49 protein-coding genes (2 of these 49 only partly in view) are annotated in these 57,350 nt (G+C 66.8%); 23 read left to right on the plus strand and 26 right to left on the minus strand.

The window, feature by feature from the left end; translation table 11 throughout:
* A protein-coding gene (locus tag DDT93_RS00545; protein WP_109463845.1) for a carboxylesterase family protein crosses the window boundary here: on the minus strand, positions 1-884 show its 5' portion. It extends 586 nt beyond the left edge of the window; the window shows 884 of its 1,470 coding nt (coding positions 1-884); it begins with the start codon at positions 882-884; the stop codon falls past the left edge of the window.
* Positions 885-989: 105 nt separating this feature from the next.
* Between DDT93_RS00545 and DDT93_RS00550 the strand changes: the two genes are divergently transcribed.
* From DDT93_RS00550 to DDT93_RS00570, 5 genes are all read left to right on the plus strand, one after another.
* A complete protein-coding gene (locus tag DDT93_RS00550) occupies positions 990-1,949 on the plus strand; it encodes a LysR substrate-binding domain-containing protein (RefSeq protein WP_109463846.1) in 960 nt (319 codons plus the stop codon).
* 204 nt (positions 1,950-2,153) lie between these two features.
* On the plus strand, positions 2,154-2,927 hold the full coding sequence (locus DDT93_RS00555; protein ID WP_109463847.1) for an ABC transporter ATP-binding protein: 774 nt from the start codon (positions 2,154-2,156) through the stop codon (positions 2,925-2,927).
* A 68-nt stretch (positions 2,928-2,995) separates the two neighbouring features.
* Complete coding sequence (locus DDT93_RS00560; protein WP_109463848.1) at positions 2,996-3,976, plus strand: ABC transporter substrate-binding protein; 981 nt, start codon at positions 2,996-2,998, stop codon at positions 3,974-3,976.
* Positions 3,977-4,056: 80 nt separating this feature from the next.
* Positions 4,057-4,806: an ABC transporter permease gene (locus DDT93_RS00565; RefSeq protein ID WP_157960052.1), complete on the plus strand. Its 750-nt coding sequence runs from the start codon at positions 4,057-4,059 to the stop codon at positions 4,804-4,806.
* On the plus strand, positions 4,799-5,572 hold the full coding sequence (locus tag DDT93_RS00570; protein WP_157960053.1) for an ABC transporter permease: 774 nt from the start codon (positions 4,799-4,801) through the stop codon (positions 5,570-5,572). Before DDT93_RS00565 ends, DDT93_RS00570 begins: the two co-directional genes overlap by 8 nt.
* Before the next feature lie 9 nt (positions 5,573-5,581).
* Here the strand turns inward: DDT93_RS00570 and DDT93_RS00575 are convergent, their stop codons facing one another.
* From DDT93_RS00575 to DDT93_RS00610, 8 genes are read right to left on the minus strand one after another with little or no spacing between them, the layout of a single operon-like run.
* Positions 5,582-6,997 (minus strand): NAD(P)-binding domain-containing protein, encoded by a 1,416-nt coding sequence (locus DDT93_RS00575; protein ID WP_109463851.1) that lies wholly within the window; start codon positions 6,995-6,997, stop codon positions 5,582-5,584.
* A complete protein-coding gene (locus tag DDT93_RS00580) occupies positions 6,994-8,442 on the minus strand; it encodes an aminotransferase class V-fold PLP-dependent enzyme (RefSeq protein ID WP_109463852.1) in 1,449 nt (482 codons plus the stop codon). Before DDT93_RS00580 ends, DDT93_RS00575 begins: the two co-directional genes overlap by 4 nt.
* A 16-nt stretch (positions 8,443-8,458) precedes the next feature.
* Positions 8,459-9,250: an ABC transporter permease gene (locus DDT93_RS00585; protein ID WP_109463853.1), complete on the minus strand. Its 792-nt coding sequence runs from the start codon at positions 9,248-9,250 to the stop codon at positions 8,459-8,461.
* A 1-nt stretch (position 9,251) separates the two neighbouring features.
* On the minus strand, positions 9,252-10,094 hold the full coding sequence (locus tag DDT93_RS00590; protein ID WP_109463854.1) for an ABC transporter permease: 843 nt from the start codon (positions 10,092-10,094) through the stop codon (positions 9,252-9,254).
* Between the two features lie 51 nt (positions 10,095-10,145).
* Complete coding sequence (locus DDT93_RS00595) at positions 10,146-11,186, minus strand: ABC transporter substrate-binding protein (protein ID WP_198654748.1); 1,041 nt, start codon at positions 11,184-11,186, stop codon at positions 10,146-10,148.
* Positions 11,187-11,228: 42 nt separating this feature from the next.
* On the minus strand, positions 11,229-13,220 hold the full coding sequence (locus DDT93_RS00600; protein ID WP_109463855.1) for a hydantoinase B/oxoprolinase family protein: 1,992 nt from the start codon (positions 13,218-13,220) through the stop codon (positions 11,229-11,231).
* Positions 13,217-15,283, minus strand: coding sequence for a hydantoinase/oxoprolinase family protein (locus tag DDT93_RS00605; RefSeq protein WP_109463856.1), 2,067 nt, complete (start codon positions 15,281-15,283; stop codon positions 13,217-13,219). Before DDT93_RS00605 ends, DDT93_RS00600 begins: the two co-directional genes overlap by 4 nt.
* Positions 15,284-15,301: 18 nt before the next feature.
* Positions 15,302-16,390, minus strand: coding sequence for an ABC transporter ATP-binding protein (locus DDT93_RS00610; RefSeq protein ID WP_109463857.1), 1,089 nt, complete (start codon positions 16,388-16,390; stop codon positions 15,302-15,304).
* 134 nt (positions 16,391-16,524) lie between these two features.
* Here DDT93_RS00610 and DDT93_RS00615 point away from each other — a divergent pair, with 134 nt between their 5' ends.
* Positions 16,525-17,532: a LacI family DNA-binding transcriptional regulator gene (locus tag DDT93_RS00615; RefSeq protein WP_109463858.1), complete on the plus strand. Its 1,008-nt coding sequence runs from the start codon at positions 16,525-16,527 to the stop codon at positions 17,530-17,532.
* Between the two features lie 16 nt (positions 17,533-17,548).
* Here the strand turns inward: DDT93_RS00615 and DDT93_RS00620 are convergent, their stop codons facing one another.
* Entirely contained in the window at positions 17,549-18,781 is a 1,233-nt protein-coding gene (locus DDT93_RS00620; RefSeq protein WP_109464720.1) for a PQQ-dependent sugar dehydrogenase, read from the minus strand.
* Positions 18,782-18,985: 204 nt separating this feature from the next.
* Positions 18,986-21,775 (minus strand): bifunctional aconitate hydratase 2/2-methylisocitrate dehydratase, encoded by a 2,790-nt coding sequence (locus tag DDT93_RS00625; protein ID WP_109463859.1) that lies wholly within the window; start codon positions 21,773-21,775, stop codon positions 18,986-18,988.
* Between the two features lie 232 nt (positions 21,776-22,007).
* On the opposite strand from DDT93_RS00625, the gene DDT93_RS00630 reads away from it, so the two are divergent.
* Positions 22,008-22,187, plus strand: a complete 180-nt coding sequence (locus DDT93_RS00630) for a hypothetical protein (RefSeq protein WP_109463860.1) — start codon at positions 22,008-22,010, stop codon at positions 22,185-22,187.
* Between the two features lie 14 nt (positions 22,188-22,201).
* Here DDT93_RS00630 and DDT93_RS00635 read toward each other — a convergent pair whose 3' ends face one another.
* The 5 genes from DDT93_RS00635 to DDT93_RS00655 all read right to left on the minus strand — a co-directional run bounded on the left by DDT93_RS00635 (position 22,202) and on the right by DDT93_RS00655 (position 27,135).
* On the minus strand, positions 22,202-22,867 hold the full coding sequence (locus DDT93_RS00635; protein ID WP_109463861.1) for a class I SAM-dependent methyltransferase: 666 nt from the start codon (positions 22,865-22,867) through the stop codon (positions 22,202-22,204).
* A 306-nt stretch (positions 22,868-23,173) separates the two neighbouring features.
* Positions 23,174-24,322 (minus strand): HPP family protein, encoded by a 1,149-nt coding sequence (locus DDT93_RS00640; RefSeq protein WP_109463862.1) that lies wholly within the window; start codon positions 24,320-24,322, stop codon positions 23,174-23,176.
* An 87-nt stretch (positions 24,323-24,409) separates the two neighbouring features.
* A complete protein-coding gene (locus DDT93_RS00645) occupies positions 24,410-25,027 on the minus strand; it encodes a 2-dehydro-3-deoxy-6-phosphogalactonate aldolase (protein ID WP_109463863.1) in 618 nt (205 codons plus the stop codon).
* Between the two features lie 16 nt (positions 25,028-25,043).
* Entirely contained in the window at positions 25,044-25,937 is an 894-nt protein-coding gene (locus tag DDT93_RS00650) for a 2-dehydro-3-deoxygalactonokinase (RefSeq protein ID WP_109463864.1), read from the minus strand.
* Between the two features lie 202 nt (positions 25,938-26,139).
* A complete protein-coding gene (locus DDT93_RS00655) occupies positions 26,140-27,135 on the minus strand; it encodes a LysR family transcriptional regulator (RefSeq protein WP_109464721.1) in 996 nt (331 codons plus the stop codon).
* Between the two features lie 164 nt (positions 27,136-27,299).
* On the opposite strand from DDT93_RS00655, the gene chvE reads away from it, so the two are divergent.
* The 12 genes from chvE (at position 27,300) to DDT93_RS00720 (ending at position 41,050) form a co-directional block, all read left to right on the plus strand.
* On the plus strand, positions 27,300-28,364 hold the full coding sequence (chvE, locus tag DDT93_RS00660; protein WP_109463865.1) for a multiple monosaccharide ABC transporter substrate-binding protein: 1,065 nt from the start codon (positions 27,300-27,302) through the stop codon (positions 28,362-28,364).
* Positions 28,365-28,454: 90 nt separating this feature from the next.
* A complete protein-coding gene (gene mmsA / locus DDT93_RS00665; protein ID WP_109463866.1) occupies positions 28,455-29,987 on the plus strand; it encodes a multiple monosaccharide ABC transporter ATP-binding protein in 1,533 nt (510 codons plus the stop codon).
* Complete coding sequence (gene mmsB / locus DDT93_RS00670; RefSeq protein ID WP_109463867.1) at positions 29,984-31,189, plus strand: multiple monosaccharide ABC transporter permease; 1,206 nt, start codon at positions 29,984-29,986, stop codon at positions 31,187-31,189. Before mmsA ends, mmsB begins: the two co-directional genes overlap by 4 nt.
* A gap of 4 nt (positions 31,190-31,193) precedes the next feature.
* The gene (gene araD1, locus DDT93_RS00675) at positions 31,194-32,186 is read left to right on the plus strand and encodes an AraD1 family protein (protein WP_109463868.1); all 993 of its coding nucleotides are present in this window, start codon (positions 31,194-31,196) and stop codon (positions 32,184-32,186) included.
* A gap of 9 nt (positions 32,187-32,195) precedes the next feature.
* Positions 32,196-33,941 carry an L-arabinonate dehydratase gene (araD, locus tag DDT93_RS00680; RefSeq protein ID WP_109463869.1) on the plus strand — a complete coding sequence of 582 codons (1,746 nt, stop codon included), beginning with the start codon at positions 32,196-32,198 and terminating at the stop codon, positions 33,939-33,941.
* The gene (locus DDT93_RS00685; protein WP_109463870.1) at positions 33,928-34,890 is read left to right on the plus strand and encodes a Gfo/Idh/MocA family protein; all 963 of its coding nucleotides are present in this window, start codon (positions 33,928-33,930) and stop codon (positions 34,888-34,890) included. Before araD ends, DDT93_RS00685 begins: the two co-directional genes overlap by 14 nt.
* 226 nt (positions 34,891-35,116) lie before the next feature.
* Positions 35,117-36,064: a galactofuranose ABC transporter, galactofuranose-binding protein YtfQ gene (gene ytfQ / locus DDT93_RS00690; protein WP_109463871.1), complete on the plus strand. Its 948-nt coding sequence runs from the start codon at positions 35,117-35,119 to the stop codon at positions 36,062-36,064.
* Between the two features lie 70 nt (positions 36,065-36,134).
* Positions 36,135-37,640 carry a sugar ABC transporter ATP-binding protein gene (locus DDT93_RS00695; RefSeq protein WP_109463872.1) on the plus strand — a complete coding sequence of 502 codons (1,506 nt, stop codon included), beginning with the start codon at positions 36,135-36,137 and terminating at the stop codon, positions 37,638-37,640.
* Positions 37,637-38,662, plus strand: coding sequence for an ABC transporter permease (locus tag DDT93_RS00700; RefSeq protein WP_109463873.1), 1,026 nt, complete (start codon positions 37,637-37,639; stop codon positions 38,660-38,662). Before DDT93_RS00695 ends, DDT93_RS00700 begins: the two co-directional genes overlap by 4 nt.
* Positions 38,659-39,624 (plus strand): galactofuranose ABC transporter, permease protein YjfF, encoded by a 966-nt coding sequence (yjfF, locus tag DDT93_RS00705; RefSeq protein WP_109463874.1) that lies wholly within the window; start codon positions 38,659-38,661, stop codon positions 39,622-39,624. Before DDT93_RS00700 ends, yjfF begins: the two co-directional genes overlap by 4 nt.
* Positions 39,621-40,466 carry an SMP-30/gluconolactonase/LRE family protein gene (locus tag DDT93_RS00710; RefSeq protein WP_109463875.1) on the plus strand — a complete coding sequence of 282 codons (846 nt, stop codon included), beginning with the start codon at positions 39,621-39,623 and terminating at the stop codon, positions 40,464-40,466. Before yjfF ends, DDT93_RS00710 begins: the two co-directional genes overlap by 4 nt.
* Positions 40,467-40,726: 260 nt before the next feature.
* A complete protein-coding gene (locus DDT93_RS00720) occupies positions 40,727-41,050 on the plus strand; it encodes a hypothetical protein (RefSeq protein WP_109463876.1) in 324 nt (107 codons plus the stop codon).
* Positions 41,051-41,133: 83 nt separating this feature from the next.
* Here DDT93_RS00720 and DDT93_RS00725 read toward each other — a convergent pair whose 3' ends face one another.
* The 3 genes from DDT93_RS00725 to DDT93_RS00735 form a co-directional block, all read right to left on the minus strand.
* Positions 41,134-41,529, minus strand: coding sequence for a (R)-mandelonitrile lyase (locus DDT93_RS00725; protein ID WP_109463877.1), 396 nt, complete (start codon positions 41,527-41,529; stop codon positions 41,134-41,136).
* Between the two features lie 83 nt (positions 41,530-41,612).
* Positions 41,613-42,935, minus strand: coding sequence for a sensor histidine kinase (locus DDT93_RS00730; RefSeq protein WP_109463878.1), 1,323 nt, complete (start codon positions 42,933-42,935; stop codon positions 41,613-41,615).
* Positions 42,932-43,591, minus strand: a complete 660-nt coding sequence (locus DDT93_RS00735; protein WP_109463879.1) for a response regulator — start codon at positions 43,589-43,591, stop codon at positions 42,932-42,934. The genes DDT93_RS00730 and DDT93_RS00735 overlap by 4 nt, the downstream gene beginning before the upstream one ends.
* Positions 43,592-43,685: 94 nt before the next feature.
* Between DDT93_RS00735 and DDT93_RS00740 the strand changes: the two genes are divergently transcribed.
* The 3 genes from DDT93_RS00740 to DDT93_RS00750 are packed head-to-tail and all read left to right on the plus strand — an operon-like array spanning position 43,686 to position 46,380.
* Positions 43,686-43,955 carry a lipid-A-disaccharide synthase N-terminal domain-containing protein gene (locus tag DDT93_RS00740; protein WP_109463880.1) on the plus strand — a complete coding sequence of 90 codons (270 nt, stop codon included), beginning with the start codon at positions 43,686-43,688 and terminating at the stop codon, positions 43,953-43,955.
* Positions 43,956-43,999: 44 nt separating this feature from the next.
* On the plus strand, positions 44,000-45,574 hold the full coding sequence (locus DDT93_RS00745) for an ArnT family glycosyltransferase (protein WP_157960054.1): 1,575 nt from the start codon (positions 44,000-44,002) through the stop codon (positions 45,572-45,574).
* Positions 45,571-46,380 (plus strand): glycosyltransferase family 2 protein, encoded by an 810-nt coding sequence (locus tag DDT93_RS00750; protein WP_109463882.1) that lies wholly within the window; start codon positions 45,571-45,573, stop codon positions 46,378-46,380. The genes DDT93_RS00745 and DDT93_RS00750 overlap by 4 nt, the downstream gene beginning before the upstream one ends.
* 92 nt (positions 46,381-46,472) lie before the next feature.
* Here the strand turns inward: DDT93_RS00750 and DDT93_RS00755 are convergent, their stop codons facing one another.
* The 7 genes from DDT93_RS00755 to DDT93_RS00785 form a co-directional block, all read right to left on the minus strand.
* Positions 46,473-49,805: a carboxyl transferase domain-containing protein gene (locus DDT93_RS00755; RefSeq protein ID WP_109463883.1), complete on the minus strand. Its 3,333-nt coding sequence runs from the start codon at positions 49,803-49,805 to the stop codon at positions 46,473-46,475.
* Positions 49,806-49,825: 20 nt separating this feature from the next.
* Entirely contained in the window at positions 49,826-51,544 is a 1,719-nt protein-coding gene (locus DDT93_RS00760; RefSeq protein ID WP_232825338.1) for an AMP-binding protein, read from the minus strand.
* Positions 51,541-52,536, minus strand: coding sequence for an ABC transporter ATP-binding protein (locus tag DDT93_RS00765; RefSeq protein WP_109463884.1), 996 nt, complete (start codon positions 52,534-52,536; stop codon positions 51,541-51,543). The genes DDT93_RS00760 and DDT93_RS00765 overlap by 4 nt, the downstream gene beginning before the upstream one ends.
* On the minus strand, positions 52,526-53,545 hold the full coding sequence (locus DDT93_RS00770; protein WP_109463885.1) for an ABC transporter ATP-binding protein: 1,020 nt from the start codon (positions 53,543-53,545) through the stop codon (positions 52,526-52,528). The genes DDT93_RS00765 and DDT93_RS00770 overlap by 11 nt, the downstream gene beginning before the upstream one ends.
* Positions 53,542-54,429, minus strand: coding sequence for an ABC transporter permease (locus DDT93_RS00775; protein ID WP_109463886.1), 888 nt, complete (start codon positions 54,427-54,429; stop codon positions 53,542-53,544). Before DDT93_RS00775 ends, DDT93_RS00770 begins: the two co-directional genes overlap by 4 nt.
* Entirely contained in the window at positions 54,419-55,339 is a 921-nt protein-coding gene (locus tag DDT93_RS00780) for an ABC transporter permease (protein ID WP_109463887.1), read from the minus strand. Before DDT93_RS00780 ends, DDT93_RS00775 begins: the two co-directional genes overlap by 11 nt.
* 70 nt (positions 55,340-55,409) lie before the next feature.
* Entirely contained in the window at positions 55,410-56,996 is a 1,587-nt protein-coding gene (locus tag DDT93_RS00785; protein ID WP_109463888.1) for an ABC transporter substrate-binding protein, read from the minus strand.
* A 208-nt stretch (positions 56,997-57,204) separates the two neighbouring features.
* Between DDT93_RS00785 and DDT93_RS00790 the strand changes: the two genes are divergently transcribed.
* On the plus strand, positions 57,205-57,350 hold the 5' portion of the coding sequence (locus DDT93_RS00790) for a GntR family transcriptional regulator (protein ID WP_198654749.1). 607 nt of this gene lie beyond the right edge of the window; the window shows 146 of its 753 coding nt (coding positions 1-146); its start codon is at positions 57,205-57,207; the stop codon falls past the right edge of the window.

A 57,350-nucleotide genomic window follows, 5' to 3' on the forward strand; every position in this document is an offset into this window, starting at 1 on the left:
TTCAGATAGTCCACCGGGTCATGGGCGATGAAATCGCCATCGACCGTGGGCATGAAGGGGGGCGTGACATTGTCGGCCTGCCGGCTCTGAGCGGTCAGCATGGCGACCTGTGCCTTCAGCAAAGCCTCGACCGGGGCAGCGCGGGCGGCGGCGAGATCGCCCTCGGCGACGCCGAGCGCGTCGAGCAGCACCTTGGCGGCAGGCTGGCGGGCGGCAGGTGCGTCGGCGGCGATGCCCAGTGGCGCGCTCATCAGGATCGCCTTGTCGAAGAGGTCGGGCGCAGTGTTGCGCGTCATCAGCGCGGCGATGGAGTAGGCACCGGCGGACTGGCCGCAGACGGTAATGTTGGCGCTGTCACCCCCGAAGGCCGCGACATGGTCGCGGGTGAACCGCAGGGCCAGTTCCTGATCCATCAGCCCGAGGTTGGCCGGGGCGATGCCCGGGATCGGCAGGAAGCCGAGCACGCCGAGGCGGTAGGTGACATTGACCACCACGATGTTCTCGCGGGCGGCCAACGCCCCGCCCGAGTAACAAGAGAGGCCACCGCCACCGGTCATGAACGCGCCGCCGTGGAGGAAGACGAGGACTGGCAGGCCACTTGCCCCTTTCGGCGTCCAGATATCGAGATGCAGGCAATCCTCGTCCTGCTCCGCCGGGAAGTCGCCCATGACCTTGGCGAGCCGCGAGGGCAGCTGCGGTGGGATGGGGGAGGCCGCCGCCGAGCAGTCCAGTTCTCCGTCCCACGGCGCGACGGGCTGCGGGGGGGCAAAGCGCCGGTCGCCGGTCGGTGCCGCGCCATAGCGCAGGCGGGCGATATGGATGCAATCGCCATCGTCGCGGCCCCGGACGGGCCCAAATCTGGTTTCAAAAACGGTGTCGGTCATGCGCTCAGGTTCCCTTCTCGGCGGATTTGCACAATTGTTAGCACCGCAAGCTCTGGACTCCCGGCCCGAGATCGAGATTCTAGTGTTCCAAAAATGGGACGGTAAATGCGCGGACTTGATGACATGTACCTGTTCAAGCAGGTGGTCGACTTCGGTGGGGTCTCGTCGGCGTCGCGGGCGCTGAGGATCCCCAAGTCGACGCTGGCGCGGCGGATCGCCGAGCTGGAGGCGCGGCTCGGATCGCCGCTGTTCCACCGCACGTCGCAGGGGCTCTCGCTGACGAACTTCGGGCGTGAGTGCCACACGCGCTGTGCGACGCTGGTCGATACCGCCGACCGGATCTTCGACCTTGCCGACCGCAGGCGGGAGCGGCCGGCGGGATTCCTCCACATCATCTATCCGCCGCATATGGGCGAGGTTCTGATCGAGCCGATGGCGTCTGACTTCATCCGGCGGGAGCCCAACGTCCAGCTTCATCTCGAGGCATCGACCGGGCTGCTCGACCCGCGCGCGGTCTCGGCGGACCTCGTCTTTCACTTTGCCTTCGACCCGCTGCCCGATGTCGATATCGTGGCACGCCGTCTGTTCGTGAATCCCTTTGTTTTGACTGCACATCCCGATATCTGCCGGGACCGCCGCCTGCCCGAGGAACCGCAGGCCCTGCGGGGGCTGCCTTGCGTTGGTTTTGGCCCGAAATCCTCGGCATTCAGCTGGCGTTTCCAGAAGGGCGAACGGAGCTATACCCATCGTTTCGAGCCGGTGCTGAGCACCACGCAGCTCTCGGCTGTCCAGACCGCGGTACGGATGGGGGCAGGGATGGCACCGCTGCCGCTCTACACCGTCGAGAAGGAGTTCGAGGATGGCCGTCTGGTGCACCTGTTGCCCGGCTGGCAGCCGTCGCCTGCGATCCTTTACGCGGTCTATCCCAGCGGGCGGAGCCTGACGGTTGCGGCGCGGCGGTTCATGGAGATGACACTGGAGTATTTCGCCGGGCGCCAGAAGCTCGGCACCTACTTCGACCACCGGAGTCTCTGGCTGGAATGGGAAGCGCGGGACAGCAAGTAGCGCTCCGGTCGCCGCGTCGAGCCCGAAAAGCTTTAGGCATAAAATAGTGTCCGATTCTTTCCCCTGGATCAAGTCCGCAGGTCGCCGCGGTTCCCAGGGGCGCGCCAACCGGGCAGGGAACGGACCCGCCCGGCACATTGACCGGATTCGGCATGACGGTCATCGTCGTCCCAATAGCAAGACAAGCAGCAGGGAGTCCCGTACATGGCACAGAAGGCCATTTCCTTTGCCGGGGTAAGGCTCGTCCTTTCGGGCAGCGAGATCTATCGAGACGTGAGCTTTGACGTGGCCGAGGGCGAGTTCGTCTGCCTGTTGGGGCCCTCGGGCTGCGGCAAGTCCACCGCGCTGCGGCTCATCGGGGACCTGCTGCCGGTTCAGGGCGGCACGGTCAGCGTGGGGGGCAAGTCGCCCAAGGAAGCCTGGGAGCGCACGGCCTTCGTGTTCCAGTCGCCGCGTCTGCTGCCGTGGAAGACCACCGAGGAGAATGCGGCGTTTGGCATCGAGATGCGCAAGCCCGAGGTGAGCCGCGAGGCGCGGCTGGCCCGGGCGCGGGAGGAACTGGCGCATGTCGGGCTGGGGCAGGACGGGCACAAGATGCCGGTCATGCTGTCCGGTGGTGAGCGTCAGAGGGTGTCGATTGCCCGCGCGCTGGCGCTCGATCCCGAGATCATCCTGATGGACGAGCCCTTCTCGGCGCTGGATCACACCACCCGCACGCGGCTGCGCAAGCAGATCGTCGATCTCTGGTCGGGGTCGGGCAAAACCGTGCTGTTCGTCACGCACGACATCGACGAGGCGCTGTACCTCGCCGACCGGATCGTCGTGCTGTCGAAGAAGCCGACGCGGGTGGAGGAAATCGTCACCGTCGATGCGCCGCGTCCGCGCGTGCCCGAGGAGGATGCCGAACTGCTGCGCCTGCGGGCCCACCTGGTGAGCGTGTTCGAGCGCCTTGAAGAGGGCGAGACCGTCGACGCGTGATCGCGCCCCACGACGTGGCGGGGCCATCCGCCGTGAAACCAATAAGATCTAAACAACAGGGAACTGCCATGAAACTCAGTCGAATTCTCGCCACCGCCGCCGTTGTCGCGGGTGGCCTGTTCTCCCCGGCTTCGGCCAAGGAAACCATCACCTTCGCCCACCTCGCCGATCCCTCCATCGAGGCGGCCATGTGGGCGATCAACAACGGCAAGGTCACGTCGGACCTGATCGAGATCGACGCGACCGCGATGGAGATCCCGGCGCTGATTCAAGCCACCGTGGGTCGCAGCTATGACGTAGTGATGACCGCGGGCATGGCGATCCCGCGCGCGGTAGAGAAGGGCCTGCCGCTGAAGATCATCGCGGCGGGCCTGCGCACCAGCGATGTGGGCGAGGGGTCGGCCATCTGGGTGCCCAAGGACAGCGCCATCACCTCGGTCGAGGACCTGAAGGGCAAGAAGCTGGCGGTCTACTCGCTGGGATCGGCTGGGATCACGCTGGTCCGGATCGCGCTGGCCGAGGTCTACGGAATGGACGTCTCGCTCAAGGGCGGGGACATCAACTTTGTCGAGACTCCGGCACCGGCCATGCCTGCCGCGCTGTCGACGGGGCAGGTGGAGGCCGCGACGCTGATCCACTCGCAGGCCTTCCAGGCGATGCAGAGCGGCGACTTCATCCCGCTGGTGCAGACCTCGCAGGCGCTGCAGGAAAAGACGGGCCTCCAGATGGTTTCGGCCGTGCTGGCGGGCTACGCGGACAAGCTTGACGCTTCGCCCGAGCTCTACAAGGAGTTCCTGCGGATGATCCAGGCCAGCCGCGCCTATGTGTCTGAGCATCCGGAAGAGGTCTATGCGGCCGTGGGCAAGGAGTATGACATCGACCCCGCCTTCTTCGACATCTGGTTCACCAAGTTCATGGACTTCCCCGGCACCCTGATCCCGCAGGACAAGGAAGCGCTGGTGTACCTCTGGACCGAAGCCAAGAAGATCGGCGCGCTCGAGAGCTTCCCGCCGCTGGAAGATATGGTCTGGTCGCAGGTTTCCGAATGATGGCGAAACCGGCAACGGGGGCGCCGGCGCAAGCCGGCGGCCTCGGCCCCAAGACCTCCAGGACGGGACCCGCGCGGCTGTTGACCGGCACGCGGGTCGCTCATCTGTTCACCCTGGCCGCGCTGCTTGCATGGTGGGGGTATTCCCAGATCGTGCCGCCTTATCAGGTGCCCGGGCCCGTTCCGGTCTTCCTCAGGATGCTGGATTTCGCGGGGGATAGTTACCTGATGACACAGGTGCTGGTCTCGATCGCGCATATCTCCTGCGCCATCGTCCTCGCCTTTGTCATCGGGTGCGCACTGGCCTTCGCCTCGACTTACCTGAGTGTGACGCGGTTGCTGATCGACGGGCTGCTGACCCCGTTCCTCAACGCCTTCTCGGGTATCGGATGGCTGTTTCTTGCCCTGCTGTGGTTCGGTCTGAACGATGTCACGGTGATCTTTGCAGTGACCATGATCCTGATCCCCTTTACCGCCATCAACGTGCGGACCGGGCTTCAGCAACTGGACGGCGAGATGATGGAAATGGGGCTCAGCTTTACCCGCAGCCCCTTGCGGCGCTTCGCACGCATCGTCCTGCCACTGCTGGTGCCCTACTTCTTTGCCGCGCTGCGCACCAGTTTCGGCGTTTCCTGGAAGGTCGTGCTCACGGCCGAGTTGTTCGGGGGCAACGCGGGCCTTGGCTACCTGTTGAACGTCGCCCGGCAAGAGCTTGATACCGAGACGATCTTTGCCGTGATCGCTTTCATCCTGCTGTTCGTGGTGATCTGCGAGCAAGTGATCTTCAGGCCCATGCAGCGCAAGCTCGACCGGAGGTATTCCCGTGCATAGTCAGACCGCTTCCCTCGGGGCGCAGCGCATGGTCGCCGCGCTGGGCCTTGTCCTCCTGATCGGGGGATGGGCTTGGGTGGCCCACGGGCTGCCGGAATACGTGCTGCCCGGGCCGCTTGCCGTGCTGAAGGCGACGGCGCGGTTCCTCTACGAGCCGGAGTTGATGGCCCACGCGGGCATCAGCCTGCTGCGGGTGGTGCTCTCGGTGGTGCTGGCAATGACCATCGCCATTCTGGTGGCCGCGCTGGTGCGGCGCTTTCCGATCCTCGACGAGGCGGTGGAGCGGCGTATCCTGACCTTCCTCAACTCCTTTCCTTCTGTCGGCTGGGCGATCCTCGGGGTGATCTGGTTCCAGATCTCGACGCCGACGGTGCTGTTCGTTCAGGTCGCGATCATCCTGCCGTTCTGCCTGATCAACGCGCTGGCGGGCTTCCGCCAGATCGATCCCGAGATGGACGAACTGGGCCACAGCCTGACCCGTAATGCTTGGCGGCGGTTCCGGCTGCTGTCGGTGCCGCTGGTCGCGCCCTTCCTGATCGCGGGGCTGCGGGTGGCCTACGGGATATGCTGGAAAATCGCCCTCGTGGCCGAGCTGTTCGGGGCGCGGTCCGGGCTGGGGTTCCAGCTGTCGCGCTCTCAGACCACGTCGGATGCGACCATGGTCTTTGCCTGCTGCCTGATCATCGTGCTGATCTACACGGTCACCGACTGGCTGGTGCTGCGGGTCCTGTCCCAGCGCTTTACGGCGGGGCAGGCGCGCGGGTGAGGTTCAGGGTCAGCCCGGCAGATGATCGGCCGGGCTGAACTCGTCTCCTGCAAGTTCCTCGGTGTCATAGGCCTGCAGTCGGGCGAACTGCGCCTCGATGTCCTCGTCAAAGAACGCGGCGGCGATGGCGCGGCCCAAGCGCTTGGCTCCGACGCTGACCGCGGGAATGTCGCCTGAGACCTTGCCGTGGCTCAGCATCGCCGCATCGTTGAAGCAGTGGATGCGCGACAGTGCCGGGCAACTGCCGGGCGTCTTTTCGAGGAAGGTGAAGTCGGGCGCGAGGTAGGGCGACTGGCCCAACGGCCCGTCTCTGGACAGGTCTGCCGGAAAGTCCGGACGGTCGGCCCAGGCAAGCACGTGCGGGGCGATGTCGGAGAGTTCTGCGCGGTCGGCGAAATCGTTGCGGAACCCGGTGCCGGCGATCAGGAAATCGGTGGTGAAGCTGCCGCGCGAGGTTTCGACGCGCAGCCGGTCGCCTTCGGGCGCTGCACCGGTCAGGGCGCAGTCGAGGTGGAAATAGGCGTTGGGATGCGCCGAAACCCGGCGCACCGAATGGCTCGGCGGCGGCACCTGCTGCTCGGCGGCGTAATTGTGGATCTTGAGCTTCCAGGCGTCCGGCAGATGACCGAGGCCAAGCTCGGTGCCCGGGCTGCCGATCCCGGTGAGCTTGTTGACGGCGGGAATGGTCTTGCGGCGGATCAGCAGGTCGACCCGGGCCGCGCCCGCCTCAAGCGCGGTGGCGGCGTTGTCGACTGCCGAGGCCCCGGCACCGATGACCACCACGTCGCGCCCCTTGAGCGCGGCAAAGTCGATGTCGTCGGCGCTGTGAGCCCAGAACCGCCGGTCGAGGCCCTGCAGCACCGCAGGCACCGCGCCACCACCGAGGCCCGAGCGCCCGGTGGCGAGCACGACACGCCGGGCGCGCAGGGTCTCGGCACCGTCGGGGGCGTCGAGCGTGACCTCCAGCAGGTCGCCGTCGCCGCGCAGGCCGGTCAGGCGGGTGTCGTTGCGGACGGGGAGCGCGAGCACGCGCCTGTACCAGCGCAGGTAGTCCATCCACTGGCCCTTGGGGATCTTGCCGAGCGCGTCCCAGGCCGGTGCGCCCCATTGGGCGGTGAACCACGCGCGGAAGGTGAGGGCGGGCAGCCCGAGCGCGGGGCCAGTCAGCGTCTTGGGCGAGCGCAGGGTGCGCATCCGGGCGAAGGTGTCCCAAGGGCCTTCGAGCCCCTCGGGCGCGGCATCCACGGCGAGGCTGTTGTCGATCCCGAGCAAGCGCAACTCGGCCAGCGCGGCGAGGCCGCACATGCCTGCACCGACCACCAGCACGTCGATCACGCCCGGGCGGGCCGGGACCCACGCGGCGGCGGGCAGGTTCAGAACGGCGAGGTCCTCGGCCAGCCGCGTTTCGAGATCGGCAAGGCTCATGCGCTTTGTCTCTCGTCCGCGTGGTGGCGGAACCGCGCGGTCAGCGGATCGCAGGCATAGTCGCGCGCGCAGTCCTCGGCCGAGGTGGCGAGCGTGGCAACTCCTTCGAGAATTCGCGCGACCTCGTCGTCGGAATGCAGCCACGAGAGGTTCAGGCGGACCCAGCCGGGTTTCTCCATCTCGTGCCCCGCCGAAAGCCGGGAGAACAGCGCATCCGATCCCGCCTCGTCGATGCCGAGCAACTGGTGGGCGTAGGGGCCAGCGCAGGCGCAGCCGCCGCGCACCTGTATGCCGTGCCGGTCGCTCAGCATCCGGGTGAACAGCTGGTGGTGGACGAGGCCGTCGTGCCCGTGCACTCGGAAAGACAGGATCGGCAGCGCCTCGGCCCCGGAGCGGTCGAGCAGGTCGATCTGCGGGGTGTCTGCCCATGCCGCGATGGCGCGGGCGCGCAGGGCGCTGTCGATCTCGCCGATGCGCGCGGCACCGACCGCATCCTTGACCAGCATCACCAGCGCGGCGCGGATGTCGCCGACCACGTTGGGCGTGCCGCCTTCCTCGCGGGCTTCGACCCGCGCGGAGTAGTTGTGTTTCCAGGGCGATACGAAGGTGACGGTGCCGCCACCCGGCGCGGTCGGGGTGCTGCGCTGGACGAGGCTGTCCCGGACCACCGCCACGCCCGAGGCGCCGGGGCCACCGGGAAACTTGTGGGCGGAGAAGACGATGGCGTCCTTTCTCGCGTCGGGGGCCGGGGACATGTCCATCAGCAGGTAGGGGGCGCCGCCAGCATAGTCCCAGATTGCCAGCGCGCCGTAGGCCTTGAGCAGGCGGGTGACCGGATCGGGGTCGGTCAGGATGCCGGTCACGTTGGAGGCGGCGGAGAAGCTGCCGACCAGCAGGTCGGCCTCGGCGTCCTTCAGCAGGGCTTCGAGGTGGTCGAGGTCCACGCCACCATCCGCGCCGGGACGGGCGACGCGGATCTGCGCGCCGCTCTCGCGCCACGGCAGGATGTTGGAGTGGTGCTCGTAGGGGCCGTGGATCACCACCACCCGCTCCCCGGCCCGCACCCGTTCCTCGATGCGGAGCAGGCGGGCGATGCGGTTGAGCCCGGCGGTTGCACCCGATCCGGCAAAGATCACGTGGCCGTCGGACCCCGCATTGACCAGCCGCGCGATGGTGGCGCGGGCCTCTTCGCGCATCCGGGTCATCGCCTCGCCGGTGGCGGAGGCCTCGGTGTGGCTGTTGGCATACCAGGGCAGGACCTCGGTGGCCACGAAGTCCTCCACCTGACGAAGGGCACGGCCCGAGGCCACGTAATCGGCGTAGAGCAGGTGCTGGGTACCGTAGGGCGTCTCGTAGGCCATGTCGCGCCCGATCAGCCCATCGCGAAGATGGTCGAGAATGTCCTCGCGCTCGAGCGCGGCGCGGAAGCGGGTCAGCGGTGTCATGGTCTTGCTCCGGTGGTCAGGTGGCGACGGTCATCTTCTCGATCCCGTAGAGCCTGTCGGCCACCACCAGCGCGACCACGGCCAGCGCGAGCTGCAGGGTCGAGAGCGCGGCGATGGAGGGGTCGAACTGGTGCTCCATGTAGGCCAGCATGACCACGGGCAGGGTGTTGGTCTGGGCGGATCCGAAGAAGTAGCTGACCGGCAGGTTGTCGAAGGAGGTGAGGAAGGAGAACAGGCAGCCCGCGGCGATGCCGGGGCGGATGAGGGGCAGTGTCACTTCGCGGAAGGTGGTGAACCGCGAGGCGCCGAGGATCATCGCGGCCTCTTCGTAGGCCGGGGGCACGGCGCGATAGACCGCCGTCACCGTGCGGATCACGTAGGGCAGGCAGATCACCGTGTGGACGATGGCGAGCGCGAGGAAGGAGATGCCGAAGCCCATCCACGACAGAAAGAAGAGCGAGGCGAAACCGATCACGATCATCGGCATGGAGAGCGGCGACAGCAGGAAGGTGGTGATCGCCGTGGCCCAGCCGGACTGGGAGCGCGAGAGGTAGAGGGCCGCGGGAATGCCCAGCAGGCAGGAGGCGACCGTAGCGACCACCGCCAGTTCGAGGCTGACCCAGAGGCTGTCGATGAAGGGCTGGTATTCGAAGATGCGGGCGAACCACTTGAACGACCAGCCGGGGATCGGGAAGGCGGCATAGCCCGCCGAGGTGAAGGAGATCACCACGACCACCGCGATCGGCAGGATCATGAAGACGAAGAAGGCGATGGTGAAAAGCCAGAGGGCCCAGTCGGTCAGCCGCATCTCAGACCCCCTGACGGCGCACGAGGCGCAGTTGCAGCCAGAGACAGGCGAGCGCGATCACGAGGAGGATCGTGCTCATCGTCGAGGCCAATGCGAAATCGCGGGTGGTGTTGAACTGCTGGTAGATCAGCAGCGGCAGGGTCTGGAACCCGCCGCCCAGCAGGACAAGGGTGACGAAGGAACCGTTGGCGATCATGAAGACGAGGATGGCGCCGGTGCCGATGCCGTCCATCGTCAGCGGCAGGGTCACCTCGAAGAAGGTGCGGAACCGCGAGGCGCCGAGCATCAGCGCGCCTTCCTCCAGCCGCCGGTCGACGCCCTGCAGGACGGAGGCGATGGAGAGGACGGCAAAAGGCACGAGCACGTGCACCAGCGCGGCGATGGCAAGGCCCGGGGTGTTGAGCCAGCGCAGCGGCGCGTCGAGCAGGCCGAGGTCGGTCACCAGCCACTGGTTGACCAGGCCGCGCCGGGCGAACAGCACCTGCCAGCCGAAGGTGCGCATGATGATCGAGGTGAGCAGGGGGGCGATCAGAAGGAAGATGATCAGCCCGGACAGACGACCGGCCTTGCGCACCAGAACGTAGGCGACGGGATAGGCGATGACGACCGAGATCAGGGTGACCGCCGCCGAGAGGATGACGGTCTCGGCGATGACGCCGAGGTAGAAGCGGTCGGTCAGGAAGGAGGCGTAGCGCGCGAGGGTGAAGCCGCCCTCCTCGCCGATGAAGGAGCGGGCCGAGTTGTCGGCCAGCGGCATCACGAAGAACACCGCGAGGAAGATCAGTGCCGGGGCCAGCAGCAGGGCGCGGCGCGCTCGGGCCGAGATTTGTGCGGTGTCCGACATCTGGTTCCTCTGGGTTGGTCTCCCGCCGGCGAACCGGCGGGAGGAGTTCGATTACATACCGATTTCGCGGTTCCAGCGGTCGACCCACTCGTTCCGGACCTTGGCGATCTCGGCATAGGGCGGCAGGTTGGCCTTGGAGAGCGGGGTGACCCGCGCGGCGAGCTTCTCGCTGTAGACCACCTCGGTGTTGGTCACGCCGTAGTTCAGGATCTCGGCGAACTGTGCCTGCGGTCCGGGCGCCAGGACCTCGTTCAGGTAGTCCCAGGCGAGATCGGAGGCGTTCTTGGGCTTCTGGATCGCCACGGCGGTCATGGCGCCGCCTTCCTCGGGGTTGATGAAGTCGATCCAGTCGACGCCTTCGTCCACGTGGTTCCAGGTGCGGCCGTCGAAGTAGATGCCGAGGTCGGCTTCGCCGGAGGCGAGGTGGTTGAAGAAGTCGTTCGGACCCGCCCAGAACACGAGGTTGTCCTTCATCTTGGCCATCGCCTCGAAGAAGGGATCGACGTTGTTCACGTCACCGCCAAGCGCGTTGTTCAGCGCCCAGAGGAAGAAGACGGTGGTCGGGCCGTACTGGATCGAGGGGACCGAGGCCACGAACTCGCCCGAGGACACGCGGTCGACGAAGGCCGCAAAGCTCATCGGCGGTTCCGACACGGCCTGCTTGTTGTAGGTGATGCCACCGACACCGTAGTCGAAGTAGGTGCCCTTGCCGAGGCAGGCATCGGTGAAGGCCTGCGGGATGTTGGCGAGGTTCGGCAGCTTCTCGACGGTGAACTCGTCCATCAGGTCGCCCTCGGCGGCGAGAACGGCGAGGTCCGGGGTCATGATCAGCACGTCGAGCGGCGGGTTCTCGGGGTTGGCTTCGACCTGCGCCAGCCACTGGGCCGGGCCGCCGAGCGAAACGGTCGCCTTGGCGCCGGTCTTGGCCTCGAAGGGCGCGACGAAGCAGTCGCGGATCGCCTGTTCCCATACGCCGCCGTAGGCGGTGACGTTCAAGGTCTTGGTCTGTGCCCTGAGGGGCAGGCCGTTCAGGCCCACGAGCCCGGCAGCGGCGGCGCCGGTGCCGAGGAATTTGCGTCGGTTCAGTGACATTGGTCTCTCCATTGGAATTTGGGCCGTTTTGCCGGTTCTGGTTCAGATGGTGCTCAGACAGGTTTCGAGACGCCGGATGGCGGTCTCGCGCTGGGTGTCGCTCGCCGGGAGGCGAGGGAAGCTGGAAGGCAGGTCCGCGAGGACGGTTTCGAAGATTTCGCGGCGGCGGCTCTGGCGGCGCGACAGCGGCAGCGCCAGCAGGGCGGCGTTCAGCCGGTCCATCAGCTCGGGCGCAAAGATGCCGTCCCAGGTGTCGCGCTCGGGGCCGAAGACGGTGCCTGCGTTGGTCGCCGCGCCCTTGCGCAGCGCGGCGGTCGCCTCGTGGTCGATCTGCCCGTCGCAGAGCGCGACGCCATAGGCGCGGCGCGCATGGTCGGCAGTGACGAAACCTGCCTCCACATCGGCGAGAACCGCCTCGGGCGCGCGCTGCATCGGATCGCCGTAACCGCCTGCGCCGGGGGTGCGGAAGGTGACGATGTCGCCCGACTTGACCTCCAGCACGTCGATCTTGCCGAGCCGGTGTTCGCGCGGGTGGCCTTCGTTGATCACCAACGAGCCAGGCTGGCCGGGCTGTCCGCCCGCCTGTCCCCAGGGCCGGAACAGCAGGCGTTCCATGCCGCGCCCGAGGACGTGGGAGCCGTCGGTTAGAACGCGGAACGAAAGTTCCATGCCGCAGCCGCCGCGCCATTGACCGGCGCCGCCGGAGTCGGGGCGCAGGCCGTAGTGCAGCACCTCGACGCCCAGTTCGGCCTCGACCGTTTCCACCGGGTTGTTGGCGAGGTTCGAGATGCCGCTGTCGCGCCCGTCCACGCCATCATGTCCGCGCCGGGCCCCGGTGCCGCCGATCAGCGGTTCGATCACCTGCACCATCCGCCCGCCGGCGGGTTTGGGCTCGCTCATCACGATCGGGATCACCGTACCGGAGGCCGCGGCAGGCAGCACGTCGGGCAGGGCGAGGCCGAAAGCCCCGTTGAGGATGTCGTTCACCCGGATCGCGGCGGCGTGGCGCACGCCGGTTGCCGCCGGCTCCTCGGGGTTCACCAAGGTGCCGAGCGGGGTATGGATGCTGAGCGGGCGCAAGAGCCCGGCGTTCAGCGGGGCGGAGCGGTCGAGCGTCTGTACCAGTGCCAGCATGCGCAGCGTCAACCACGCATGGGGCCGCCCGCAGGAGGGGATGTTCATCGCGGTAGCGACCTGCGGATCGGTGCCGGTGAAGTCGAGGTGGACGCTGCCGTCCTTGATCTCGACCGTCACCGAAAGGCGCACGGGCAGGCGGCTGGCGGCGTCGTCGTCGAGGTAGTCGGAAAAGCTGTAGCGGCCCTCGGGCATCTGGCGCAGAACCGCCTCGGCCTTGCCCGCGGCGTAGCTCATCAGAGCTTCCTGCGCGGCGGTGAGCTCGGCTTGCCCATGCTGGCCAAGCATCTGCGCGACGCGGCGGCGCCCGGTGGCCAGCGAGGCCAGCATGGCGCGGATGTCGCCCATGTTGGCGTCCGGCGTGCGCGAGTTGGCGTCGAGGAACAGCCGGACCTCGGGCGACATCTCGCCCCGGCGCATCAGCTTGACGGGCGGGATCCGCAGCCCTTCCTGGAAGATCTCGGTGTTCACCGGCGAGATCGAGGAGGGCACGCGCCCGCCTACGTCCGAGCAGTGCACGAAACACCAGCCGTAGGCGACGATTTCGCCCTCGTGGAAGTAGGGCTCGATCATGTGCAGGTCGGGCAGGTGTGTGGCGAGCCCGGTCGAGCGGTAGGGGTCGTTGGTGAGGATCACGTCGCCCGGTTCCAGCGCGCCCTGAACCTCGATGACGGCCTCGATGGCGGGAAGGCATTCCAGCCCAACGAAACCCGAGACACCGATGGAGCGCGGGTAGGCGAAGAACCGGCCGTCGAGCCCCGCCAGCGCGCAGGCGAAGTCGGCGGTTTCCTTGACGTAGAGGGTGCGGCCCGTGCGCTGCAGCGTCAGGCACATCTCTTCGGTGACCGAGGCGAACTTGTTGCCGAGGATTTCCAGCAGAACGGGGTCGAGGCTGCTCATGCCGGGGTCCTTTCGATGATCAGGTTGCCGTGGTCGTCCACCGTTGCGGTCCAGCCGGGGAGGATGACGGTGGTGGTTTCGGGCTGTTCGACGACGGCTGGGCCGGAGAGCACGGCGCCGGTGCCGAGGGTGGCGCGGTCGTAGACGTCGGCGTCGCGCCAGCCGCCCTTGTGGAAGATCGCGCGGCGGGTGCGCACCGGGGCGCCCTCGCCGGTGGCGGCGGAGGCGGTGAGGGGCTGTCCCGCGCCGATCATGGCGAGGCGGATGGTGCCGATCTCGACCTGCGCCTCGGTGTCCCGGAAGCCGTAGATGCGCTCGTGTTCGCGGTGGAACGCCTCGGCGTAGTCGGCCGCGACGGCGCCGGGGGCCAGTTCGACGCGGAGTTCGTAGGCCTGGCCCGCATAGCGCATGTCGGCCGAGCGTTCGGCGCGACGGTCCGAGATATCCGGCAGTTCATCGTCGAGCCAGGCATCGCCCTCGGCTTGGAGGGCGGCAAAGGTGGCCTCGGCCGCGGCGGCGCTGGCCTCGGTAAGTTCCACGCGGAGCGAGCGCACGAAGTCGCGGCGCAGGTCGGCACCGGCTGCGCCCATTGCGCAATAGGCCCCGGCGGCCTGGGGCACGAGGATGCGGGCGATGCCGATTTCCTCGGCCAGCAGGTTGGCGTGGGTCGGCCCGGCGCCGCCGAAGGGCAGCAGCACGAAGTCGCGCGGGTCCAGCCCGCGCTCGGCCATGGTGCGGAAGAGTGATCCGGCCATCCCGGCAGAGGCGACCGAGAGCGCGCCCTCGGCCAGCTTTGCGGCACGATCCTCGCCATCGATGCCGATCCGGCTGGCGACCGCGTCGAGCGCGGCGCGGGCGGCGTCCCCGTCCAGCGGCATCGCGCCGCCGCCGAAGTTCGCCGGGTCGATGAAGCCGCAGGCGATGAAACAGTCGGTCACGGCCGGTTCCTCGCCGCCGCGCCCGTAGGAGACGGGACCGGGATGCGCCCCGGCGCTGTGCGGGCCGACCTTGAGCACGCCCTGTGCATCGGCCCAGACGATCGAGCCGCCGCCCGCGCCGATGGCGTTCACATCGACCACCGGCAGCACGAGGGGCAGGCCGCCGATATCGGTCCGGGTCGCCATGCCTGCGGTGCCGTCGGTCGCCACGGCCATGTCGGAGGAGGTGCCGCCCATGTCGAAGGTGATGATGTTCTGCATCCCCGACTGGCTGGCCTGTCGCACGGCCGCCATCACGCCGGAGGCGGGACCGGAGAGGATGGTCTCGACCGGGCGCGCCACGGCAGAGCCGACCGAGAGCGAACCGCCGTTGGAGGCGGTCACCAGCAGCGGGGCGTGCACGCCGATGCGTTCAAGCCCGGCAATGAGACGGGTGAAGTAGGTGTCCATCAGCGGCTGGATATAGGCATTGAGGCAGGCGACCAGCGTGCGCTCGTACTCGCGGATTTCCGGCCAGATCATCGCGGCGGACGAGATCGACAGGGCGTCGAGCCGCTCGGTCAGGGCTGCGGCGATGCGGCCTTCGGTTTCGGGGTTGGCATAGCCGTTGATCAGCATCAGCGCGGCAGCGTCGAGGTTCAGCGCGGCAAGCTCGCGTGCGACGCGGTCCAGTTCGACGGCGTCGGGCTCGCGGGTCAGGTTGCCGTCGCGGTCAAAGCGGGCGTCGATCTCGACCACGCGGGCGCGCGGGACCAGCGGCACCTCCTTTTCGGCGTGCAGATCGAAGGAGGAGGGCATGCGGCAGCGCGCGATTTCGAGAATGTCGCGGTAGCCCTTGGTCACGATCAGCCCGATGCGTGCGCCACGTCGCTGGATGATGGCATTGAGCCCGATGGTGGTGCCGTGCATCAGCCCGCCCACGTCGGAGGGCGCCATGCCCTCGCGGGCGAGAAACTTGTCGAGCCCTTCGATCAGCGCGCGCGACGGGTCGTCGGGGGTCGAAGGTTCCTTGAACAGGGTCACCGCGCCGGTCTCGGCATCGGCCATCACGAAGTCGGTAAAGGTTCCGCCGACGTCGATGCCGATCCGCAGCCGTCCGGTAGAGCCCTGGGTGATGTCTTTCATGTCTTTCTCCTGTCCCGGTCAGTTCCGGGAGTCCGGCGTCGTCACGAGGACGCCATGTTCGACGGGCCAGCCCACGGCCACCCTGTCACCGAGCACGAGGCTGGTCTGACCAAGGGAGGCATCGGCCTGGCGATAGGCGGTCACCTCGGTCGCGGAGCCGTCGAGCGCGATGCGGTAGGCCGCGTAGGAGCCGCGGAAGGAGGCGGCGACGATGCGGCCCGACAGGCCCTGCGGCAGCGCGCCCGCCGCCTCGCCGAGCACGATGCGCTCGGGACGAACGGAGAGCGTGGCGCGGGCGCCGGGTGCTTTCTGTGCGGGCAGGGGCAGGGCCCCGGCGGGGGTGGCAAGGCTGCCATCCGCGCTCACCTCACCCTCGAACAGGTTCGATGTGCCCAGAAAAGTGGCGACAAAGGCGGTTTCCGGACGGTCGTAGATATCGTTCGGCGCGCCAAGCTGGAGGATGCGCCCGCCCTGCATCACGGCGATCTGGTCGGACATCGACATCGCCTCTTCCTGGTCGTGAGTGACGAGGAGCGTGGTGATTTCGAGCCGCTGCTGCATCTCGCGGATCTCGAACTGCATGGATTCCCGCAGCGCCTTGTCGAGGGCGCCCAGCGGTTCGTCGAGCAGAAGCACGCGCGGGTTGACCACCAGCGCACGCGCCAGCGCGACCCGTTGCTGCTGGCCGCCGGAGAGTTGCGAGGGGTACATGTCCTCGCGCCCGGTCAGGTGCACCATGTCGAGCATGCGCCGCACCTCGTCGGACTGCTCCTGCTTGCTTGCGCCCAGCATCCGCAGCCCGAAGGCGACGTTTTCGGCGACGGTGCGGTGCGGGAACAGAGAATAGCTCTGGAACACCATGCCGAGCCCGCGCTTGTTCGGGGGCAGGCGGGTCACGTCGTCGCCACCGACGGTGATGCTGCCACTGTCGGGCGTCTCGAAGCCCGCAACCATCCGCAGAGTCGTGGTCTTGCCGCAGCCCGAGGGGCCCAGCAGAGAGACCAGCGCGCCGGGTTCGACAGACAGATCGAGGTTGTCCACGGCCATGAGCGCGCCGAACTTCTTTCGGATCGCGGTGAGGGTCAGGCGGGAGGGGGCATCGGTCATGGCGGCTCCGGTCGCTTTGGTATATAGAATTGTAGCGCTACAAAAATTTGTAAAGTGCAAATTCACGTGAGGGCCACCTCGCTTGCCAATCCGGCGGAAGCAGAGCATTTTTTTGAGCAGACAAGAGAGTGAGCATGACCGAGACCTCGCGAATCACGGCCAGGAAACTGACGATGCAGGACATTGCCGAGGCGGCTGGCGTGTCTCCGATGACGGTGTCGAACTGCTTTCGCTACCCCGACCGGGTGCGTGCCAAGACGCGCGAGGCGGTGATGAAGGTCGCGGCGGAACTGGGCTATGTGCCTAACATGTCCGCCGGGTTGCTGGCGGCGGGCACCAGCCGGGTGATCGGGGCGGTGCTCCCCTCGATCCGCAACTCCTCGTTCTATCGTTACGTCGCGGGCCTGCGGCAGGCGGCCACGGCCGAGGGGCACGAGTTGATCACCATGATCGCGGAAACGCCGGAGGAGGAATTCTCGGCGGTGCAGACCCTGCTGGGGTTGCGGGTCGCGGGCATCGCGCTGGTCGCCGGACCGCACGCACCCGAGCTGCGACAGTTGCTGGAACTTTCGGGCACCGCCGTGGTCGAGAGCTGGGGCGGAGACAAGGCCATCGGCCGGGGCGTCAGCTATGACGTCGGGGCCGCGAGCCGCGCGCTGACCCGTCACCTGATCGCACAGGGGCGGCGGCGGATCGGCTTCGTGCAGGTCTCGGGCGGGGGTGGTCATCGCTACACCATGCGCCTGCCCGCCTTCCGGCAGGAGATGTTCGCGGCGGGCCTGTCGGACTCGCTGGTGCTGACGGTGCGGGCGGCGGACGGGTTCGGGTCGGGCGCGCAGATCCTCAACGAGTTCCTCGCGCTTGAGCCGAAGCTGGACGCCATCCTCTGTCCGACGGATGTGGTTGCAGCGGGTGCGGTCTTTGAATGCCAGCGCCGTGGGCTGGAGGTGCCGGGCGACATCGCGGTTGCGGGCTGGGGGGATTATGACATCGGGCGGCAGCTGAGCCCGTCGCTGACCACCATCGCGCCCTTTTCCGACGAAATCGGGCAGGGCGCGGTCTCGATCCTGCTGGGTGACGCGCCGCCATCGGAGGGGCCGCTGCTGACGCCCTATGCGCTCGAGATCCGCGAGAGCGCCTGAACCGGCGCCGCCCTGGCTAGTCTGCCGGGGTGATCCGCAGGAGGGCGCCGTTGTCGGCATCGGTCAGGATCATGATCGCACCGTCCCGGGCCACTGCCACGTCACGGACGCGCCCGATGCCCTGCAGGTACCGTGCCTCGCCGGTGACCTTGCCGTCCTTCAGTTCGAGGCGGACCAGGGCCTGTGCCCCCATGCCGCCGATCAGGACGCTGCCGCGCCAGTCGGGAAACAGGTCGCCCTCGTAGAAGGCCATGCCGCTTGGGGCGATGACCGGATCCCAGTAGTAGACCGGCTGTTCGAGCCCCTCGCGCGCGGTGAGGCCCTCGCCGATCGGGCGGCCGCTGTAATCCAGCCCGTAGGTGATGACGGGCCAGCCATAGTTGCGGCCCGCCTCGGGGCGGTTCAGTTCGTCGCCGCCGCGCGGGCCGTGCTCGACGGTCCAGAGCGCGCCATCTGGGGCGAGGGCGGCGGACTGGATGTTGCGGTGGCCCCAGGACCAGATTTCGGGCTGGCCGCCCGCGATCTCGGGGTTGCCCGGTGCAGGACCGCCCATCGGGTCAATGCGGAGGACCTTGCCCAGATGCGTCGAGACGTCCTGCGCCAGTTGTCGCGGCGCGGGCAGGGACCGTTCGCCGGTGGTCACGAAGAGCGCACCGTGGTTGTCGACCACCAGCCGCGAGCCGTAGTGCAGCGTCGAAGACCACGCGGGTTGCTGGCGGAAGATCACGGCAACGTCCGACATAGCGGCCGCGTCCGGTGACAGGATGCCAGTTGCCACGGCGGTGCCGTTCTCGCCGTTGCCGCGCGGCTCGGCGTAGCTCCACCAGACCCGGCGGGTCTGTGCGAAGTCGGGGGCTACCACCACGTCCAGCAACCCGCCCTGGCGGCGCGCGTCCACCTCGGGCAGGCCGGAAATCGGTGCGGACAGCGTCCCGTCGGTGCCTGCCAGACGCATCCGACCGGGCCGTTCCGTGACCAGCCAGCTGCCATCGGGCAGTTCGGCCATGCCCCAGGGGTGTTCCAGCCCCTCGACGATGGCGTCATGGCGCAGCGCGGTGTCGTCGGCGAGAATGGGCGCGCGGGTCTGGTTTACAAAGGCCGGGGACTGGTCCGGTGCGTTCGGTGGCGCGCTGTTGAAAGACTGCGCCGTCCCTTCGCCCGCGATGAAGGCGAAGACGAGAAGGCTTGCAAGGAGGGGCGCTGCGGATGAGAGGCGCGGGGTGGGCCACGTCGAGGTCTGGTGGGGCATTCCGGTCTCTCCCTGCGAGGTGCTGCAACCGGCCATTCGGCCCATCGCCATGATCAGGGAGATTAGCGCCGAAGAGGCTGCCGACGACATGTCAGGGCCAACATGTCCTTGTTTTGTCATCACAACTGCGGGAGCGGTCGTGAAGTGAAGGCGCCGGAAAGGACTGCGGGCAGATACCGAAGTATCTGCCCGCGTCCGTGGTTATCAGAAGTGGACCGAACGCGCGGTGCCCGGCTTTTCGAGCGGGGGCGCGAACTTGGTCAGGTCGATGCCTTCGACGGCCGACTTGTACTCTTCCACGCTCGGGGTGCGGCCGAGGATGGCCGAGAGCACCACGACCGGGGTCGAGGCGAGCAGGGATTCGCCCTTCTTCTCGGCGGTGTCTTCGACGACCCGGCCCTGGAACAGGCGGGTGGAGGTCGCGAGAACCGTGTCACCCTTGGCGGCCTTTTCCTGGTTGCCCATGCAGAGGTTGCAGCCCGGACGCTCGAGATAGAGGATGTTCTCGTACTCGGTGCGCGCGGTGGCCTTGGGGAACATGTCGTCGAACTCGAAGCCGGAGTACTTCTGGAGGATGCCCCAGTCGCCTTCTTCCTTCAGTTCGTCGATGATGTTGTAGGTCGGCGCGGCCACGACGAGCGGTGCCTTGAACTCGACCTTGCCGTTGGCTTTCTCAAGGTTCTTCAGCATCTGCGCGACGATCTTCATGTCGCCCTTGTGCACCATGCACGAGCCGACGAAGCCCAGGTCCACCTTCTTCTCGCCGCCGTAGTAGGACACGGGGCGGATGGTGTCGTGGGTGTAGCGGCGCGACGGGTCGGCGTTGTTGACGTCCGGGTCGGCGATCATCGGCTCGTCGATCAGGTCGAGGTCGACGACGACCTCGGCGAAGTACTTGGCGCTGTCATCGGGCGACAGGGCAGGCTTTTCGCCCGAGCGGATCTGGGCGATGCGCTTGTCCGCCTTGTCGATCAGGCCCTGCAGCGTGCCAGCCGCATTGTCCATGCCCTTGTCGATCATCACCTGGATACGGTCCTTGGCCAGTTCCAGCGAACCGATCAGCGTCTCGTCGTTCGAGATGCAGATCGAGGCCTTGGCCTTCATCTCGGCGGTCCAGTCGGTGAAGGTGAAGGCCTGGTCGGCCAGCAGCGTACCGATATGAACCTCGATCACGCGGCCCTGGAAGACGTTGTCGCCATGCTGCTTGAGCATCTGCGCCTGCGTCGCGTGAACGACGTCGCGGAAGTCCATGTGGTCGGCCATCTTGCCCTTGAAGGTGACCTTGACGGATTCCGGGATCGGCATGGTCGCCTCGCCGGTCGCAAGCGCCAGCGCCACGGTGCCGGAGTCGGCGCCGAAGGCCACGCCCTTGGACATGCGGGTGTGGCTGTCGCCGCCGATGATGACGTCCCAGTCATCCACGGTGATGTCGTTCAGCACCTTGTGGATCACGTCGGTCATCGAGTGATAGGCGCCCTTGGGGTCACGCGCGGTGATCAGGCCGAAGTTGTTCATGAAGCTCATCAGCTTCGGGATGTTGGCCTGTGCCTTCTTGTCCCAGACCGACGCGGTGTGGCAGCCCGACTGGTAGGCGCCATCGACGGTCGGCGAGATCACGGTGGCGGCCATCGCTTCCAGCTCCTGGCTGGTCATCAGGCCGGTGGTGTCCTGCGAGCCGACGATGTTCACCTTGACGCGCACGTCCGAACCTGCGTGCAGGGGCTTGCCCTTGGTCACGCCGACGGCGTTGGCGTTGAAGATCTTCTCGACCGCGGTCATGCCCTGGCCTGCGTGCGAGACCTCTTTCGAGGGCGCAAAGACCGGGGTGGCCTCGACGCCAAGGGTCTCGGCGGCGAAGGTTTGCAGCTTCTTGCCGAAGACCACGGCGTAGGAGCTGCCGGCCTTCATGAACTCGACCTTCTGGGGCGTGAAGGCGGAAGAGACATCGACCAGCTCTTCGCCGGCTTCGTTCTTCAGCTTCTTGGCCTTGGTGTCGATGGTCAGCACGGTGCCGGTTTCGACCGAGTATTTCTGGTCGAGGATCGGGTTGCCTTCGTTGTTCAGCAGCGGCTTGCCGTCTTCACCCAGCTTTTTGACCCAGTTCTTGAGGTCGAGGCCGATGCCGCCGGTCACGCCGACGGTGGTGAGGAAGATCGGCGAGATGCCGTTGGTGCCGGCGACGACCGGGGCGTAGTTGACGAAGGGAACGTAGGGGCTGGTCGGCTTGCCGGTCCAGAGCGCGACGTTGTTCACGCCCGACATCCGGGAGGAGCCCACGCCCATGGTGCCCTTTTCAGCGATCAGCATCACGCGCTTGTCGGGGTGCTGCAGCTTGAGCGCCTCGATTTCCTTCTGCGCGGCTTCCGAGATCATGCACTTGCCGTGCAGTTCCCGGTCGGAGCGCGAGTGCGCCTGGTTGCCCGGCGACAGCAGGTCGGTCGAGATATCGCCTTCGGCGGCGATGTAGGTCACGACCTTGACCTCGTCCTCGACGTCCGGGAGCTTGGTGAAGAATTCGGCCTTGGCGTAGCTTTCCAGCACGTCCTTGGCGATCGCGTTGCCGGACTCGTAGGCCGTCTTCAGGCGGGCCATGTCGGCTTCGTACAGGAACACCTGCGTCTTCAGGACCTCGGCGGCCTGCTTGGCAATCGCGGCGTCGTCACCCAGCGTCAGGTCGAGCAGAACCTCGACCGAGGGGCCGCCCTTCATGTGCGACAGCAGCTCGAAGGCGAAGTCGGGGGTAATCTCGGCGACGGTGGTTTCGCCAAGGATGATCTTCTTGAGGAAGGCCGCCTTGACACCCGCGGCGCTCGTGGTGCCGGGCAGGGTGTTGTAGATGAAGAAGTTCAGGGACTCGGCGCGGTGCTCGTTCCCGGCGTCCTCGATCTGGGCGATCAGTTCCGCAACCAGCGCGCCATCGTCGATAGGCTTGGGGTGCAGACCCTCGCCTTTGCGCGTTTCGATTTCATTTAGGTAGTCTGTGTACAAGCTCATGACGATCCCTGGATGTCAGTGGTGGACAAAGCCCGGACGCCGGGTCGCGAAGACTCGTGACGGTTGGCGGCAAGCTGTTTGCATGCGATGGTATACCAAGCCCGATCCGGTAGCAAGTGATGCGCGGCAGCCTTAGCGCCTCTCTTGCATAAAAGTCGAGCGGTCAGGCTGGTCGCTACAGGGGTTTTCAGCGGCCCGGCGCCAAAATGATGCGGCGGGAACTGCGAATGCCTTGATCGGGCGCATTGGCGAACTCGGGCCAATGTTCCGTGGCCGGGCGGGGCGGGGTGCCAACACCGCGCTGCAGGTGCTGCGTGGCATCCGCATGTCGAAGGATGCTCGGATCGAGCGTATCTGGGAGGAAACCACGGAGACCCACCGGCGTATCATCTCGCGGCACGTCCTTGGCTGAGGACGGTCGTGACGTCAGGCGCGGTCGGGTCGGGCGATGAAGAGGACCTGTCCGCGCGGCAGCATCACGTCGCTGCGGGTGACCTGCCAGCCGCTGAGCCGTGCGAGGTGGTCCACGTCGTCGGCAAGGATGTGATAGGGCGCGCGGGTGTCGTGGGTCACCACGCCATCGGGTTGCCGATAGGGCTGCATGGCGGTCCGGGCATCCGGGGCGAGGAAGACCGTGAACAGGAACATCTCCAGCCGCTCGAAGCGCGAGAGATTGGTCAGGGCGCGGCGAAGGTGGGCCATCGTCAGATGTGGAAACACCGCAAAGGCGATGGCGTGGGTGATGGTTTCGGGGAGGCCGGGAAAGTCGAACCGGGCATCCTCGATCAACTGGGCAGGGTCCAGCCGCGCGGGGTCGGGCAGTTCGGTGCGGTGCCCGGCCAGCATGATGTCGCGCGAGGCGTCGGTGGCCCAGTAGTGCCCGGGGTCGAGGTAGGGCACGGCCTTGCAACCGAGGCGCAGCGCCCCTGCGCCGATATCGAGGAGGTGGTGGTGCGGTAGCAGGCCCGCGTCCTTCAGGACGGCCATCTGGACACGGCCGGTCTCGTCCCAGCGGCCGCCGACGATCTCGCGGTGACGCCCGGCGAGGATCGCCGCGTCATAGAAGCCGACCGTTTCATAGGGATTCGTCAAGGCAGGTGATCCGGGAGAGACGGCCCCGCGTGGCCGCAGCCTCCCTTGCGCTGCGCGCCGCGCGCAAGTCAAGAGCGGCGCGCCGGACCCCGCCGCCCCAGAGGGCCCGGGAGGAACCGGAGACGGTGGCCCGCGTTCTCCCAACGGAAGGCCCGACCGCACGTCAATCGGACATGGCGGCATAGCCAACACGGGGATTTTTCCGATTTCTCCCCGTGGCCAACGAAGTGGCAGACGAGGGTTTGTCCCGCCTGCGGCCGGGTTGTTTTCCGAGCTTTATGACCAACCTGGTGGTTACCCGAGCCGCTAGGTTTCCCTGCGCGCAGCATGGCGCGCCAGCGCGGCAATGAGGTCGGTGCGGGTGACGATACCCACGAGCTTGCCATACTCCAGAACCGGCACGGCATCGGTCGCCCCGTCCGCCATCATGGGCAGCAGAGCCCCGATTGGCGTATCAGTCGTGGCGCGCGGCCCTGCGACGCTCATGATATCACCCGCCTGCACGGGCTTGTCCCTGTCCCGGTCGAGCAGCCGGAGGAGGGCGGGCCAGTATCCCCGCTGGAGCCGCAGTGCGTCTTCCCGTGCCTGGCTGATGAGGTGGAGTTGGAAGATGATCCCGAGGAACCGCGCATCAGCGCGCACCACGGGGAGGGAGGTGAACCCGTGACGCCTGAACAGGTCCGCGATGTCGCCCAGCGACGTCTCGGGCGTCACGGTGACAAGATCGCGGGACATGATATCGCGCGCAGTCATCGGGCCGGAGGAATGTGCAGCTACCTGCAGTTCGGCCGCGCCGATGAGGCGGGCGAGATCCTCGACACCGAGGTTGAAGGACTGGCTGTAGCGTTCGAGCAGCGCCATCAGTTCCTGTTCGGAGAGGCCCAGCCTTTCAGTGGGGTTGCGGTCCCCGGTGCCATGCCGGCCCGCGTCCTCGAACTGGCGAAACGGATAGCGCCGCCCGGTCAGCCGGGCATAGAGGGTTGCCAGCACCACGAGGGCGACGGTGCCGACCCCGATGGGGGCGAGGGCGAACCAGAACCCGAGGTGCGCGATGCTGTCGGGCGACATGGCCGCGGTCATCGCGACGGCTCCGGCCGGAGGGTGCACCGCGCGGCAGAGGATGGTCGCGGTGATGGCGAACCCGGCCGCGAGGGCGATCCGCAGAACCGGGTCCGCGATCAGCATGCAGACGGCGACTCCGACGAGAGCGGCGAGGGTGTTCCCGACGATCGCGGACCAGGGCTGCGCGAGCGGGCTGTTCGGAACCGCGAACAGGAGAACCGAGGTCGCGCCGAAGGGGGCGACGAGGTAGAGGCCCAGTTCCAGATCAATGCCGGGGGACAGCAGGAACAGTCCGGTCAGGCCCAGCCCGACGAGCGCTCCGAGACCGGCCCGAACCGCTTCGAGGGCCGGGACGCGGGCAACGGCGGGGCCAAGTGATCGCAAGACACGCAAGGGCGCAGCCTCCCTGATGGATTCGCGCAAAATTTCATCGGAATGCGAAAAGTTCAACCGGGCGGGTGAACCCCGGTCGCGCCGGTGTCAGCTGCCGAGGTCGGTCTTGGCCCGGTCGAAGGCGGCCACGATCTCGGCGGCGCGCTGCGCGACAGTCGATACGCTGTCGCCGGGCCGATAGAGGGCGGTGCCGATGCCGAAACCGGCGGCGCCTGCCTGCAGCCATGTCGAGAAGTTGTCGGGTCCGGCCCCGCCGACCGCCAGCACCGGGATCTCCGGTGGCAGTACCGCTGCGAGGGCCTTCAACCCACTTGGCCCGACCATCGAGGCGGGGAACAGCTTGAGCACGTCGGCGCCCGCCCTGATGGCGGCAAAGCATTCTGTCGCGCTCATCGCGCCGGGGCAGGAAATCAGGCCCCGCCGCTTGGTTTCGACGATGACATCGGAGCAGGTGTCAGGCGAGACGATCAGGCGACCGCCGCAGTCATCCACCCGCGCGACGTCGTCCGGGGTGAGCACCGTTCCTGCGCCGATATCGGCTTCGGCCCCGAAGCGCCGGGCGAGCCGCGTGATGCTGTCGAAGGGATCGGGCGAGTTTAGCGGCACTTCGATGCTGGTGATCCCCGCTTCGATCAGCGTACCGGCGACGGCTTCGACTTCGGGCGGGGTGATGCCGCGAAGGATGGCCACGATCTGTCGTTTCATCTGCAGAGCCTTTCGGTCAGGTCGTCGATGTCTGGAGCATGCGGTCGCGGGCGGCGATCAGCCCGCCAAGCGTGACGGCCTCCGCGTCCAGTGTCTCGGTGGTCAGGCCGTGCCGGGCGAGCGCCAATTCGTAGAGCCGACAGAGCGCCGGGTCGCCCAGCAGGGCGACGCGCTGGCCGGAGAGGGTGCCGATCATGCCCGAAACTTCGGAACCGATCAGCAGGGCGGAGAGGCGGGCGCGGCCCTCGCCCTCGGCATAGCCAGCCAGCAAACCCCGCGCTCGGAGCGAGAAGAGGTCGGCGGCGAGGGGCGCGTCGGACGTGGTTGTCAGCGCGGCATCGAAGACCGCCTCGTTCCAGCCCTCGGCGGTGAAGGAGGAGAGGGTGGAGTGGCCCGAGACGAGGGCGAAGAGTTCGCCGGTCATGGCGGTGCGAAAGCCGGTGACACGCCCCTCGCTGACCCGCGCCCACTTGGTATGGGTGCCGGGCAGGCAGACCAGCCCGTCGAAATCGGGTGTGGCGGCCAGCATCCCGGCGATCTGGGTCTCTTCACCGCGCATGACATCGGGCGGCTCGGCCTGTGACAGGCCGGGCAGGATGTGGACATCGAGCCTCGGGTCTACCGTGGGCACCTGAACGGGGGCGCCGGAGGGGTGGGCCGGGACCGCGACGTATCCGGCCTCTTTCCAGCCGGTCCTTGCCCCGGCCATGCCGCAGATGAGGACGGGTGTGCGGCGACCTTCCGGCAGCAGATGGCCCGCGGCCCGCAGGAAGGCGGGCTCGAACTGATCGGGCGTAAGGCTGCCCATGCCCTCCTGCGAGGTGGCCGAGCCGGTGACCTTTCCGGCCGCGTCGATGGCCCAGATCCGGAGGCGCGAGGTGCCCCAGTCGGCTGCGATCCAGTCGGTCATGTTCGCGCGCCTTGCGTCGGCGTGACGCGGAGTGACCGGTGGGCCGCAAAAGCGGGAGACCGCGCAGATCGCGCAAAGATCATGTTTTTCAGTGCCTTGCGTGTCATGTTCTGCTCCCCCTCTCGCCGGAAGCTAGGCCAGCATCGGATTCCGCTCAAGCCAGAACCTGCGAGAGGGGAGACGAGTGCCCCTCTGCCGGGGTTCAACCGAGGTCGGGTGCGGGAGCCAGGTGACGGGTCTTTTCGCGGATCAGTCTGAACACGCGGCGCACCGCCGGAGAGGGCTCCACGTTGCGCAGGGAGATCAGCGAATAGGGGACCACGGTCATGTCCCGCGCGACGTCGAGCCGCCGGATGCGGCCCCCGAAAGCGGTCTCGGAGGCATAGAAGTCTGCGGCCGATCGGGCGATGGGCGCGATGGCGTTGGTCTCGCAGATGATGGCGAGCGTCAGCAGCAGGGACGAGGTGCTGAGGATGCGCTCGGGCGGGCGCAGTCCGTTGCGCAGCAGGTAGGCCTCGGCGGTGCGGCGCAGCAGCCCGTTCTCAGGCTGCATCACCCAGTCGTAGGCAAGGCAGTCGGCGACGGTCAGGCTGTCGCGCCGTGACAGCGGGTGTTCCAGCCGAGCGACGAGCGAGACAGGTTCGGGGCCGATTTCCTCCAGCGCGATGGCGCGGGTCTCCATGCCTTCGGGAATGCGCCCGATGTAGAAGTCGAGATCGCCCGCGAACAGCGAGTCGCCGAGCTTGTCCGATGTGTCCACCAGCACCGAGAGTTCGATGTCGGGGTAGGTGACGCGCAACTCCCGGATCACGGGGAGGACCAGCTCCACCGCCGGGCCGGTGACGCTGCCGATGCGGACTGTGCCGCGCTCGCCCGTGGCCAGGGCGGCGATCTCGTGCTGGACCTCGTCCAGCCCGTGCAGCAGTTCGCGTGCCTTGGAGGCGAGCGCCTGACCGGCGGGGGTCAGGGTTACGCCGCGCGCGTGGCGCTCGTAGAGCGTGGCGCCCACGGTCTTTTCCAGTTCCGCCAGAAGGCGCGAGGCAGCGGGCTGGGTCATGGCGACCTGCGCGGCGGCGCCCGAGACCATACCGGTTTCGCGCAGGGCCACCAGCAGGCGGAGTTGCGGCAGCCTGAGGCCGCGCCGGATCAGTTCATCGCGCAGGTGCCGCTCTGAGGGGGGCTCGGTCGTCACGTCCATGATCAATATTCCCAAATTGGTATATTGAGAGAGAAGATCTGTATTTGATCGCTATATCACGAAAAGGCAGTGTCCCGGCAAGCCCTCGAGATTCGGGAGCTGCACACAAGAATGCCCGGTCAGGCAGCTGGAGGAGCGACGCCGCGGGCACAGGGAGGACTATCATGAAATTCACGAGACGCGCCCTTGGCGCGACTGCAATCGCGCTCGCCTTCGCGTCGCCGGTTCTGGCGCAGGAGAAGGGCTATGTCGGGATCGCCATGCCGACCAAGTCGTCGGCGCGCTGGATCGACGACGGCAACAACATGGTCAAGCAGTTCGAGGAGGCGGGATACACCACCGATCTGCAGTATGCCGAGGATGACATCCCGAACCAGCTGGCCCAGATCGAGAACATGATCACCAAGGGGGTCAATGTGCTGGTCATCGCGGCTATCGACGGCACCACGCTGACCAGCGCGCTGGCGAACGCCGCCGCTGCGGATATCAAGATCGTCGCCTACGACCGCCTGATCCGCGACAGCGGTGACGTCGACTATTATGCCACCTTCGACAACTTCAAGGTGGGCGTGCAGCAGGCCGAGACGCTGGTGGCCGGGCTGAAGGAACGCTTCCCCGACACCAAGCCGTGGAATGTGGAGCTGTTCGGCGGCAGCCCGGACGACAACAACGCCTACTTCTTCTACAACGGCGCCATGTCGGTGCTGCAGCCGATGATCGACAGTGGCGAGATCGAGATCGTGTCGGGCCAGATGGGCATGGACACGGTCGGCACGCTGCGCTGGGACGGCTCGGTCGCTCAGGCGCGCATGGATAACCTGCTCTCGGCCAATTACACGGACAAGCAGGTCAACGGTGTGCTCTCGCCCTACGACGGGCTCTCCATCGGGATCATCTCGTCGTTGCAGGGGGTCGGTTACGGCTCGGGCGACATGAAGATGCCGATCGTCACGGGGCAGGATGCCGAGGTGCCCTCGGTCAAGGCGATCCTGCGGGGCGACCAGTACTCGACGATCTTCAAGGACACGCGCGAGCTGGCGCGGGTGACCGTCGGCATGGTGGATGCCCTGCTGGCCGGTGGCGAACCCGAGATCAACGACACCGAGACCTACGACAACGGGGTCAAGGTGGTGCCGTCCTACCTGCTGGAACCGCTGCCGGTGACCAAGGACAACTGGGAAGAGCGGCTGGTCGAAAGCGGCTATTACGAGAAGAGCCAGATCGAGTGATCCCTCCCGGATGACCGGCCCGCGCGGCCGGTCCGACTGGCCCGCCGGGCGCTGACCCGGCGGGCGTTTCCCGAAGAAGCGAGACGAACGATGTCCGTAATCCTTGAAATGCGCGGGATCACCAAGGCGTTCCCCGGGGTGAAGGCGCTCGACGATGTCACGCTCTCCGTCGCCGAGGGCGAGATTCACGCCCTTGTGGGTGAGAACGGGGCGGGGAAGTCGACGCTGATGAAGGTTCTGTCGGGGGTCTATCCCCACGGAAGCTACGATGGCGAAATCCTCTATGACGGTCAGCCCCGCGCCTTTCGCTCGATCCGGGACAGCGAGGAACTGGGGATCATTATCATCCACCAGGAACTGGCGCTGATCCCGCTGCTTTCGGTGGCCGAGAACATCTTTCTGGGCAACGAGCGCGCGACCGGCGGCATCATCGACTGGCGCGAGACCCACAGGCGGGCGGCGGAGTTGCTGGCGCGGGTCGGGCTGGACGAGAATCCGGAAACTCTGGTCGACACTCTTGGTCTGGGCAAGCAGCAGCTGGTGGAGATCGCCAAGGCGCTGTCGAAGAATGTCCGCCTGCTGATCCTGGACGAGCCGACCTCGTCACTGAACGAGACAGACAGTGCCAAGCTTCTGGAACTGCTGATGGATTTTCGCGAGAAGGGGCTGACCTCGATCCTGATCTCGCACAAGCTGAACGAGGTGTCGCAGGTCGCGGACACCATCACTGTGCTGCGCGACGGGGCGGCGGTGGCGCGGATGAACTGCGCCGAGGGCGTGGACGAGCACGACATCGTGCGCAACATGGTCGGCCGCGCGCTGGAGGACCGCTATCCTCCCAAGGGACAGGCAGTGACCGGCGAGGTTGCGATGGAGGTTCGCAACTGGTCGGTGCGCCATCCGCTGCATCCCGAGCGGCGCGTGGTGAACAATGTGAGTTTTCACGTGCGCCGGGGCGAGGTGCTGGGCATTGCAGGGCTGATGGGGGCAGGGCGCACGGAGCTGGCGATGAGCCTGTTCGGCCGTTCCTATGGCCGGGACATCAGCGGCGAGGTGAGGATCAACGGCGCGCCTGCCGATCTCTCGACGGTGCGGCGGGCGATTGACGCGGGGCTGGCCTATGCCACCGAGGACCGCAAGACCTTTGGACTGGTGCTGGATGACACCATCCGGCGCAACGTGCCTTTGGCCGACCTTCCGGCCATCGCCAGCAACGGGGTCGTCGACCGCGCCCGCGAAGCGGAGGTTGCCGAGGACTATCGCGGCAGGCTTGCCATCAAGTCCTCTTCCATCGAACAGCCGACCGTAAACCTTTCAGGCGGCAACCAGCAGAAGGTGGTGCTGTCAAAGTGGCTCTTCGCCGATCCCGACATCCTGATCCTCGACGAGCCGACCCGGGGCATCGACGTCGGCGCCAAGTTCGAAATCTATACCGTGATCCGTGACCTCGCGGCGCAGGGCAAGGCGATCATCGTGATCTCCTCGGAACTGCCCGAGCTGCTGGGGGTGACCGATCGCCTCTACATCATGAACGAGGGCCGCTTCGTCGGTGAAATGCCGACCGCAGAGGCCAGCCAGGAAAAGATCATGTCCAGAATCGTCAAGTCGGGAGAAGCCGCATGACCGACATCACCACCCAGTCCGCCACACGGGGCGAACGCGGCAGCAAATCCGGCTGGCAGTTCGTGAAGGGCCACTTGCGGGAGTACGGGATCCTGATCGCGCTGGTCGTCATCATGGCGTTCTTCCAGGTCGCCACCGGGGGCATCCTGCTGAAACCGGTCAACCTGACCAACCTGATCCTGCAGAACTCCTACATCGTCATAATGGCGGTGGGCATGCTGCTGGTCATCGTCTGCGGGCACATCGACCTCTCGGTCGGCTCGGTCCTGGGCTTTGTCGGGGCGCTGGCGGCGGTGATGATCGTGGAGTGGAACCTGCCGTGGTTCATCGCCGCTGTGCTCTGCCTCGCGGCGGGGGCGGCCATCGGTGCGGCACAGGGGTTCTGGGTCGCCTACTTCCGCATTCCGTCGTTCATCGTGACGCTGGCGGGGATGCTGGTGTTCAAGGGGCTGACCCTCTGGCTGCTGGCCGGCCAGTCGGTGGGGCCGTTTCCGCCCGAATTCCGGCTGATCGCCTCGGGCTTCGTGCCCGACATCTTCGGAGGGGAGAACCTGAACCTCTTCTCGCTGTTCGCCGGGGTCGCGGTCGCCGCGCTGTTGCTGTGGCTCTCGATCCGGGCGCGTGCGCGGCAGGTCGCGGCGGGGGCCGAGACCGAGCCCTTTGCCTTTTTCGCAGGCCGCAACGCGCTGATCTTCGTCGCGCTGGTCTACATGTCATGGCTGATGGCCGATTTCCGGGGGCTGCCCAATGTCTTCATCGTCATGGCGCTGCTGATCGCGGTCTACTCCTTCCTGACCTCTCGCACCACCTTCGGGCGGCGGCTCTACGCCATCGGCGGGAACGAGAAGGCGGCCACGCTCTCGGGGATCAACTCGCAGCGGCTGACCTTCCTGACCTTTGCCAACATGGGGATGCTGGCGGCCTTGGCGGGTCTGGTCTTTGCCGCGCGGCTGAACACCGCGACGCCCAAGGCGGGCGTGGCCTTTGAACTGGACGTGATCGCGGCGGTCTTCATCGGCGGGGCCTCGATGTCCGGTGGCGTCGGCACCGTGGTGGGCGCCGTGGTGGGGGCCTTCATCATGGGGGTCATGAACAACGGCATGTCGATCCTCGGTATCGGCATCGACTGGCAGCAGGTCATCAAGGGCCTCGTGCTGCTGGCCGCTGTCATCTTCGACGTGCTGAACAAGCAGAAAGGTTAACCAGATGCTGCTCTCGCAATATGCCCGGGATGACGGGACCCTCCAGATCGTCGCCCGTGACGGCACCGAGGCCTATGAGGTCAGGACCGACCTGTCGCTCTATGAACTGGCGATGGACTGCATCGAAAAGGGCGTGTCGCTGCGCGACTGCATCGCCACGCTAGGCATGAACGGCGCGGTGGATCTCGAGGCGCTCTATGCCGCCGGACGTCTGCAACCGCCCGTCACCCATCCCGACCCGGCCCACCTGCACCTGACCGGAACCGGGCTGACCCACCTCGGGTCGGCCTCGACCCGGGCCGAGATGCACAAGAAGGCCACCGGCGACGAAACCGACAGCATGAAGATGTTCCGCATGGGCGTGGAGGGCGGCAAGCCCGCCAACGGCGCGGCGGGGGTTCAGCCCGAGTGGTTCTACAAGGGCAACGGCAGCGCGCTGGTTGCGCCCGGTGCACCGCTTGCCTCGCCTGCCTTTGCCGAGGACGGTGGGGAGGAACCCGAGATCGCCGGTATCTACCTGATCGCCCCGGATGGCACGCCGGTCCGGATCGGCTGGGCTCTGGCCAATGAATTCTCCGACCACGTCATGGAGCGGCGCAACTATCTCTACCTTGCGCATTCCAAGCTGCGCCCGGCCGCCGTGGGCCCCGAGCTGCTGATCGGGGACCTGCCGGAGAGCATCGAGGGCACTTCCCGCGTGATCCGGGGGAACGAAGTGATCTTCGAGCAGCCGTTCCTCTCGGGCGAGGCCAACATGAGCCACAGCCTCTCCAATCTCGAACACCATCACTTCAAATACGCGCTGTTCCGCCAACCGGGCGACCTGCATGTCCATATGTTCGGAACGGCGACGCTCTCGTTTGCGTCCGGGGTCCGGACTCAGGATGGCGACGTGTTCGAGATCGAGGCTCCCGCCTTCGGGCTGCCGCTGCGCAACCCGCTGTCCTTCATGCCGCTCGGCACGCCCGGGCCGCGCACCGAAATCCGCTCTCTCTGAGGCACTCCGATGACCTTCAAACCGGCCCAATGGCCTCGCAAGCTCAGATCGCAGGAATGGTACGGCGGCACCTCGCGCGACAACATCTATCACCGGGGCTGGCTGAAAAATCAGGGCTACCCGCACGACCTGTTCGACGGGCGCCCCGTGATCGGTATTCTGAACACATGGTCCGAGCTGACGCCCTGCAACGGGCACCTGCGCGAACTGGCCGAGAAGGTGAAGGCCGGGGTTTGGGAGGCCGGGGGTTTCCCTGTCGAGGTGCCGGTGTTTTCGGCTTCGGAGAACACGTTCCGCCCCACGGCGATGATGTACCGCAACCTCGCCGCCATGGCGGTCGAGGAGCAGATGCGCGCCCAGCCAATTGATGGCGCCGTGCTGCTGGTGGGCTGTGACAAGACCACGCCTTCGCTGATGATGGGAGCGGCCTCGACCGACATTCCCTCCATCGTGGTGACCGGCGGGCCGATGCTGAACGGCTGGTTCCGGGGCGAGAGGGTCGGCTCGGGCACCGCGCTCTGGCAGATGAGCGAGGACATCAAGGCCGGAAAGATGAGCCAGGAGGACTTCCTCGAGGCGGAACAGGCCATGTCCCGCTCGTCGGGAACCTGCAACACGATGGGAACCGCCTCGACCATGGCGTCGATGGCCGAGGCGCTGGGCATGGCCCTGTCGGGCAACGCCGCGATCCCTGGCGTGGATGCCCGCCGCCGGGTGATGGCGCAGCTGACTGGCCGCCGGATCGTGCAGATGGTCAAGGACGACCTGAAGCCCTCGGACATCATGACCAAGGCGGCCTTCGAGAATGCGATTCGTACCAACGGTGCCATAGGCGGGTCCACCAACGCGGTGGTGCACCTGCTGGCGCTGGCCGGGCGTGTCGGCGTCGACCTGACGCTGGAGGACTGGGACAGGCTGGGCCGCGACGTGCCGACCATCGTGAACCTCATGCCTTCGGGCAAGTACCTGATGGAGGAGTTCTTTTACGCCGGGGGGCTGCCAGTCGTCCTCAAACGGCTGGGGGAAGCGGGGCTGCTGCACCGGGACGCGCTGACCGTTTCGGGCGGGGTGATCTGGGACGAGGTCAAGGACGCGGTCAACTGGAACGAGGATGTCATCCGCCCGGCCGACAAGGCACTGACGGCCAGCGGCGGGATCGCGGTTCTGAGGGGCAACCTCGCCCCGCAGGGCGCGGTGCTGAAGCCCTCCGCCGCGACACCTGCGCTGATGCGGCACCGGGGGCGTGCGGTCGTCTTCGAGGACATCGACGACTACAAGGCCAGGATCAACGACGATGCGCTGGATATCGACGAGACCTGCGTGATGGTCCTCAAGAACTGCGGGCCCAAGGGCTATCCGGGCATGTCCGAGGTTGGCAACATGGGCCTGCCGCCCAAGGTGCTGAAGAAGGGCATCACCGACATGATCCGCATCTCCGATGCGCGCATGTCCGGCACCGCCTATGGCACCGTCGTCCTGCACACCGCACCCGAGGCGGCGGCGGGTGGGCCCCTTGCGATCGTCCGCACCGGGGACATGATCGAGCTGGATGTCGAGGCCCGGCGGTTGCACCTCGACCTGAGCGACGAGGAGATTGCCGCGCGCCTCGACGAGTGGCAACCGCCCGAGCCGCCGGTGGCCACGGGCGGCTACACCCGGCTCTACCACGACGCGGTCGAGGGCGCGGACACGGGGGCCGATTTCGGCTTCCTCAAGGGCTGCCGGGGACGGGAGGTGCCGCGTGACTCCCACTAGGATCGCCCTTGTCGGCATCGGCAAGATCGCCCGCGACCAGCATATCCCGGCGCTCGCCAGTTCGGAGGCCTTCGAACTGGCCGCCACGGTCAGCCGGTCGGGCGGCATCGAGGGGGTCGAGAACTACACCCGTGTCGAGGCAATGCTGGAGGCGAGGCCGGATATTCCGGCGGTCAGCTTCTGCACGCCGCCCCAGGTCCGCCATTCGGGTGCGCGCGCCGCGCTGGAGGCGGGGCGACACGTGATGCTGGAGAAACCGCCGGGGGCATCGCTCTCGGAGGTGCACGCGCTGGAATGCCTTGCGGATGAGCGGGGGCTCAGCCTGTTTGCGACCTGGCATTCCCGTCATGCCGCTGCCGTTCCCGCCGCGAAGGCTTGGCTGGCGGACAAGCAAATCCGCGCCGTGCGGATCGTCTGGAAGGAGGATGTGCGCGTCTGGCATCCCGGACAGCAATGGATCTGGGAGGCCGGGGGGCTGGGCATCTTCGACCCTGCTATCAACGCCTTTTCGATCCTGACCGAGATCCTGCCGGTGCCGGTCCATGTGACGCGCGCAGATCTGCACTTTCCCGTCAACTGCGACACCCCCATCGCGGGCGAGATCCGAATGAGCAGCAGCGGTGGGCCACTGGTCACTGCCGAGGTCGATTTCCTTCACGAGGGTCCGCCCGCATGGCGGCAGGAGATCGAGACGGACGCGGGAACGCTGACGCTGGACAAGGGCGGTGCGGTCATGCGCATCGACGGCGTGGCACCGCAGGGCGATGGGGTGACAGAGACCGGGATTCAGGGCGAGTACGAAGGGCTTTATTCCAAGTTCGCGGAGCTTCTGGCGGGCGGGGCGTCCGAGGTGGACCTGCGCCCGATGGTGCTGGTCGCCGATGCCTTCACCCTCGGCAAGCGGCACCAAGCGCCCGAGTTCATCGACCCGACGTTGCAGGAGGCCTGAGATGGGTACCCCCTTGGTTCCGACCGATTTCGCCGCGCCACCGGGCGACGGCCGCGGGATCAGGCGGGCCGGGCCAATGAAGATCATACCCGGTGCGCTCCGGGCGTCGGTCCCGGGGACCGACTGAGGCCGCGCATCGGGGTAGGAATACCTGCGGGGGGTGATCCTTTGCAGGTGGATAGGGCTTCGGGAGGACGAAGACCCGTCACATTAGGGAGGACTAGAGATGAAGAGACTACTCGCATCGGCGGCGTTCGTGGCTTTCGCGGCCTCGGGGGCCGTCGCCCAGACCGTCGGCTTCTCGCAGATCGGCTCGGAATCCGGCTGGCGGGCGGCGGAAACCACGCTGACCAAGCAGCAGGCCGAGGAGCGTGGGATCGACCTGAAATTCTCGGACGCGCAGCAGAAGCAGGAAAACCAGATCGCCGCGATCCGCTCGTTCATCGCGCAGGGCGTCGATGCCATCCTGCTCGCGCCGGTGGTGGCGACGGGCTGGGATTCCGTGCTGGAAGAAGCCAAGGAGGCCGAGATCCCCGTGGTGCTGCTGGACCGTCAGGTCGATAGCGACAAGTCGCTGTATCTGACAGCCGTCGGATCCGACCTCGTGCATGAGGGCGAGGTGGCGGGACAGTGGCTGGTGGACAAGGTCGCCGGCGAACCCTGCCGCGTCGTCGAGTTGCAGGGCACGACCGGGTCATCGCCTGCCATCGACCGCAAGTCCGGGTTCGAGAACGCGATCAAGGGCCACGACAATATCGAGATCGTGCGGTCGCAGACAGGTGATTTCACCCGCGCGCAGGGCAAGGAAGTGATGGAGAGCTTTCTTCAGGCCGAGGGCGGCGGGCAGGATATCTGCGCGCTCTACGCCCATAACGACGACATGGCGGTCGGTGCCATCCAGGCGATCAAGGAAGCGGGGCTGAAGCCCGGTTCGGATATCCTTGTCGTGTCCATCGACGCGGTGCCGGACATCTTTCAGGCAATGGCCGCGGGCGAGGCAAACGCCACGGTGGAACTGACGCCGAACATGGCAGGCCCGGCCTTCGACGCGCTCAAGGCCTACATGGAGAGCGGCACCGAGCCTGCCAAGTTCCTGCAGACCGAGTCCAAGCTCTACACCCAGGATGATGACCCCTCCGGCGAGTACGAGCGCCGCAAGGGTCTGGGATACTGATGCAAAGCGGCTGGTGCGAATCCATCGCGCCGGCCGCGCTGCCAGACCGCGCAATACCGAAGGCCCGCCGATGCTGCTGACCATCCGTTCCCTGACCAAGACCTTCCCGGGCACCAAGGCTCTGGACGACGTCGACTTCGACCTCGAAGCAGGGGAGGTGCATGCCCTGCTGGGAGAGAACGGGGCGGGCAAGTCGACCCTGATCAAGTGTCTCACCGGGGCCTTCGCGCGCGACGCGGGCGAGATTGTCCTGAACGGCAGACAGGTATCGCCGCGATCGACGTCGGAGGCGCAGGAACTGGGGATCGGGACGGTCTATCAGGAGGTCAACCTGCTGCCGAACCTGACGGTCGCGCAGAACCTGACCTTCGGGCGCGAGCCGACACGGTTCGGGCTGGTCGATGGGCGTGCCCAGCGGCGACTGGCAGAGGAGATGCTGGAGGGCTACGGGCTGGACATCGACGTCACGCGCGACCTCTCGGCCTATTCGGTCGCTGTCCGTCAGATCATCGCCATCGCGCGCGCCGTTGCCCTGTCGGGCAAGGTTCTGATCCTCGACGAACCGACCGCGAGTCTCGATGCCCGCGAAGTCGAGACGCTGTTCGATGTGGTGCGCGGCCTGCGGGAGAGGGGGCTGGGCATCGTCTTCGTGTCCCACTTTCTCGATCAGGTCTTTGCCCTGACCGACCGTGTGACCGTGCTGAGGAACGGGCGCAAGGTAACCACCGAGCGGACCGCCGACCTCGACCGCGTCCGGCTGATCGAGCACATGCTGGGTCATGCACTCGAGGACGAGGTGGTGGGCCATGCCAAGGTGCACAAGAGTGTCACGCGGCCCGAGCTCCTGCGCTTCGAGACCTTTGGGCGGCGGGGGCATATCGAGCCCTTCGACCTCACTGTCGGCAAGGGCGAGGTGATCGGGTTGGCGGGCCTGCTGGGCTCGGGACGGACCGAGAGCGCCGAGCTCATGTTCGGGGTGGAGCGGGCCCAGACGGGGGCCGCGCGGGATGCTGACGGACCCATCGACCTCGGCTCGCCGCGCGCGGCCATCGCCGCCGGGTTCGGCTTTGCCCCGGAAGAACGCAAGGAAGACGGGATCATCGCCGAGCTTTCGATCCGCGAGAACATCGTTCTGGCGCTGCAGGCGCGCAGCGGCTGGGCGCGGCCCATTCCGAGGGCCGAGCAGCTGCGACTGGCAAACGACTACATCCAGCGGCTGGATATCCGCACCTCTGGTCCCGAGAAGGCCATCGGGGACCTCTCCGGCGGCAATCAGCAGAAGGTGGTGCTGGCCCGCTGGCTGGCGATGAACCCGCGGTTCCTGATCCTTGACGAGCCGACGCGGGGCATCGACGTGGGTGCCCATGCCGAGATCCTGAGGTTGATCCAGCAGGTCACGCGCGATGGCATGTCGATCCTCGTGATCTCGTCCGAACTGGATGAACTGATCGCCGTGTCGGACCGGGTCATCGTGGTGCGGGATCGTCGCCACGTGGCCGAGCTGACCGGGGCCGAGATCGACACGGACGCCATCGTGCGCGCCATCGCCGCGCCGGGACGGGAGGAGGTCGCATGACCATCCTGCGCCGCGTCGCCCCGCAGCTTCTGACCCTGCTTGCACTGGTCTTGCTGGTCACGGCCTTCTTTCCCGAATTCCTGCGGATCGAGGTCGTCAATGGCCGCCTTGTCGGGCCCGTGATGGACATTCTCAAGCGCGGTGCGCCGGTCGGGCTGCTGGCGGTGGGCATGACGCTGGTCATCGCCACGCGCGGCATCGACCTGAGCGTGGGGGCGGTCATCGCCATCGCGGGCGCCGTCGCGGCCTGGGCGATCACGCGGGACCTCGGTCTCGCGGCCGCACTGGCACTGGCCTTTGCCGCGGGCCTCGCCGCCGGGCTCTGGAACGGCGTGCTGGTTGCCATCGTCGGCATCCAGCCCATCGTGGCCACGCTGATCCTGATGACCTCGGGGCGCGGCATTGCGCAGCTGGTGACCGAGGGGCGCATCCTGACCTTCTCGCACGACGGGCTCGCCTTCCTCGGCTCGGGCGCGGTGCTGGGAATACCGGTGCCCGCCGTGCTCTGGGTCGCGACGGCCATCGCGGTGACGCTGCTGCTGCGCCGCACCGCGCTCGGCATGCTGATCGAGGCAGTCGGCGTGAACCGCAACGCCGCCGCGCTGGCAGGCGTCAACGCCACGGTGCTGATCATTGCCGTCTACTCCGCCTCCGGGCTCTGCGCCGCGCTGGCCGGGGTGGTCGCGACGGCGGACATTCGGGGTGCCGACTCCAACAACGCGGGGCTCTGGATGGAACTGGACGCGATCCTCGCCGTGGTAATCGGGGGCAATTCGCTGCTGGGCGGGCGCTTTTCCATCGCCGCGTCGCTGCTGGGCGCGCTGATCATCCAGACCATCGATACCGGCATCCTGCTGGCGGGCTTTCCGTCCGAATACAACCTGTCGATCAAAGCCGTGATCGTTCTCGTCATCCTCGTGCTGCAAAGCCCGAACCTCATGCATCACTGGTACGCGCTGAGGTACTTCGCCATGCGGAGGCGGGAGGCGGCGCTCGATCCCCGCAAGGAGCCCGGCACATGAACCCCCGTCTGTACCCGCTGGCCGCGACCATCGCGATCTTCCTGCTGGCCTGGGGCATCTGCGTGGCGCAGTTTCCCTACATGCTCTCGACCCGCGTGGTCGGCAACCTCCTGACCGACAACGCCTATCTGGGCATCGTCGCGGTTGGCATGACCCTTGTCATCCTGTCCGGGGGGATCGACCTTTCGGTCGGTTCGGTCATTGCCTTCTCGGGTGTCTTCATCGCCGTGATGCTGCGCGACACCGGGATGCACCCGCTGCCGGTGTTCGTCCTGCTGCTGTTGATCACCACCGCGTTCGGTGCCGCGATGGGCTGGCTGATCTACGCGCTTGCCATGCCGCCCTTCATCGTCACTCTGGCCGGTATGTTCCTGATGCGCGGGGTGGCCTACATGTTGACGATCGACTCGGTACCCATCAACCACGGCTTCTACGACATGCTGGGCAAGGCCTATTGGCTGATGCCGGGCAAGGGGCGGCTGACCCTGATCGGGGTGGCGATGCTGGCTGTCGTGGCCGTGGGGATGCTGGTTGCCCACAGGACCCGCTTTGGCGCGGCGGTCTTCGCGCTGGGCGGGGGCGAGGCGACCGCGCGGCTGATGGGGGTCAGGCTGGGGGCGACCTATGTCCGCATCTACGCCTTCTCGGGCTTGATGGCGGGGCTCGCGGGGATCGTCTTCTCGATCTACACGCGCTCGGGCTATCCGCTGGCGACGGTGGGAACCGAGCTGACCGCCATCGCCGCGGTGGTGATCGGGGGGACCCTTCTGACCGGCGGTTCGGGCTATGTCTTCGGTACCTTGATCGGAGTTTTGACCATGGGATTGATCCAGACCTACATCGTCTTCGACGGCACCCTGTCCAGTTGGTGGACCAAGATCATCATCGGTCTCCTGCTGCTGGCCTTCATCCTCCTGCAGAAGGGGCTGGTTCGTTTCTCCGGCGCTGGGCGACCGGCATGAGCGCGGTCTTCGACACCCGAGCCTGCGAACTGGGCGAGGGGGCCTTCTGGCACCCGGAACGGCGCCAGCTGTTCTGGTTCGATATCCTTGGCAAGCGCCTGCTGACCCGCACAGAGCAGGGGGCGCTGAGCTGGGACATGGGAGAGCATGCCTCGGCCGCGGGCTGGATCGACCGGGAGACGCTGCTGATCGCCACCGAGACGGGGCTCTACCGCTTCGATCTGACCTCCGGCGCGCGCGAGCGGCTGGCCGGTCTGGAGGCCGAGCGGCCCGAGACACGGTCGAACGATGGCAGGGCCGACCCGCAGGGCGGCTTCTGGATCGGCACCATGGGCAAATCGGTCGAGCCGGGCGCGGGGGCGATCTATCGCTACCACCGGGGGCGGGTGGAGAAGTTGTTCGACGGGATCACCGTGCCCAATGCCATCTGCTTTGCTCCGGACGGGCAGCGCGCCTACTACGCCGACACCCGGCGCCAGAGGATCTGGCAGGTCGCGCTGGACGCCGAGGGTTGGCCTGCGGCACAGCCGGAGGTCTTCGTGGACTTGCGGGGGGAGGGGCTGAACCCCGATGGTGCCGTGACCGATGCCGAGGGTGGCTTGTGGAACGCGCAGTGGGGGGCCGGCCGGGTCGCCCGCTACCGCCCTGACGGAACGTTCGACCGGGCGATCTCGATCCCGGCAGCCCATGCCAGCTGTCCCTGTTTCGGGGGCGAAGACTTGTCGCGACTTTTCCTGACCTCGGCCCGGGAAAGGCTTTCCGAGCCCGGCCCGGCCGATGGGCAGACCTTCGTGCTCGACCCCGATTGCCGAGGACGAGCGGAGCCAAGGGTGATCGCCTGAAACGTGTTCCGTCATGACCGTGACACGTTTCAGGACGGTCGCACGAGTTACCTGCGAGCCCTTTTCTGGCTTCGCGTCCGACCCGGTGATCTCTTGGCCAGGAAACTTCAGCTATTTCAGTGGGTCGGTGCGCAGGCTCTGCACCCTTGCCTCGCACGGGCTCGACTGGAATGCGATCTGAGCGGTGCAACCGCCCGGGAACCGAAGGTCGGGGTGGCGGGTTTTGGGCGGAATGCTTCTGCAACCCGCGGGGTCACGAGATGCTGCCCAAGGAAGAACTGAACGCGCTGAAGAAAACGCTGGAGGACACAATCCTGCAGGCCGTCCCGGGCGCGATCGAGTCCCATGTCCAGCGGGGCGAGATCGCCTACCGGGTCGAGAACGAGGAGGACAGCGCGCCCTTCTGCGTGCTGCACATCCTCGAAGGCCATCTCGAGCTCTGCTTTCCAGACCTTCCGGATACCGGGGTGAACGGTGTGACCCTAGTCGACCGGGACGGGGCCCGCTGCCTTGTCGTCCGCAAGCGGGACGACATCCCCGACGGTTTTGTAAGTGCCGCCTGCAAGGCAGCCGCCCGCCTGTGACGCACTCCGCTGCGACGACAAGGGAAACACCCGACCCACGTGAGTTCTGCGACCCAGCGCAAGACGCCAGGGGTCGGGTGACGTCAGCCGTTGTAGTCCTCGTCAGTGACCTTCTCCATCCAAGTCACGGGTGAGCCGTTGATGCTCTCCTGAATGGCGATGTGGGACATGGCGTTCTCCGGCGCGGCACCGTGCCAGTGGCGTTCCTCGGCGGGAAAAAAGACCACATCGCCCGCGGTGACTTCCTCGACCGGGCCTCCTTCACGTTGGACCCGCCCGCGGCCGAAGGTGATGATGATCGTCTGCCCCGCAGGATGGGTATGCCACGCCGTCCGCGCGCCCGGCTCGAAGGTGACGTGGGCGCCACCGGTGCGCCCGGGGGCGTCGGCCTGGAACATCGGGTCGATCCGCACGGTCCCGGTGAAGTAATCGGGGTTGCCGGGGGCGGAGGGCGTGCTTCCGGCTCGGATGATCTTCATGTCTGGTCTCCTTCGGTGCTGTGGCGGTGGTCGGCGCCACTTTATAGGTTCTGTGCGCCCGCCGCGACGGCGCGCCGGGGCGGCTACAGCAGTTGCAGGCGCGCCTCGAACCCGTCCGTCTGGTCGGGCGCGGGCGAGCGGAAGTCGAGCGTGACGCCCGCCTGACGTGCGATCTGCGAGGCGATGTGCAGCCCGAGCCCGAAGCCGCCGCTCTCTCGCCGGGCAAAGCGCCGCGTCAGTTGCTGAAGCATGTCCTTGGTCACCGGCTGGCCCGCGTTGGTCACGCGCAGGAGCCCGTCCTCTGACAGCGCTACGTCGACCTGGGAGGCGGGCGGGCTGTGCTGCAGGGCGTTGTCCACGAGATTGCCGACGATGATCGCAAAGGCGTCGGCATCCACCGGAACCATGACCGGCGTTTCCGGCAGCGTCAGTTTCAGCCGCTCGCCTGCCTCGAGTCCCGCGTCCCGCAGGATATGAGGCAGGAGCCTCACGGCGTCGACAGACGCATCGCCCGGCCCGATGCCGGAATCGGCGCGCGCCAATTGCAGCAGCCGGGCAACCAGCCGCGACATGCGCAGCAGCGCGGTGTGAAGCGCGCGGAGCCGCTGACCGTCCTCGGGCGTGCTCGCATTGGCCTCCAGGCGCTGCACCTGCGCCAGCGCCACGGCAACGGGGGTGCGCAACTCGTGCGCGGCGTTGGAGGCAAAGGCCCGTTCCCCGTCCAGTGCCTGCGACAGGCGGGCCATGAAGCCGTTCAGCGTCGCGATCATGTCGGCCAGTTCGGCGGGGCGGCCGCTGGCGTCGATCGGCGAGAGGTCGTGGCTGCCGCGCGCCGCCATCTCCTCGCGCACCTCGCCGAGGGGGCGCAGCGCGAGTTTGGTGATCCAGCGGACAAGGAGATAGCCCAGCGGCAGGATCATCAGCATCGGGAGCAGGAAGGCGAAGAAGCTCTCGCGCCAGGCTTCGCGACGTTCAGCCAGCGGATCGCCGAACTGGACCGCGTGGCCGCTGGCGTTGAAGCCGCTGGTATAGACGACATGGGTTTCGGTGCGCTGGTAGCTGTCCGGTTGCAACCTGTCGGGAAACCGCGCGATCCCGGCGAGGGGAGATGACAGGAGCACCGTGCCGGAACGATCGACCAGCCGATAGACAAGGGCCTCCTCCGGGTCGGCCTCGTGTGTCGGTGCCGCCCCGGCGATGGGATTGGCGCCGGTCCCGACGCTGCCGCTCAGCACCGGGAGGAAGGCTTCGGCGGAGGCGACCAGCTGCTGATCATAGAGTTCTTCCTGTTCGCCCCGCAGGACCAGCCCCATCGAAGTGACCGAGACCAGCCAGATCGCGAGCAGCGCGAGGCTGACCAGCGTGGCGAGGCGCCGGGCGAGGGAGGGGCGGCGCGGCGCGCTCATGCCGTCCCCATGCGGTAGCCGAACCCACGCACGGTTTCGATGGACTGACGTCCGAGCTTGGTTCGCAGGCGACTTACATGGGCCTCCAGCGCGTTGCTTTCGATATCGGTATCAAAGGCATAGAGCGCGTTCTCAAGCTGTTCGCGTGTGACGGTGACGCCGGGGCGCCGGCTCAGACGTTCAAGCACCGCCCATTCCTTGCGGGTCAGGTGGACAGGCTCCTGCTCGAGGAACACGGCAGCGCTGTCGGGCAGAATGCGCAGGGCGCCAAAGGTGCGCTCGGGCTCGGCACGCCCGTCCGAGCGGCGGAGGATGGCGATGATGCGGGCCACCAGTTCGCCAAGGTCGTAGGGCTTGACCAGGTAGTCGTCGGCACCGGCCTCAAGTCCCTCGATCCGCTCGGTTATCCGGTCGCGGGCGGTGGCGATCAGCACCGGCACCCGGCTGCCGGAACGGCGCAGGTTCCGGAGGAAGGTCAGCCCGTCGCCGTCGGGCAGGTGCAGGTCGAGAAGGATGAGATCGAACTCGGCCACCTGTGTCGCCGCCTCGGCCATGTCGAGGTCATGGGCGATGTCGACGGCGTGGCCGTGCGCGCGGAGGTGTTCGCCGACAGCCGAGGCAAGGTCTTCTTCATCCTCGATGACCAGCAATCGCATCGTGTACCTCCGACTTTCTGGCCAGCCTTACACGCTTCGTCAGCTTTCCGTAAGCTTGGCCCCTCAATAGTCCTGCAAAAATACAGAGTGAATTATGCAGGACAACATCTGGGTCTCGATCGGCATGATCGGGCAATTCTTCTTCACCTCCCGCTTTCTGCTGCAATGGATCGTCAGTGAAAGACTGGGCCGCAGCGTGATTCCCCATGCCTTCTGGCTGCTCAGCCTGACGGGCGGCGTAACGCTGTTCGCCTATGCGCTCTATCGCCAAGACCCGGTCTTCATGCTGGGGCAGGGGGCGGGTCTGATCGTCTACGTGCGCAATCTGGTGCTGATCTCGCGCCAGAAGGAAAGCCTGACATGAGCGGGGGGCACGCCGATGTCCTTCGGGGCAGTGCGGGGGCTGACATGGGACCACAAGACCAGGCCCGGCGCCTGACGCAGATCGCCCTCGTGGCGATGCTTGGCCTTGTGCTGGTCGAGGTCGCGGGAGTGCTGCTGCGCCCCGCGCTTCCCGTGGACGAGACGCGCTATCTCGCCGTCGCGTGGGAGATGCACCTCAATCACAACTGGCTGGTTCCGACCAAGAACTTCGAGCTCTATTCTGACAAACCGCCGCTTCTGTTCTGGCTGATCAACCTGTCGTGGGCGATCTTCGGCGTGTCCGATCTGGCCGCCCGCATCGTGGCGCCGCTCATCGCCTTCGTGGTCGCGCTGCTGACCGGCAAGCTGGCCGCGCGGCTCTGGCCCGAAGACGTGGGCATCCAGACCCGCGCAATCCTCACGCTGATCGCCATGCCCTTCTTCCTGTTCGACGGCGGGCTGACGATGTTCGACACCCTGCTGACGGCCTGCGTGCTGGCGGGGCTGATCGCACTGACCCATGCGGGTGAGGGGCGTCGCGCCGGATGGCTCTGGTTCGGCGGTGCCGTCGCACTTGGCGTTCTGGCCAAGGGGCCGGTGATACTGTTCCACCTCATGCCCGCCGCGCTGACCCTGCCGCTCTGGCACCGCGACCGTCCGGGCTGGGCACCCACGCTGAAGGGCATTGGCCTTGGGCTGCTGGCGGCGCTTGCGCTCGTCGCGCTCTGGCTGGTTCCCGCGATCCTCACCGGGGGCGAAGAGTATCGCAACGCCATCCTGTGGAAACAGAGTGCGGGCCGCATGAGCGAGAGCTTTGCCCATGCCCGCCCGGTCTGGTGGTATCTGCCGCTGCTGCCGCTGCTGTTCTTTCCATGGATCCTGGTTCCGCAGGTGTGGAAGCGGTTGCGCCAGTTCGCGACGGATCCGGTCCTGCGCCTGATGGCGATCTGGGTGCTGACCACGCTGCTGCTGTTCTCGCTGGTGTCGGGCAAGCAGCCCCATTACCTGGCGCCCGAACTGCCTGCCATCGCCCTGCTGGCCGCGCGTCTGCTGCGGGAAGGCAAGGTTTCGCTCTACATCGCGGCCGTCGTTCCCGGGCTGCTCGCGCTGGTCATGCTGGTGGGCGGGGCCGGGCTGCTGAATGCGCGGCAGGCCGAGACTCTCCTGCTGCCCCGCGGCGTTCCGATTGCCGGGGCCCTCGCGATCATCGCCCTGCTGTGGTTCGTTCTGCCGCGCATGCGGCTCGGGTCTGCCGCGCTGCTGTCGCTCGGGCTGACACTGGTGCTGAACCTCGCGCTGGGCCTCTCGCATGCGCGCGATCTCTACGACGCGAGGGCCGTGACCGATCTTGTCGGGCGCTACGAAGACGCCGGGATCGCCTTTGCCGGCCAGTCCTACCACGCCGAGTTCAACTTTGCCGGGCGCATGACGCATCCGGTGGCTCTGCTGGACGAGGAGACGCTGGACGACTGGGCCACCACGCACCCCGAGGGCGTTCTGATCGCCCGCACGGACCGGTTCGATCCCGGCTGGGTCGCCCGGTGGACCACCACCTATCGCAATCGAAACTACGCGGTCTGGCGCATGGTCGACCGCCCCGCCACGGAGGCCAAGCCATGAGCATTCCCGAAATCTGCGTGATCGTTCCCGCCCGCAACGAGGTCGCCGCCATCGGCGCGCTGGTCAGCGATATTCGCGATGCCCTGAAGGGACGCGCCTACGAGATCCTCGTAATCGATGACGGTTCGGACGATGGCACCGACGCGGTGCTGTCTTCGCTGGAGGGCCGTTTCCATGAGCTCGCGTCGATCCGGCACGAGCAATCGAAGGGGCAGTCCGCGGCCATCCGCAGCGGTGTCAGGGCGACCCGTGCGCCGCTGATCGTCACGCTCGACGGCGACGGGCAGAACCCTGCGGATCAGATTCCGCTCCTGCTCGCTCCGCTGGAGGCGATTGGATCTGACGGTGTGGGGCTGGTGCAGGGGCAGCGCGAGAAGCGGCAGGATACCCGCGCCCGCCGCATGGCGTCGCGCTTTGCCAACGGGATCCGGAACGCGCTGCTGCACGATGGCGTCCGGGATTCCGGCTGTGGCCTCAAGGCGTTCCGGCGCGAGGCCTACCTCGATCTGCCTTACTTCGATCACATCCACCGTTTCATGGCGGCGATGATGCTGCGCGAGGGCTGGCGCGTGGTGACAGTGCAGGTCACGCACCGCGAGCGCAGCTCGGGCCAGTCCAAGTACACCAACCTGAACCGCGCGCTTGTCGGTGTCGTGGACCTGCTGGGCGCGGCATGGCTGATCCTGCGCGCACCCGCACCTCTGCACGACGGGGTGACAGAATGGTCGCCGGTCAAACCTGCCACGTCGGCGAAAGTGGCCGCCGGGGCAGGCGCACGACAAAGCGGGTTACTGGCTGGCGAATAGGCGCATACCGCTACGAACGTGATCCCCGCGACCCTGCCCGGTGACCCGGGCAGGGAGGGCCGGGCCAGAGGCGCAGGGTGCGGGGACCGGCGCTACCAGGTATCGACCCAGGGGCGCTTCTTGCCCGCGCGCCGCTGGGGCGGCGGTGCGGTTTCCAGCGCCGAGGTGATCCAGTCGCGGGTTTCGGCGGGATCGATTACGGCGTCGAACTCGAACATGGAGGCGGTGTTGAGCGCCTTGCCGCGCTCGTACATCTTCGCGACCATGTCGTCGTAGAGCTCCTTGCGCTCGGCGGGGTCGCCGACCGCCTCCAGCTCGCGCCGGAAGCCCAGCTTCACCGCCCCCTCGAGACCCATGCCGCCGAATTCGCCGGTCGGCCATGAGGCCACGAAGGAGGGTGCGCGGAAGGACCCGCCCGCCATCGCCTGCGCGCCAAGCCCGTAGGCCTTGCGCAGAACGAAGGTGAAGGTCGGCACCTCGAGGTTCGAGCCAATCACGAAGAGACGCGAGCAGTGGCGCACCAAGGCCGTTTTCTCGATCTCGGGGCCGACCATCATGCCCGGCGTATCGCAAAGGAACATCACGGGGAGGTCGTGCGCGTCGCACAGCTGGAGGAAGCGCGCGGCCTTGTCGGCCCCTTGGGTGTCGATGGCACCTGCCATGTGCTTGGGGTTGTTCGCCACCACGCCCATCGGTTTGCCTTCGACCCGGATCAGGGCGATGACCATGCCGGGCGCAAACTCTGCCCGCAGTTCGAGGACCGAGCCGATGTCGGCGATCCCCTCGATGGCCGAATGGACGTCGTAGGCCTCCATCCGGTTCTCGGGTACCACGTGACGCAGCATCCGCACGTCCGGGGACTCCCATTCGGCGACCGGGCCCTGGAAATAGCCGAGGTACTTGCGGGCCACGGCCACGGCTTCGACCTCGTCCTCGACCAGCAGGTCGATGACGCCGTTCTTGGACTGGACGTCGCTGGGGCCGACCTCCTCGGGGCGGTATACGCCGAGGCCGCCGCCTTCGATCATCGCGGGGCCGCCCATTCCGATGGTGGAATCCCGCGTGGCGATCACCACATCGCAACAACCGAGCAGCGCCGCGTTGCCCGCAAAACAGCGGCCCGAGGCGATGCCGACCATCGGGACCAACCCGGAGAGGCGCGCCTGCATGTTGAAGGTCATGACGTGGAGGCCGGAGATCGACGTGACGTCGACGTCGCCGGGACGTCCACCGCCGCCTTCGCAGAAGAAGACCAGCGGCGTGCGGTTGCGCTCGATCAGCTTGAGCATCCGGTCGGTCTTTTCGTGGTTCTTCTTGCCCTGCGTCCCGGCCAGCACGGTGTAGTCGTAGTGCAGGATGCCGCAGCGGGCGGTCTCCTCGTCGAAGAGGTCGCCGTTGACCCGGCCGAACCCGGTGATCAGCCCATCGGTCGGCGTGTTGCGGATCAGATCGTCAAGGCTACGGCGCGAGCGCTGGGCGGCGATGACAAGGTTGCCGTACTCGGTAAAGCTGTCGGCATCGCAGAGGTCGGCGAGGTTCTCGCGCGCGGTGCGCTTGCCCTTGGCATGACGCCGGGCGACCGCCTCGGGGCGGGCCTCGTCGTTGGTGAAACCGCGCCGCTCGAGGAACTCGGCAAGGTCGGGGCGGATATGGTCGGGGTCGACCTTGACCACTTCCTTGGCCGCGCCCTGCAGGCTGTCGTCCGGCGCCAGCTCATAGAGCGGGTCACCGACATAGACGGTGTCGCCGGGTTCCACGAAGATCTTGCCGATGCGGCCCGCCGTTTCAGTTGTCAGCGTGTGCTGCATCTTCATGGCTTCCATGACCACAACCGGAGCCTCGCTGCCGACCGCATCGCCCGAAGCTGCCTTGAGGCTCAGGATGGTGCCCTGCATCGGGGCACCGACAGTCCCCTCGCCGAGGCTCTGGGCGGGGCTTTGGCGCGCGCCGTTGGCATCGGACTTGCCAAAGGCGAGGACGGCGAGTGGGTCGTCGGACCTCTGGCTTGAGGTCCGGCAGTAGGTTGCCGGACGGGGCAATCCTGCAGCGGTATCGAAGAGCTCTTGCGCGCGTTCCTCGACCATGCGGGTGTGGGTGGTGCCGTCGAGCAGTTCCGGCAGGCCGAGCAGGGCATGCAGGTAGGGGATGTTGGTCTCGATCCCCTCGATACGGAAGCTACGCAGCGCGCGGCGGGCACGCTGCACCGTTTCGTCGAGCCCGCCGGGGCTGTGCACGATCAGCTTGGCGAGCAGGCTGTCGAAGGCGGGCGAGGGGCTGAGGCCCGCATAGCCCGCGCCGTCGACGCGAACGCCGGGGCCGCCGGGAACCTCGTAAACCGAGAGGCGGCCGCCCGAGGGCAGGGCGCCACCATCGGCGGCCATCTTCTCCATGTTCACCCGGACCTGAACGGCGTGGCCGCGCGGTTCGGAGATCTGGCTCTGCGTCAGCCCGAGGTCGGCAAGGCGCGCGCCCAGCACGACGCGGATTTGCGCCATCACGAGGTCCACGCCGGTCACTTCCTCGGTCACCGTGTGCTCGACCTGCAGGCGCGGATTGGCTTCGATGAAGGCAATCGCCCCGTCATGGCCGACGAGGTACTCGAAGGTGCCGAGCCCGCGATAGCCCACAGCCCGGGCCATTTCGACCGCGCTGTCGAGCAGCTTTTGCCGGATGTCGGGGTCAAGCCCCGGGGCCGGGCTGAGTTCCACCAGCTTCTGATAGCGCCGCTGGAGCGTGCAGTCCCGTTCCCACAGGTGCACGGCATCCTCGCCGTCCCCCAGCACCTGCACTTCGATGTGCCGCGCCCGTTCGAGGAACCGTTCCGCATAGACCGCCGGGTTACCAAAGGCTGCGGCGGCCTCGGCCGAGGCCTCCTCGAAGGCGGTTTCGAGTTTCGTGAGGTCACGTACGATCCGCATGCCGCGACCGCCGCCGCCCGCGACGGCCTTGAGCACGATGGGCGCACCGTCCAGACCTTCCATGAAGGTGCGCAGCGCAGCGACATCGCTTGCCGCGTCCAGTCCCGGGTTGACCGGCGCGCCGACCTTCTGGGCCAGCTTCCGCGCGCTGGTCTTGTCGCCGAGTTCCTCGAGCGCTTCGGGCGAAGGGCCGATGAACACCATGCCGGCCTCGGCCACGGCACGGGCGAAGTCGGCGCTCTCGCTCAGGAAGCCATAGCCCGGGTGGATGGCGTCGGCGCCAGCGCGCTCTGCCGCCGCGATCACGCCGGGGATGTCGAGGTAGGCGCGGGCGCCCTTGCCGGAGAGGGGTTCCGCACGCTCGGCTCGCAGGACATGCAGGGCGGTGGCGTCATCCTCGGAATAGATGGCGATGGGGGTCATGCCCAGTTCGGCCACCGCGTCCGCCACGCGCAGGGAAATCTCCCCGCGGTTGGCGATCAGGATCGTCTTGATAGTCTTGGTCATTTTCACTTTGTTCCTACCGCTCACAGCAACTTGGCCAACTCGTCTTTCTTGACCTTGCCGGTCGCGGTCATCGGCAGCGCCTCGACCACCCGCACCTCGGGTCGCTTGTAGGTGGCCATCGCCTGCGAGCACCATGCCTCGATCTCGGCGGGGCTGGTCGTCCGCCCTTCGGCCAGTGTCACGAAGGCCACCGGGACCTGGCCCTTGTCGGGGTCGGGTCGTCCGACGACGCCCGAGCCGATGATATCGGGATGACGGCCCAGCATGGCTTCCAGCTCGGCCGGGAAGACAGACATGCCCTTGACCTTCAGCATCTCCTTGCGCCGACCGAGGAAGTGCAGCAGTCCCATCTCGTCCAGCACACCGATGTCGCCGGTATGGAGCCAGCCGTCGCGGATTGCCTCGGCGGTCGCCTCGGGCTTGTTCCAGTAGGAACTCAGCAGCGAGGGCGAGCGGACGCAGATTTCGCCTTCCGAACCCAGCGGCAGAAGCGCTCCGCTCTCGAAGTCGCAGATCTTGAAGTCGGTGCCGGGGCAGGGCATCCCGACGAAGACCGGCTGCTGGTCGAGATCCCAGTCGTCCTTTTGGTAGCCGGTGGTGAAGGTGTCGCAGGTGTGCGTCTCGGTCATACCCCATGCGGCCTCGGCCATGGTGCTGCCCGTGCGTTCGGCCCAGCGTTGGCGGTAGTCGAGGTTCAGCTTCTTCACGAAGGAAGACACCCGCGTGCGCTTGAGCGAGGTAAGGTCGTAGTCGTCGGCCTCCGGGTGGTCGAGGATTTCGACCGCGTTGTCGACCAGCATCCCGGCCATGTTCGGCTTGCGCACATCGACCGCCGACATGAAGGTCACCGCGTCCCACCGGCCCATCAGGATGCAGGTGCAGCCTGAAAAGACCGGGAACAAGAGGCCCATGTCCTCGCCTGCGATCCAGAACAGCGGGTGGAAGCAGATCGAGGTATCCTCGGGGGTCATCCGGGTGCCGATGCCGCAGGTCGTGGCCGCCGTGTAGATCATGTGGCGCTGGGTATGGACGCAGCCCTTGGGCATGCCGGTGGTGCCGCCGGTGTAGTTGAGTGCGGCGACGGCATCGAGATCCGGCTCGATCTGCGGCACGGGGGCAGCGCAGGCTTCGATGGCGCTGATGAAGTCCTCGGCCCCCTCGGCCTTGTCCGGGTAGGAGACGATGGTCGGCGGGCAATGGTAGGCTGGCTCCCCGGGCACCCAGTCGCCAAGGCCGGTCGAGAAGATGCGGCGCACCTTGACCTGATCGCGCACCGACTGGACCAGCGGCACCAGCGCGTCCTGGGCAAGGATCACCTCGGCCTCGGCGTCGTTCAGTTCGTAGATCAGTTCGTGTTCTCGGAACATCGGGTTCACCGGCACATGGACTGCACCGGCCTTGAGGATACCGAAGAAGGCGATGGCGAACTGAGGGCAATTGCCGAGGAAGACGGCGACGCGGTCGCCAGGTTTCACGCCGTCCGCGGCAAGCAGGGCGGCAAAGCGGTCAGAGAGGCGGTCCATCTCACTGTAAGTGATTTTTCCGCCGTAGAAATCATAAAGCACCTTGTCCGGTTGCTGCGCGGCCCAGCGGCGGAGGTACTGCGTCATCGCAACCTCGCCGAAGGGATAGTTCGGTTCGCGCGGGACGCCCTCGGGCCAGTTTTTCTGCTGCGCGGCGTGCACCTCGGCAAGGTAGTCGGCCTCGCTCATGGCGACTGCGGCGGTACTCTGGTTCATGTGGAGGTCCTTTCGAGTTGGTCCGGGCGGAGCGACGCGGGTCTGGGCGCCGGACCGTGGAGAAGATGGCAGCGTGCCCATGCGCCGGGCGCCGAGACATGGCGTTCGGGCTGGACGGTTTCGCATTGGGCGGTCCGCTGGGGGCAGCGGGGATGGAAGGGGCAGCCGGAGGGCACGTTCATGGCCGATCCGATCTCGCCGATGATCACGTCCGTCGGCAGCACGTGGTCCGGGTCGGGGCGGGGCGCCGAGGCCAGCAGGGCCTGCGTGTAGGGATGAGCGGGGGCGCCGAAGACAGCCTCGGTCGGGCCCTGTTCGACCATGTTGCCGAGGTACATGACCCCGGTGGCGTCGCTGAAGTGCTCCACCAGCGCGAGGTCGTGGGCGATGATCAGGTAGGAGAGCCCGAATTCGTCCTGCACATCCGACAGCAGGTTCAGGATCTGCGCCCGGATCGACACGTCCAGCGCCGAGGTCGGCTCGTCGAGGATCACCACCTCGGGACGGACAGCAAGGGCGCGGGCCACGGCGATGCGCTGGCGCTGTCCGCCCGAGAACTCGTGCGGGTAGAGCCGCGCGGCCGTGGTGGGCAGGCCGACAACCTCCAGTGCTTCCTCGACCCGCTTGCGGATTTCGGCGCGTGACAGGTCGCCTTGCGCCAGCATCGGTTCGGCAATGATCTTGCCGACGCGCAGGCGCGGGTTGAGCGAGGAGTAGGGGTCCTGGAACACCGCCTGCACCTCGCGCCGGAACTGGCGCAGGGCGCGACCACGGAGCGAGGAGACTTCGCGCCCGCGGAACCTGACGGAACCGGAGGTCGGGCGTTCCAGCAGCAGCATCAGCTTGGCCAGTGTGCTCTTGCCGCACCCGCTTTCGCCGACAAGGGCAAAGGTCTTGCCGGGTTCGAGCGCGAAGGACACGCCGTCGACCGCCTTGACCACGCCCTTGCGCGTCTCGAAGTGCTTTTTCAGGTCTTGCGCTTCAAGCAGCATGGGGCGCTCCTCCCTCGGCGACGCGCCAGCAGTTGGTGCGGTGCCCCGCGCCAAGGTTCGTTTCGCCGGGATAGGACGCGTGGCACTTGGCGTCGGCGAGCGCGCAGCGCGGGGCAAAACGGCAGCCCTTGGGCATCGCCGTCAGCGACGGCGGCTGACCTCCCAGCGCGTAGAGGCGTTTGCGCTTCTCCCCGAGCTTGGGGATCGCGCTGAGCAGCGACTGGGTGTAGGGGTGCGCCGGGTTGCGGAACAGCTCCTTCGCGGGGCCCTGCTCGACGATCCGCCCCGCGTACATCACCGCGATCCGGTCGCAGATCGAGGCGGCGACGCCCATGTCGTGGGTGATCAGCACGATGGCGACGCCGGTCTCCTCCTGAATCTGGCGGTAGAGATCCATCATCTTGACCTGAATGGTCACGTCGAGGCTCGACGTAGGCTCGTCCGCGATCATGACCTCGGGCGCACAGGCGATGGCCATGGCCGAAACGACCCGCTGACGCATGCCGCCCGAGAACTGGTGGGGATAGTCGTGCAGCCGCGCCTCGGGCGAGGGGATGCGGACCTTGCCCAGCGCTTCGGCGGCACGGGCGCGGGCGTCGCTCCGGGTGCGGGCGATCCGGTGATAGCGCAAGGGCGCGCCGACCTGATCGCCGATGGTGTAGACCGGGTTCAGAGAGGACATCGGGTCCTGCGTCACCATCGAGATTCGCCGCCCGCGCCAGTCGCGCGCGAGTTCCCGGTCGCTGAGCTTGGTCAGGTCTGTGCCTGCGACGACGACTTCGCCCCCGGCGATCCGGCCGCCGGGGCGGGGCAGCAGGCGCAGGAGCGACAGGCATGTCATCGACTTGCCGGAGCCGCTTTCGCCGACGATGCCGAGGGTCTGGCCCTTGGCGACGGAAAAGCTCACCCCATCGACCGGGCGCAGGGTGCCCCGGCGCAGGCGCAGCTCGGTCACGAGGTTGCGCACTTCAAGGGCCGCGGCGGGTTCGATCGGTTCGATCAGGCTCATAGCTGTTTCCTCCGGGGGTCGAGGACATCGCGCAGCCAGTCGCCGAACAGGTTCGAGGCGAGACAGGTCAGCATGATGGCGATGCCCGGCATGGTGATGGCCCACCAGGCGTTGGTGATGTATCCGCGCGCATCGGCCAGCATGACGCCCCACGAGATCTGCGGGGTCTGGATGCCGAGGCCGAGAAAGCTCAGCGAGGCTTCGAAGATGATCACCTGTCCGACCTGCAGCGTGGCCAGAACCAGAAGGGTGTTCACGATGTTCGGGGCAAGGTGACGGGTGAAGATGGTGACAGGCCCGCAGCCCGCGATCCGCGCCAGCGCCACGTACTCGCGTTCGCGCAGCGACAGGATCTCGCCGCGGACGATCCGGGCGTACCAGCTCCAGTAGGTTACCACGATGACGATCACCACGGTCTGGAGGCCGGGGTCGAGCACGGCGGCGAGGATCAGCGCCAGTGCCAGCGGCGGGATCGAGAGCTGGATGTCGACGAGGCGCATGATCACGATGTCGGCCCAGCCGCCGAAGTAGCCTGCGATCATGCCGATCAGGGTGCCGAGCGCACCGGAGAGCACGATGGCCCAGAAGGCGACGATCACCGAGATCCGGGTGCCCGCGATGATCCGGCTCAGGATGTCACGCCCGAGGTTGTCGGTGCCGAGCGGGTGCGCCCAGCTGCCGCCCTCGACCCAGACCGGCGGGTTGAAGGCGGACCTGAGGTCGAGCGCCTGCGGCTGCCAGGGCGAGACCCAGGGACCGATGAAGGCGAGCAGCAGCACGCCGACGAGGATGGTGACGGATATCCAGGGAAAGTCCCGTCCGGGCAGGCGCATGAGCAGGCTGGGGCGGGTGCCTTGCGGCAGGTCGGTGGCGTCAGCGGTCATTGCGGATCCTCGGGTCGATCAGGCCATAGGACAGGTCGACGACCAGGTTGGCGGCGACGAACATGAGCGCGGCGAAGAGCACGCCGGCCTGCACGACGGGGAAGTCGCGGGCGAAGAGCGCTTCGACCACGGTGCGGCCAAGCCCCGGCCAAGCAAAGACGACCTCGACGACGAAGGCGCCGCCCAGCATGGAGGCAAAGTAGACGCCCATCATGGTGACAAGCGGCACGGCGGCGTTGCGGAAGGCGTATTTCCAGATCAGGACGCCCTCGGGCACGCCGACGGAACGGCCCATGCGGATGTAGTCGCTGTCGAGCACGTCGAGCATGGCCGAGCGGACGATCCGGGTCTGCGCCGCGACCGGGTACCAGCCGAGCGCGATGGCAGGCAGGATCACGTGCTTGGGGGTGTCGGCGCCGTAGGCGGGCAGCCATTCCAAGCCGATGGCAAAGACGATGATCAGCAGCAGGCCGACCCAGAAGTTCGGCATGGCCTGTCCCAACATCGCGACGCCCTTGGCGAAGCGGTCAAACCAAGACCCGCGCCAGACCGCGCTCAGCACCCCGAAGGGGATCGACAGCATGAGCGAGAAGACGAGTGCGGCGGAGGCAAGGTAGATGGTGGCGGGCAGCCGTTCGCGTATCAGCTCCAGCACCGGCATTTCCCAGCGGTAGGAATTGCCGAAATCGCCGGTCACGGCATCGCTGAGGAACATAAAGTACTGCTGCCAGATCGGCAGGTCGAGCCCCAGCCGTTCGCGCATCTGCGAGACCATGGCCTCGGGCGCCTCGGGAGGCAGCATCAGGACGACGGGGTCACCGCTCAGGCGGGTGACGACGAATATGATGACAGAGGCGCCGAGGATGCTGAACATCCCCTGCAGCACGCGCCGCAACACAAAACGGGTCATTGGAACCGTTCCTTCCGGTCTCTGAGAGGGACCGCCCGCGCCGGATCGTGGCGCGGGCGGCGGGCAGGCATCAGTTCTGGGTCTTGAGACCGATTTCCTGGAAGTTCCGCCAGAAGCCGGGGTAGGGCCACGGGGTGTAGTCGACCTTGGTGTCGTTCCAGGCCATCGTCACCAGCGGCTGGTAGGTGGTCAGCCCGCCCAGCACGAGTTCGTGCTTGCGCTTGGCAATCTCCTTCAGCTTGGCCACGCGCTTATCCTGGTTCATCTCGCCCGAGGCGTCCTCGATCATCTTGTCGAACTCGGGGTCGTTCACGTGCGAGTAGCTGCCCCAGCCCTTGCCGGGTTCATAGCTGTGCAGGTGACCGCCCCAGGCGATGGTCGGGTCCGCCGGGATGCTCTGGCCCCACATCCACGACAGCAGGCCGCCATTCAACTGGTCGGTCTTCTCGTCGCGGCGGCCAAGGTTGATCCAGGCGCCGTACTCGAGGTTGATCACCTTGCAGCGCACTCCGATGGTGCCAAGGTAGGCATACATCGCCTCGCCCATTTCCTTCATGTTGGGCTCGCGCGGGGTGATCAGGTTGTAGCAGTCGATGTCGAAGCCCTGCGGGTAGCCCGCCTCGGCCATCAGCTGCATCGCCTTGGCCGGGTCGTAGGGGTAGGGCTTAAGGTCCGGGTCGTAGCCCGTGCCATCCTTCGAGACTTCGGCGTAGCGGATGCCCTGACCGAAGAGGACGGTCTCGATGATCGCGTCCATGTCGATGCCATAGGCGATGGCCTGACGCACCTTGACGTTCTGCAGAGGGCCCTCGGGGATGGTGTCCATATCGAGGAACAGGTTGTTGCCCGACGGCATGGCAGCCGTGGCCACGTTCGGTTGCGATTTCACGTCTTCGAGCATCGCCGGGGGCACGTTGTCGATCCAGTCGACCTCGCCCGTCTTCAGGGCCGCGACGCGGGTCAGGTCCTCGGGGATGATCTTGATCACCAGATCCTTGACGGTCGGGTGATGGTCCTTGTTCCAGTAGCCGTCGTAGGCCTCGAGCCGCAACTCTTCCTTGACCTTTCGGGAGTTGAACTTCCACGGGCCGGTTCCCACCGGATGCTGTCCGAAACCTTCCTCGCCGACCTGTTCGAAGTACTTCTTGGGCATGGCCCAGAGCTGGAGGTAGTTGGCGATGTAGGCGGCGTCGGGCTTGCTGAAATGCAGGCGGAAGTGGAGGTCGTCGACGATCTCGAACTCCTCGACGTTCGCCTGCAGGTGCGACCAGCGCGACACATTGGGGTCGGCCTGCCGCTCGTAGGAGAACCTGAAGTCCTCCGAGGTCAGCGGGTCGCCGTTGTGAAAAGTCACGCCCGGTCGGATGTGGACGTCGATGATGGGCTTGTCGGGGTTGCTGTCGTCGATGGACCAGTCTTCGGCCAGCCAGTTCTGAACCGTGCCGTCGGGCATCGGTTTGACCAGCATCTCGAACATGGTGCCGATGAAGTACTGATCGACGCCCGCGGAGTATTTCGCGGGATCCATCGTAGTCGATTCCGCCGCGAGTGCGACGGTCAGCTGTCCGGTCTGTTCGGCGGTGACTGGCCCGGCAACGCTGCCGAGCAAGGCGCAAGTCAAAGCGATAGCGCCCGCGCCCATACGGATACGCGACATTGGTTTTCTCCTCCCTAGCTCGCGAATGCCGGTCCGGGCCTCCCCGCCCGCAACGATTCGCAGGTTAAGCTTAGGGCCGTGGTCCAAATTCAGTCAATTGTTTTCAATTTTAATCTTTCAGTATATAATTCAGTATGTTAATGTTTTCACGTTGAGCGACGCAAGGGAGGGAGACGTGGCCGATCCGATAGCGTTCCGGCGAAGTGCAATGGAAAACTCTGCGCGGGATCCTCTGGCGTGGCGGGGGCACCGCGACCTGCCAGAGCGCATTTCGGACGACCTCACGCGGCGCATCATGTCGGGCGAGTTCACCGGCGGCAGCCGGCTGGTCGAGGCCGACCTTGCGACCTACTA

Origin of the sequence: Albibacillus kandeliae, assembly GCF_003116585.1 — a bacterium.
In the GTDB taxonomy this organism is placed as follows: Bacteria; Pseudomonadota; Alphaproteobacteria; order Rhodobacterales; family Rhodobacteraceae; genus Albibacillus; species Albibacillus kandeliae.

Bases quoted from the DNA above. Each gene is read 5' to 3' on its own strand.
- DDT93_RS00550 (WP_109463846.1), top strand. From the start codon at position 990: ATGCGCGGACTTGATGACATGTACCTGTTCAAGCAGGTGGTCGACTTC.
- DDT93_RS00555 (WP_109463847.1), top strand. From the start codon at position 2,154: ATGGCACAGAAGGCCATTTCCTTTGCCGGGGTAAGGCTCGTCCTTTCG.
- DDT93_RS00560 (WP_109463848.1), top strand. From the start codon at position 2,996: ATGAAACTCAGTCGAATTCTCGCCACCGCCGCCGTTGTCGCGGGTGGC.
- DDT93_RS00575 (WP_109463851.1), bottom strand. From the start codon at position 6,997: ATGAGCCTTGCCGATCTCGAAACGCGGCTGGCCGAGGACCTCGCCGTT.
- DDT93_RS00580 (WP_109463852.1), bottom strand. From the start codon at position 8,442: ATGACACCGCTGACCCGCTTCCGCGCCGCGCTCGAGCGCGAGGACATT.
- DDT93_RS00585 (WP_109463853.1), bottom strand. From the start codon at position 9,250: ATGCGGCTGACCGACTGGGCCCTCTGGCTTTTCACCATCGCCTTCTTC.
- DDT93_RS00590 (WP_109463854.1), bottom strand. From the start codon at position 10,094: ATGTCGGACACCGCACAAATCTCGGCCCGAGCGCGCCGCGCCCTGCTG.
- DDT93_RS00595 (WP_198654748.1), bottom strand. From the start codon at position 11,186: ATGTCACTGAACCGACGCAAATTCCTCGGCACCGGCGCCGCCGCTGCC.
- DDT93_RS00600 (WP_109463855.1), bottom strand. From the start codon at position 13,220: ATGAGCAGCCTCGACCCCGTTCTGCTGGAAATCCTCGGCAACAAGTTC.
- DDT93_RS00605 (WP_109463856.1), bottom strand. From the start codon at position 15,283: ATGAAAGACATCACCCAGGGCTCTACCGGACGGCTGCGGATCGGCATC.
- DDT93_RS00610 (WP_109463857.1), bottom strand. From the start codon at position 16,390: ATGACCGATGCCCCCTCCCGCCTGACCCTCACCGCGATCCGAAAGAAG.
- DDT93_RS00615 (WP_109463858.1), top strand. From the start codon at position 16,525: ATGACCGAGACCTCGCGAATCACGGCCAGGAAACTGACGATGCAGGAC.
- DDT93_RS00620 (WP_109464720.1), bottom strand. From the start codon at position 18,781: ATGCCCCACCAGACCTCGACGTGGCCCACCCCGCGCCTCTCATCCGCA.
- DDT93_RS00625 (WP_109463859.1), bottom strand. From the start codon at position 21,775: ATGAGCTTGTACACAGACTACCTAAATGAAATCGAAACGCGCAAAGGC.
- DDT93_RS00645 (WP_109463863.1), bottom strand. From the start codon at position 25,027: ATGAAACGACAGATCGTGGCCATCCTTCGCGGCATCACCCCGCCCGAA.
- DDT93_RS00650 (WP_109463864.1), bottom strand. From the start codon at position 25,937: ATGACCGACTGGATCGCAGCCGACTGGGGCACCTCGCGCCTCCGGATC.
- DDT93_RS00655 (WP_109464721.1), bottom strand. From the start codon at position 27,135: ATGGACGTGACGACCGAGCCCCCCTCAGAGCGGCACCTGCGCGATGAA.
- chvE (WP_109463865.1), top strand. From the start codon at position 27,300: ATGAAATTCACGAGACGCGCCCTTGGCGCGACTGCAATCGCGCTCGCC.
- mmsA (WP_109463866.1), top strand. From the start codon at position 28,455: ATGTCCGTAATCCTTGAAATGCGCGGGATCACCAAGGCGTTCCCCGGG.
- mmsB (WP_109463867.1), top strand. From the start codon at position 29,984: ATGACCGACATCACCACCCAGTCCGCCACACGGGGCGAACGCGGCAGC.
- araD1 (WP_109463868.1), top strand. From the start codon at position 31,194: ATGCTGCTCTCGCAATATGCCCGGGATGACGGGACCCTCCAGATCGTC.
- araD (WP_109463869.1), top strand. From the start codon at position 32,196: ATGACCTTCAAACCGGCCCAATGGCCTCGCAAGCTCAGATCGCAGGAA.
- ytfQ (WP_109463871.1), top strand. From the start codon at position 35,117: ATGAAGAGACTACTCGCATCGGCGGCGTTCGTGGCTTTCGCGGCCTCG.
- DDT93_RS00695 (WP_109463872.1), top strand. From the start codon at position 36,135: ATGCTGCTGACCATCCGTTCCCTGACCAAGACCTTCCCGGGCACCAAG.
- DDT93_RS00700 (WP_109463873.1), top strand. From the start codon at position 37,637: ATGACCATCCTGCGCCGCGTCGCCCCGCAGCTTCTGACCCTGCTTGCA.
- yjfF (WP_109463874.1), top strand. From the start codon at position 38,659: ATGAACCCCCGTCTGTACCCGCTGGCCGCGACCATCGCGATCTTCCTG.
- DDT93_RS00710 (WP_109463875.1), top strand. From the start codon at position 39,621: ATGAGCGCGGTCTTCGACACCCGAGCCTGCGAACTGGGCGAGGGGGCC.
- DDT93_RS00720 (WP_109463876.1), top strand. From the start codon at position 40,727: ATGCTGCCCAAGGAAGAACTGAACGCGCTGAAGAAAACGCTGGAGGAC.
- DDT93_RS00725 (WP_109463877.1), bottom strand. From the start codon at position 41,529: ATGAAGATCATCCGAGCCGGAAGCACGCCCTCCGCCCCCGGCAACCCC.
- DDT93_RS00730 (WP_109463878.1), bottom strand. From the start codon at position 42,935: ATGAGCGCGCCGCGCCGCCCCTCCCTCGCCCGGCGCCTCGCCACGCTG.
- DDT93_RS00735 (WP_109463879.1), bottom strand. From the start codon at position 43,591: ATGCGATTGCTGGTCATCGAGGATGAAGAAGACCTTGCCTCGGCTGTC.
- DDT93_RS00740 (WP_109463880.1), top strand. From the start codon at position 43,686: ATGCAGGACAACATCTGGGTCTCGATCGGCATGATCGGGCAATTCTTC.
- DDT93_RS00745 (WP_157960054.1), top strand. From the start codon at position 44,000: ATGGGACCACAAGACCAGGCCCGGCGCCTGACGCAGATCGCCCTCGTG.
- DDT93_RS00750 (WP_109463882.1), top strand. From the start codon at position 45,571: ATGAGCATTCCCGAAATCTGCGTGATCGTTCCCGCCCGCAACGAGGTC.
- DDT93_RS00755 (WP_109463883.1), bottom strand. From the start codon at position 49,805: ATGACCAAGACTATCAAGACGATCCTGATCGCCAACCGCGGGGAGATT.
- DDT93_RS00760 (WP_232825338.1), bottom strand. From the start codon at position 51,544: ATGAACCAGAGTACCGCCGCAGTCGCCATGAGCGAGGCCGACTACCTT.
- DDT93_RS00765 (WP_109463884.1), bottom strand. From the start codon at position 52,536: ATGCTGCTTGAAGCGCAAGACCTGAAAAAGCACTTCGAGACGCGCAAG.
- DDT93_RS00770 (WP_109463885.1), bottom strand. From the start codon at position 53,545: ATGAGCCTGATCGAACCGATCGAACCCGCCGCGGCCCTTGAAGTGCGC.
- DDT93_RS00775 (WP_109463886.1), bottom strand. From the start codon at position 54,429: ATGACCGCTGACGCCACCGACCTGCCGCAAGGCACCCGCCCCAGCCTG.
- DDT93_RS00780 (WP_109463887.1), bottom strand. From the start codon at position 55,339: ATGACCCGTTTTGTGTTGCGGCGCGTGCTGCAGGGGATGTTCAGCATC.
- DDT93_RS00785 (WP_109463888.1), bottom strand. From the start codon at position 56,996: ATGTCGCGTATCCGTATGGGCGCGGGCGCTATCGCTTTGACTTGCGCC.